This is a genomic window from Sporolactobacillus shoreicorticis (genome assembly GCF_024125445.1).
GTDB lineage: Bacteria > Bacillota > Bacilli > Bacillales > Sporolactobacillaceae > Sporolactobacillus > Sporolactobacillus shoreicorticis.
In genome coordinates, this window is the sequence record NZ_JAMXWM010000009.1 from 1 (window position 1) to 57,671 (window position 57,671).

The following is a 57,671-nucleotide window of genomic DNA, read 5'->3' on the forward strand; positions in this document are numbered from 1 at the left end:
AACACGCAAAAAAAGAAGAGACTCGTGTCCCTTCTCAATCTTCGTCCTTGTCATCATCGGTCAGAAATTCAGAATCCAGTCCGTCTAATTCCTTATCTAAATCATCGTCATCATCTGCTTCTGCTCGAATTAATCCGTCATCATCCACCTGGACTTTAACTTTTGTTTCCCCGATAACCTCAACGAGAAATTCACGCTCGACTTGAGCAACTACCTTGTTGCCATTTGGAGAAATTTTCGCTTCCAAACAATTTGGTTCCTGCAGTGCCCGGCATGTAACATCAACCTGATCGGAAATAACCTGCTTGTCGCGGAGCGTCAGCGGCACACGGTCATGGTAGCTTACCGTCTCGCATACAACTTCGGTTTTCGAATTATTATTATACGAGTACCATGTGTTGATATCATACGTTCCATCGACGATAACTGCATCCTTATGATAGGTGGTTTTGTATTTATGATTGATGACCCAGCATCCAAGGATGTTCGTCGGTTTATGAGTCGGTGTTACCGTATGCGCGGACTGGCTGAATTTCTTTCCTTTTCCGCAAATCGCTTTAGTGATGATTTCCCTATACGCATTCTCTGCCAAAAGTCCAAACCTCCTTTGCCTTCTTCATTTTCATGTTATGCAGGGCGAATGACACGTGTGAAACAAAATAAGGGCTTAGACAAACAAAAAACTTCTCATTAATATGAGAAGCTTTTTTGCCTCTATAAAATTTGGACGATTAGCGATCATTTTCATTGGCGACATGCTGCGATACAATCTTAGTCATCAGTTGAAGAAAATCGTTAACATCAGATTGGGATTGCTTGAACTCCTGTACTACAGGAATTGCATCAAGCTCTGCTTGCAATCGATCGATGACCGCCTCATTTTGATGATAAGCTTCCGTTTTTCCAAAATGCTGCAGATTTACTGATTCTTTTTGGTAATGCTTAATTTCATCGACAAGACGCTGCACTTTTTTATTAGCACTTATTTTCGCTTCCGCCTGTTTGTAAAAGCGGACTTGACTGGTTTCGGAAATCTGTTCTGCTATTTTCTCTGCCTTGGCAATAATCTCTTTTTTTGAATACTGATGATCCGTCATCGGCTCAATACCTCAGCTTCTTTTTGCCACTCTCCGTCAAGCGACCACATCTTGGTATTCGTAATCTTGACAGCAACCAACTGACCGATAAGCGACTTAGGTCCGCGAAAATTCACAACTTTATTTGTTCGCGTATGTCCAGAGAGCACATCGGGATTCTTGCGACTTTCTCCTTCGACAAGTACCTCAACCGTTTTGTTCTGGTATTTGGCATTGCTTTTCGCAGACAACTCATTCATTAGTTTATTCAAGCGCTGCAAGCGTTCCTTCTTCACTTCCATCGGTACATTATCCTTCATACGCGCAGCAGGAGTACCTGCACGAGGTGAGTAGATAAACGTAAATCCACCGTCAAACTGGCATTCGCGCACAAGTGACAGGGTCTCTTCAAACTGCTTCTCTGTTTCATTTGGAAAACCGACGATAATATCCGTCGTAAATGAAGCATTTGGCACCGTACGGTTGATCTTATGAAAAAGATCGAGATAGCGTTCCCGTGTATAACCTCGTCCCATAATTTTGAGAATCTCTGAGCTTCCGGATTGAACCGGTAAGTGGATGTGCTCGCAAAGGTTGCCTCCCCTGCCAAGTACTTCAATTAAATGATCATCAAAATCCTTCGGGTGACTTGTTGTAAAGCGGACACGCGGAATACCGATCTTGCGCATTTCATCCATAAGATCACCCAATCCATAATTGTCCATATCGGGAAGATCTTTGCCATAAGCATTAACATTTTGCCCGAGTAGTGTAATTTCCTTGTACCCCTTACGTGCAAGTTCACGAACTTCCTCAATAATTTCCTTGGGATGACGGCTTCGCTCTTTGCCTCGGGTATACGGAACGATACAGTAGGTGCAGAATTTATCACAGCCATACATAATGTTGACCCATGCTTGAAAGTGTCCACGGCGCGATTGCGGCAGATTTTCTACTATATCGCCTTCTTTTGACCACACTTCAACGACCATTTCCTTGCTGAACAGTGCTTCCTCCAAAAGCTGAGGCAAGCGGTGGATATTATGTGTGCCGAAGATCAGATCAACCTGTGGGTGTTTCGCAAGAATCTTATTAACAACCACTTCTTCTTGTGCCATGCAACCGCAAACCCCTAAAATTAATCCGGGGTTTTCCAGTTTCAATGTTTTCAGCGTACCGATATGTCCAAACACTTTATTTTCGGCATTCTCGCGAATTGCGCACGTATTGATCAAAATAACATCCGCATTTCTCGGTTCTTCTGTCTCTTGATAACCCATTTTTTCAAGAATACCTGCCATGACTTCCGTATCATGCTCATTCATCTGGCAGCCGTATGTTTCAATCAAGTAGTTCTTCCCCTGACCGATGGTCCCCATATCTTCCGGAATACTGAAATCATTTATAATTTGAACCGCGTCTCTGCGGCGCCTGCGCGCATCTTTCAGTGACGGCGGCTGAAAATACTTTGAAAAATCAACGTTGCTGAACGTTTTCTCAGCCACAAGGCAACCTCCCTTTCAAATCTCATCCCTAAATTATAGCAAACTCATTAATGATATGAAAGAATGTGCTCCATTAGATCGGACCTTGTTTTTAACAATGCTTCTAACATTTAAATGGTATTAGTGTATAACATAGTCTACATTTTGAAAAATTCAGATCTATCCATGCTATGATCAGATCATTATTAATATGGAGGCATTTGTGAAAGATGAATTTATTAAAACAAAATAAGAATTTTCGTCTCTTGATTTCCGCTCGCATGATTACAAATATCGGAGACAGCGTCTATTTTATCGCGGCCATGTGGCTTGTATATGAGATGAGCGGATCCTCTTTTTACTCCGGATTAGCCGGGTTTCTGACTATGATTCCTAGAGCCCTGCAATTTATCATCGGACCCATTATCGACCGCTATTCGATCAAGCGACTGATCATCATCACGCAAATCGCTCAAGCCGTTCTCCTCATTACAATTCCTGCAGCAGCCCTGCTTGATGCCCTATCCGTATCACTTGTACTGGTTGTCATGCCTATCGTTTCCTTTTTTAATCAATTTTCTTTTCCAGCAGAAAGCGCGCTTATTCCTCAAATTCTGGATAAAGATCAACGAGTTCAAGCGAACGGATTGATGACCCTTGCTTATCAGGGAACAGAAGCGGCATTTCAGGCGATCGGCGGTGTACTCGTTACAGCACTCGGTGCTCTATTTCTGTTCAGTGCAGATATTGTTTCTTTTTTTATCGCAATTATTATGTTCGCTATGCTTCATTTAACACATGTAAACCCCTCTCATACAAATCTATCATTTAAAGCACAATGTACGCGTTATTTCACTGATTTGAATGAGGGGTTTCACATCGTCATTCACTCGCTCATCGGCAAAATGATGGTTGGCTCATTGATGACAAATTTCGCTTTAGGGGCCTTAGTCGCTATTTTGCCGGCATACTCTGATCAATTAGGCGGATCCGGAATGTATGGATTGATGATGGCAGCAATGGCGATCGGAACATTGATCGGGGCTTTAGCCGCACGTCGATTTGAACGAAAACCGATTGGGAAAATGCTCATGATCGGTTATTTCATCGGGTTTCTGTTTTGGATCGCTGCAGCGTCCACTCCAATCTCAGTACTCACAGTCATTTTATTTTCAGCATGTATGATTTTTCCAGGCTGTAATAATGTGCTTAACTTCACTTTAATTCAAAACGTTGTGCCTCGGAATATGCTCGCCCGTGCGATGTCGCTTGTTGCAAGTCTGGCTACTTGCATCATGCCGCTTGGTTCGCTTGTCGGTGGCGCGCTTAGTGCCACATTTGGTCCGAAAGTTATCTTCATTGCCGCAAGCTGCGGCTTCTTATTCTACGCCAGCTATGTTGCGCTCATGCCGGTGCTGCGTCGATTGCCTGCTGCCGGTGAAGTCAATCCGGAGCAGTATGGTTTTCACCCGGAAACAGAAGCAATACATGGACATGTTTGAAAACGAAACCAAGAACAAAAAACTATGCATGAATTGGTCATGCACAGTTTTTTTAATTCTATCAATAAAATCATACTCTTGGGGAGGGTTATTTTCAGACCTCCGTCTGATTTTCCATTTCGTTTTCTTTGTTACCTTAGATGGAGAAATACGAATACGATTGATAGGTGGCTTGTAGCAGTGAAAACGTTGATGCGCAATAAAAATTTTTCTATTCTATTGATCGGTCGATTGATTACAAATATCGGTGACAGTATGTATTATATTGCTGCTATGTGGCTCGTTTACAAGTTAGGCGGCTCAGCATTTTATTCCGGACTTGCCGGATTTCTAACCATGGTTCCTCAAGCGCTGCAGTTTATCGTTGGACCGATTATTGATCGCTATTCGATACGCAAATTGTTGGTAATAACTCAATTGTTTCAAGCACTTTTACTGAGCATCATTCCAATCGCTTTCTTCTTCCACATGCTTTCTGTCACATTAATTCTGATCATCATGCCGCTGGCCGCTTTTCTAAATCAATTTTCATTTCCTGCAGAAAGTGCTTTAATTCCAAAAATCCTTCCAAAGGAACATCGAGTCACAGCAAATTCGTTGATGTCCGTCGCTCAACAAGGTACCGATGCAGCTTTTAACGCGGTTAGCGGAGCTTTTGTCGCGTTTGCCGGCGCGATTACCCTCTACACGGCTGATATTGTTACGTTTATCATTGCTGCTTCACTTTTTGCCGCACTTAATCTTTCCGGCAACCAGTCTGGAAATACTCCACAGTCACTTGGCATGCAAACCAAACACTATTTCACGGATCTTAAAGAAGGATTTCAAATTGTTCTGCATTCGGTTCTGGGAAAGATGCTTGTCGCCAGCGCCATTACAAACTTCGTGTTCGGCGCTATGATGGCCTCACTTCCTGCTTACTCGGACTCACTTGGCGGATCGGAAATCTATGGCTTTCTGCTTGCCGGAATGTCGATCGGAAGTCTCACCGGAGCAGCAGCTGCCGGACTGTTTGAACGATTCGCTTCGGGCATCTGATGATCGTGAGCTACGCGCTTGGGTTCGGATTTTGGCTTTCTTCAGCCTTAATGCCGAACATCTCGCTAAAAGTCATTTTGTTTGCGATCAGCATGGTTCCTATTGGTCTGACAAACATACTGAACTTCGTGATGATGCAAAATATTATTCCTGAAAATCTGTTAGCCCGCTCCATTTCTGTTATGGTAAGTATATCCACGTGTATCATGCCCGTTGGTTCTCTAATTGGCGGTTCTTTAAGTGCGTTGTTGAGCCCCGCAACCATTTTTACCGCAACGAGCGCGAGTCTTCTCTTCATTGCCGTTTATATATGCTGTGTTCCGATCCTCCGCAGCATTCCGTCTATTCGAACTGTCCGTCCTGAGGAATACGGTTTTCAACCAACATCTATTGCACAAAACCTATTAAAGTGACCATATGCCTTGATCACACAAACCAGCATGGTAAAAAAAGCATGCTGGTTTGTGTTTTCTATTCATTCAGCAGTTGCTCGCCAATATGACGAATGATATGGCTTCTCGTGACTAATCCGACAACATGCCGATCCTCATCAACGACTGGAATCCTTTTAATATGGTAGTGTGAGAGCATTTTCAAAACAGTGTCTAACTCATTGTCCTTTTCTGCGGTCTGCAATTTTCTTTTCTTCATGATTACACCGACTTGTTTCGATAACAAGTCTTTTAATCGATCTTGTGACAGTTCAACTGTAACCGCTGAAATTAATGAGTATAGATCATAGATCGATTGCTGTTTCGGTGAAATAGCTCTCAAAAGATCCCCATCGCTGATATAACCAATTAATCGATTGTCATCATCCACAACAGGAGCACCGCCGATTTTATGTTCGATCATGATCTTAATCAATGTTTTGACTGAATCACTTTCATGTACTGTCACAACATCTCTCAGCATTAGTTGTTCAACACGCATCGGCAAGCGCCTCCTTAATTTGTCCATCTTCCTTCTCTTTTAATTATAGCATTTTAATGAAAACGCTTGTATATTTATTTTTTCTCTATTAATCCGAAGAATTATTCTTCTCGCTTTTTCTTCCCGACCTTCTTAATGCATCGCGAAGCAAGAACTCAATTTGTCCGTTAACACTGCGAAATTCATCATCGGCCCATCTTTGCACTTGATCATATAGTTCCGGATCAATTCTAAGTAAGAAACTCTTCTTTTTTGCCATTATAATAAAACCTGCTTAATAGAGACTTCCTGTGTTAATCACCGGCTGTGATCCCTTGTCTGAAACAATGGCTACCATCAAATTGTTGATCATAGCTACTTTTCGCTCTTCATCAAGTTCGACAACGTGTTCTTCCTGCAAACGCTGAATGGCCATTTGAGCCATCCCTACCGCCCCTTCAACAATCTTCTTTCTTGCCGAAATAATTGCCGACGCCTGCTGGCGCTGCAGCATCGCCTGAGCAACCTCAGTCGAATAAGCGAGGTGAGTCAAACGCGTTTCAATGACTTCCACGCCGGCAAGTGCAAGCCGCTCCTGCAGCTCTGTCCTCAGCATCGTCGAAATCTCAACAGAATTGCTTCTTAAAGACAGTCCCTCCTCATTGAAATTGTCGTAGGGATATTGCGATGCGATATGCCGAATGGCCGTTTCACTTTGGATTTCAACAAACTGACTATAATCATCAACATCAAACAGTGCTTTAGCAGAATCAATAACTTTGAAAACAACCACTGCCGCAATTTCGATCGGGTTTCCTTCGACATCGTTGACTTTCAGTTTCTGACTGTTAAAGTTGCGTACTCGTAACGAGACCGTTTTTTTTACGGTTAACGGTATCGTTAAGTAAATACCGTTTGTTCGTATGCTGCCTACATATTTGCCAAAAAAAGTAACAACCTTTGTTTTATTAGGCGGCACAATTGTAAATCCAGTCATCAATACAGAGGCAAGCAGCCAAGCAATAATCACCGGCAGCGGCTGTTCCCTGACAACAGCTGCCACGCCGATTCCAATTAAAATAAGTACTGCCAAAATACCAAGAAATCCATTCATTTTCCATGCATTTTGTTCGGTCACAACAATCTCTCCTTATATCGTATCCATTTCTTTTATATATTATTATGATATCATATTATCTGATAATTATTGCGCTTTTTCTTTCCATTTTGTGTCTATTTTGTTTCGTTGCTCTATAAGAAGATATCGAAAGATTAACGCTCATGTATCGAACCACATTATTTGCCAATGACTTATTCTTTAAAGTTTTTCTCATTCCAGCCTACGTACTAAAGTAGGCATAGTCATCTTCTTAAAGAATATAGTAATTTATGGGCAATCCTCATAAGGAGATGACAAACGGAAATGGATGTATTAAAAGTTTCAGCAAGATCTGTACCTAACTCTGTTGCCGGGGCCCTAGCTCACGCAATGAGGGAACAAAAAACAGCGGAAATACAAGCAATTGGAGCCGGCGCACTCAACCAAGCAGTTAAAGCGGTCGCCATCGCCAGAGGCTTTGTCGCGCCTAGCGGGCTTGACCTTATTTGTATCCCGGCATTTACGGATATTATCATTGATGGCGAGGAGCGTACCGCGATAAAACTCATAGTCGAACCTAGGTGAAAAATGAGTTTACTTTAAGTGATCTGAAATTAAAAGTGATAAAGGTATTGATAAAAGCAATCCTTTACCCTAAATAAAAAAACACGCACAAAGGCATGTTTTTATCCATCCATTCGCACCTCACCGGATTCACGTGAGGTTTTTTTATTTACAATCCTATAATTGAAGTCCGGTCATTCAATCGAAAAACAGGTGATCATCATTAATTAAAATTCGATTGATCTTTGTCGCTTTGCCGGTCTTCTCATCAATTTGAATAAGCACGGCACCAAGCTGACCCGATCCTTCCTCGCTCTCAAAACGAACAGGCATCGAAGTCAGAAATCTTTTTGTCACCGTAGCTCTCTTGACCCCAATGATGCCATTATAGGGACCGGTCATCCCAACATCCGTCAAATATGCAGTTCCTTGTGGCAGAATACGTTCGTCAGCTGTTTGAACATGAGTATGCGTTCCGATTACTGCTGAAACACGACCATCCAAATACCATCCCAGCGCAAGTTTTTCACTTGTCGTTTCCGCGTGAACATCGACAAATATGATCGATGTTTTTTGGTGTGCTTCATCAACAAGCTGTTTGACGATTCGGAATGGGTCATCCAGCGGCGGTAAAAAAACGCGTCCCTGAATATTGATCACAGCCACCGACATAGTGTGCGGCAGCGTAATGTAACGAATTCCTGTTCCAGGTGTTCCTTCAGGAAAGTTTGCCGGACGAACAAGCAGTTTGGCATCGTCAATGAACTCAAACAGCTCACGATTATCCCAAGTATGATTTCCCATCGTAAGCATATCTGCTCCTGCCTCAATCAGCTGTCGATAGATTTTTTTAGTCAATCCCTTTCCATGTGCCGCATTTTCCGCATTCACGATTGTTACCGTGGGTTGAAACTTACTTTTTAATTTTTGCAAATAGCTTTCAATCATTTCTCGACCTGTGCGTCCATAGACATCACCGACAAATAAAATTTTCATTGTTCACACTCTTTTCTAATCACTAATCCCACTCAAGGTATAAGAAAAACCGGGCAAAAAACGCCCGGTTCTAAATCCACACCAGGTTTTGAATACGCTCCGGGTGCTCGCGATCAACTGGCGTGCTCGCGGGCATTCCAAATGCCTGCGGGCTCCCCTAGCCTGCACTCCAGCAGGAGTCTCGCATCTCTGCACGTCTGTCCACGACCTTTTGCTTTACTGTAAAATCATATACTGTCTTAACTTGTAAAAAAGGCGGCCTTTTGCCGCCTTTTTTATTTCGCATATTCTACAGCCCGTGTCTCGCGAATCACCGTAACCTTGATATTTCCTGGATAGTCCAGTTCATTTTCAATTTTTTTGGTGATTTCACGCGCCAACTGGAATGATTTTGCATCATCAACGATATCCGGTTGAACGATAATTCGAATTTCTCGTCCCGCCTGAATCGCATACGATTTCTCGACCCCTTCAAAAGATTCGGAGATTTCTTCCAATTTCTCCAGTCGATGGATATATGTTTCAAGTGTTTCACGGCGTGCTCCCGGTCTCGCAGCAGACAATGCATCTGCTGCGGCGACAAGAACAGAGATTACAGAGGTAGCCGCAGTATCTCCATGGTGAGAAGCGATGCTGTTAATAACAACCGGGTGCTCTTTGTACTTCGTTGCTAACTCAACACCGATTTCCACATGGCTTCCTTCAACCTCGTGGTCAATCGCTTTGCCGATATCATGCAGCAATCCTGCTCTTCTCGCCAAATTCTCGTCTTCTCCAAGTTCGGCAGCCATCATTCCGGCTAAAAAAGCAACTTCCATCGAATGTTTCAACACATTCTGACCGTAACTTGTTCTGAAGTGGAGTCGTCCCAAGATCTTGATCAGATCCGGATGTAAGCTGTGAATACCGACTTCAAAAATGGTTTGTTCTCCGTAATCGCGGATTTTCTCATCAACTTCATGTCGCGATTTTTCTACCATTTCTTCAATACGAGCCGGATGAATGCGTCCATCTTGAACGAGCTTCTCAAGAGCAAGACGAGCAACCTCTCGCCGGATCGGGTCAAATCCTGACAGAATAACAGCTTCCGGCGTATCATCAATAATGAGATCAATACCCGTAAGTGTTTCAAGTGTCCGGATATTTCGTCCCTCTCGCCCGATGATACGACCCTTCATTTCATCATTGGGCAGGTTGACAACCGAAACTGTAGTCTCCGTTACATGATCTGCTGCGCAACGTTGAATCGCCAGCGAAAGGATACTTTTTGCTTTCTTTTCCGCATCTTCCTTCGCTCTTGATTCGATATCCTTTGCGATTTGAGCAGCCTCATGGATGGTTTCCTGCCTGACTTGGTTCAGAATGAGTTCCTTCGCCTCGTCGTTCGTTAAACCGGAAATACGTTCAAGCTCCGATTGCTGCTTACGCAGCGATTCCTCCACTTTGCTTTCCATCTCTTCAATTTGTCGACGTTTCTTGCTAAGAGTTTCCTCCCTTTTTTCCAATGAACTCTCTTTATTATCGAGTGACTCGCTTTTTCGATCGAGCAAATCCTCTTTCTGCAAAAGGCGATTTTCTTGTCTTTGAAGTTCATTTCGCCGCTCACGCGCTTCATTCTCTGCCTGAGACCGAAGCGTATGGATTTCGTCCTTTGCTTCCAAGAGGGCTTCTTTTTTCAATGCCTCCGCATCTCGATGCGCATCTTCAACAATCTGATGTGCTGCGGTTTCAGCAGATGAAATTTTCGCCTCAGCAAATTTCTTTCGGATGTAATAGCCAACAAACAGACAAACTACAGAGACAAGCACAATGGAGATGATCAAAATAATGATTATCATTATTTCACCTCCTTGCTTTTCCATATCGTCAACAAGTAAAACAGTTACTTTTACCTTTTGAATGATGCTTAACAAAGATACGATAGGTAGAAAAGGTGTTTCAACTAAATATCCCAATTCTATTACCCTTATGCAATGGGTCGCATGAAAGGAACATGGCAGTTTCGTTCACCGTTCTGTCGCCTTTTTAAGCATTTTCATGCGAAAAATTTACATAATCATGTAATCAATAACTTTGCAGTTACAAGTTTATTGTATAATTGACTATTTGGGTTGTCAACCTCACACCCTTTGGATTGTATTTTAAAATTTTTATTACATTCTGATAATTATAATATTTTTAGACTTTTTTGATGCAGCTTATAAAAGCGCTACTCGGCGACATTTAAAATAATTGATTCACCTTTCAATTTTAGAAAAAACCGTTGAATATGTCAGAAGACTGAAAAGAAGTTTGACCTCAAAATCTTCATGTATCCGATAAATTTATGCCCAATAAAAAGAAGCAGTCTTAAAAGTCAGCTTTGACTAAAAGACCGCATTTTACACTTGCTTTATAACGAAACTTATTCTTTATTTGGAAGCGGTTCAGTTTCTTCATCAGGATTTTCTTCCGGTAGTCCGTCCAACTGGTAATGTTCACGAATTCGTTGTTTTATTTCCTCTTTTACAGGGTTATTTTCTTTCAAATAGAGTTTCGAGTTCTCACGTCCCTGACCTAAGCGTTCATTATTGTAAGAATACCATGAGCCACTTTTTTCAACAATATCCAGATCAGCACCGATATCAAGAATTTCGCCTTCTTGCGAAATCCCCTGTCCGTACATAATGTCTACTTCTGCCTGTTTAAAAGGTGGGGCAACCTTATTCTTGACTACCTTAATTCTCGCTCGATTGCCGACAATATCATTGCCGATTTTGAGCGTCTCTGCACGGCGCACCTCCAATCGTACCGAGGCATAAAATTTAAGTGCACGGCCGCCCGGTGTGATTTCAGGGTTACCGAACATAACGCCTACTTTCTCGCGAATCTGATTGATAAAAATAGCGGTTGTTTTTGACTTGCTGATTGCTCCGGAAAGCTTCCGAAGGGCTTGGGACATCAACCGTGCCTGAAGACCGACATGAGCATCTCCCATCTCGCCTTCAATTTCAGCTTTCGGCACCAAAGCCGCGACCGAATCAATAACAATGATATCAACCGCGCCGCTTCGTACAAGTGCTTCAGCAATTTCAAGCGCCTGCTCGCCGGTATCCGGTTGAGAGAGGAGCAGTTCATCAATGTTGACGCCTAGATGTTCGGCATAAACGGGATCAAGTGCATGTTCGGCATCAATAAAGGCTGCCTGTCCGCCGCCTTGCTGCGCTTCGGCAATGGCATGCAGCGCAACCGTTGTTTTTCCTGAGGATTCAGGTCCGTAGATTTCAATAATACGTCCGCGCGGATAACCGCCGACGCCCAGTGCTATATCTAAGGCCAGAGAACCGCTTGATACTGTGGACACACGCTGTTCCGGCCGTTCTCCCAATCGCATAATTGAACCTTTGCCAAACTGTTTCTCAATTTGGCGAAGAGCGCTGTCTAATGCTGCTTTTCGTTCATTTTTTTCAGCCATGATCGTGGTTCATCTCCTTCAACATTCTTTTTATAATCATACCTTTTTCCATCGATAAGCACAAGTGTTCTGCGAATGTTTATTCGTTTTTTTTTACTGTCCGAGAATTGGCAATCCGTTTAAATATCTTCTGACTATGTCATACCCCGTCTTCGCTGACTGAATTCTGATTTTTTGACGAGTTCCATTAAATTGAAAGGGATAGCTATTCGCGCCGTTTTTATATGCAAGACCAATATAAACGGTCCCTACTGCTTTCCCTTCGCTTGTATCGGGACCTGCGACACCTGTAAACGAAATACCAAAATCAGAGCCACACAGTTTACGGGCTGACTCAGCCAAAAGCTTCGCGCATATTGCACTCACGGCTCCGTCTGTTTGAAGTACATCTTCAGGAACATGAAGCACGTGACGCTTCACATGGTTCGTATAGCAGACAATGCCTCCGCTTAGAACTGAAGATGCTCCTGGAAAAGCCGCCAGCCAATCGGCCGCCATACCGCCTGTAAGACTTTCTGCAAACGCGATCGTTTTTTTCTTCTCACACAGCAGCTGGAACACAACTTCAGGAAGCGACGTTTCATCATATCCATATAGATATTGGCCGACTCGTGCATCGATTTTCGCCTCAAGCGCATCAAGCATCGCTTCTGCCTGATCCGATCGTTCATGCTTTGCAGTCAATCTCAAAGTGACCTCACTCTCTTTGGCGAGCGGCGCAATGGTCGGATTTGACTGCGCATCGATCAAATCAATAATTTTCGTCTCCAGCTGAGATTCACCGATTCCAAAAAAACGAAGGACGCGCGATTGAATATGTTCTTCATTTCGACGCGCTAAATAACGTTGAGCGAAATCAAGAAACATTGGTTTCATTTCTGACGGAACGCCGGGCATCAACAAATAAAGATGATTCTTCGTATCGACAATCATCCCCGGAGCCATCCCATGATGGTTGGGCAGTACATGACTCCCTTCAATCACCAATGCCTGCTTTTTATTATTTTCAGTCATTTCTCTTCCGGTCACCTTAAAATAATTTAAGATACTGTCCATTGCTTCTTGATCCGTTACCATTTTTCTTCCTAATACTTTCGCAACGGTCTCTTTTGTCAAATCATCTTTTGTGGGACCGAGTCCGCCGGTAAAGATCAACAGATCTGCTCGTGCTTCCGCATTCTTGATCACATCAATCATGCGTGCTTCGTTATCGCCGCAGACTGTATGAAAAAAAACATCAATACCTAGCGCGGCTAAATGTTCAGAAATAAACTGAGCGTTCGTATTAGCAATTTGTCCGAGCAAAAGTTCCGAACCAACCGCAATGATTTCTGCATTCATGTGCAAGAGCTCCTATCCTCCGTTTTCAAACCTATTATTCTCTCGTTTATTATCAGGCACAAAAATGCGTAGTGCAAGTCTGCCCGCTCATTTAGATTGGAAAACAATCTGGCGATTCTTATAAAAATAATCGATTCCGGAAAGGACAGTAAGAATGACCGCAATCCAGAGAATAATCTGATCAAGAGGAAATCCGTTCAAACCGAAAGGTACATTATTAAACAAGAATAAAATGATCGCCACCATTTGTGAGAAGGTTTTCCATTTTGCAATTTTGCTTGCTGCAATCACTTCCCCTTCTTCAACAGCCACTAAACGCAAGCCGGTGACAGCAAATTCACGTGCAAGGATCAGAATCACCAGCCAGGATGCCATTCTTCCCAGGCCCACAAAAGCAACAAAGGCACTCATTACGAGCAGTTTATCAGCCAAAGGATCAAGCAGTTTCCCAAAATTTGTAATTAAATGATACTTGCGTGCGAGCTGTCCATCAAGCCAGTCAGTAAAAGAAGCGAGAACAAAAATAATGGCAGCAAGCAGTTGGGAAACAGGAAGCCGGTAACTTTCCCCGCCAAGAACACCAAGCGGAATCGGTGCCAGAAGCAGAACTAAGAAAAGCGGAATCATGATCATGCGTGCTACCGTTAATTTATTGGCAATATTCATCGAAAAGTCCTCCTACAAATTAATGATCACTGTTTTGAAAATGTTACGGTACCCCGACACAGCTTGCGCCGTCTTACAGCCAAAAAAAGTGAGCCGCCGCAGCGGGCTGGCTCCAATAAAACAAATTGTTCACTTGCTGAAATTAATTAGAAGGGTCTGTACTGTGCCTGAATTTGAAAAGTTAACATTCTTACCGTTTATTTTCAATTCCGTTCCAGGCACGTTACCAAATTTGAGCCGAAGTGTCTGCACATCTGATGCATCAAAATGATATGACTTTTTCCCCGTGCGCGCTGCAGTTCCTTGAGCAATTTGTTTGTTCGTTGTGTTGTCTACCGCTTCAAACCAAGCGGGGGAATTAGATTTAGCTGTGACGGTAACATCAAATTGATCAGTTCCGGATAACGTATAAGTGGTCGTCGTCCCTTCTTCTTTATCCTTTTTCAATTTCTGTTCAGAAGAGGAGTCTGATGAACTGCTCGCTGAATCAGAGGATGACGAACTGTCCGGTGATGCGCTGTCGCCTTTATACTGAACGGAATTGCTGCTGCTCTCATCCGTCGACGGATTGGATCCACCTCCCGCAATGTGTGTCACAAGAATATAAACAATCATCAATGCAATCAGGACAAAAACAATCACAATTGCCTTGTTGACAAATGAAGACCAATTTTTTGATCGAACCGCATTTGTATGAAGTTTTTTCGGCGATCGTTCGTTTTCGCTGCCGTCCGGAGGAGTAACACGCGTTTCCACACGCTGGTGCTCAAGCTTCGGCATATCGCCGGGATACTCCTCCACCAGACTTTTAAAATCCAGTCCGACTGCTTCTGCGTAGCTTTTAATAAAGGCTCGGGTATAAAAGTCACCAGGAAGCTGACTGTAATCGCCGTCTTCAATTGCTTTCAGATAACGTCTTTGAATTTTTGTTTCTTCTTGAAGATCGTCCAGAGACAGGTTCTTCTGTTCCCGGGCTTCCTTCAGCACTTGACCAAGTTCACTCAATCCTAACACCTGCCATTATGAATTAAAATAATGCCATGAAAAACAAGGAGCCGTTGTCATTTCGTTTGTTATTTTCTCTTCGCGATGACTTCGAAGTTCAATAATATAATCAAACGTGTCCATCGAAAACTCTGTTCCCTTGATAAAAAGATCCGGATGCTCGATTACTTTAGTAACAGGGAGCCTCATCAATTCGCGAATCAGATTCCAATGACTTTCCGAACCTGATCTTTGCGAAACAGCTCCATCAATGACAAAAATTTGATCATGAGACCGCTCATCTTCAGAAAGTCTCGTTCGAATGGTCTGTTTCAAGAGGGTTGATGATATAAATTGCCAGCGTTTATTTGCGGACACACTAGCCGCGATAATTGACTCCGACTTGCCTACTCGTGGCAACCCGCGAATACCGAGCAGAAGATGTGCCGGCATCTTAAACAATTCTGCCATAAAATCAACCAGTAAGCCGATTTCATCACGTGAAAAACGGAATGTTTTACGATCTCCTGTGTCTCTCTCTATGTATCGGCCATGACGAACAGCAAGTCGGTCACCAAGTGTCGGCTGTCGGACCTTAGTCAGATGAATGGTTTCCATCTTCTCGATTGCAGCCAAAAATTGTTTCATCTGCCCGTCGTTCTGAGATTTAACCAGAAGTCCGCGACGTTCGTGATCCACCCCATTAATGGTCAGAATGTTGATTCCGAGGACACCAAGCAGCGAGGAAACTTCTCCAAGTAATCCAGGCCTGTTCTTATGTATTTCGTACTCCATATACCATTCTTTACCGTCGGACATAAAGTTTCCTCCATCGGTTCCACTGCTTGGAGTCTCAAAGTTTCCTTACTGTATCATAACACCACTAGAGGTTCCAGGTGCCGAAATTCACAGTTCAATTATCATTAACGTACATTACTAATATTATCATAACTTCATTATTTTAACGATAGAGACACTGAAAAAAGAGACGTACAAATACGCCTCTTTAAAAAATCCTGGTATTAAACAGATTGATGTGCGTTTAATGAATCCGACGTCACCATTTTCATGATCAGTCGAGCAAGTACATGGCGCTCTGACTCACCTGCTACGGTCCACAAATCTTTAAGCACCCGATCCTGATCATTTTTAGGGTCTACATGTTCGCTGAGATAATCGCCTATTTTCTTGGCAAATGATGTAATCGTATCATCACTGATACCAAGGTCTTCCGCCTGCTCTACCCGATCACCGAGAAAGTCTTTCCAATGTTTCCAGTTATCCATAATGGACACGTTAATCTCCTCCTTTTTTGTGACCCTCTATAGAATTCCTAAAGATACACTTCCTTATTCATAAGGAGTACTCAGCAATGCCAGGCGCCGTTTATTGAGATCACTTGACCATTAATGTATGACGCAGAAGGACTCATCAAGAAATTGATTAAGGCCCCAACTTCTTCAGGTGCAGCCAGACGGCCCATAGGAATCTCTTCCTTAACTAACTCGATATCTTCTTGGCTGAATTTGTTCATCATCGGCGTGTCGACCGCACCAGGTGCGACCGCATTCACCGTAATGCCGCTGGGAGCAACTTCTTTCGCCAGTGCTTTAACAAAGGCATTTTGGCCGCCTTTTACCATGGAATAGAGAACTTCAGTAGCCGCTCCTTCCAATCCCCAAATGGAAGAAACGAGCACGATCTTTCCTGTTTTCTCATGAATCATCGGCTGAACAAGCTGTTGCAGAAGACGAAACGGACTGGTCATCTGCAATTGAATAGTTTTTTGAATCGTTTCTTCTTTTACATCTTGGAAGAGATTAATATCACTGTTGCCGCTGGCGTAGACAACGCCGTCAATGGGTGCGTTCAGCTGCTTAAGCAGCGTGTCTGTACCATCTGTTTCAGAGAGATCTGCTTGAACACATCTGAATTCCTGTTTCATGTATTTTTTGCTTAACGCAACGGCCAGCTTCTGAGCTGCTGCCTCAGCTTCATAATAATGTAAAAAAAGCGAAGCACCGGAATGTGCCAGTGATCGCGCAGCTGCGCTGCCGATTGCCCCACTGGCTCCAGTAATTAAGATTTTCTTCATTTTGTCCACTCCATCACTGCTTCGTTACCTGTCGCTCATCTTCCACTGATCTCATCACTTTGCTTCGGCACAAGTACAGCACGTGGTTTACTGCCTTCATAAGGACCGACAATATGATGTTCCTCCATTGCATCAATCAAACGTGCGGCTCTATTGTAGCCGATTTTGAACTTGCGCTGCAGCATTGAAACACTTGCCGTCTGCCTGGAAGAGACAAGCTGCACGGCATCGTCAAATAATTCATCCTCGACCTTCTCTTGAATCTGTTCCGGCTGTTCCGCCGGTATCATATCTTGACGATAATTTGCTTTCTGCTGACTAATCACGTGATTGACGACCGCTTCGACCTCTTCGTCCGACAGAAAGGCGCCTTGAATACGGACAGGTTTTGACGCACCGATTGGAAGAAACAGCATATCGCCCTTTCCGAGCAGTTTTTCCGCTCCACCTGAATCCAAAATCGTTCGTGAGTCCATCATCGATGAAACACTGAACGCGATTCGAGACGGTATATTTGCTTTGATGACACCCGTAATGATATCCACTGACGGTCGCTGTGTGGCAATGATCAAGTGAATTCCGGCAGCACGTGCCATTTGAGCAAGACGAGTCACGGTTTCTTCAACATCCTTAGAAGCAACCATCATCAAATCAGCAAGCTCATCAATAATGACAACGATATAAGGCATCAGCGGCTGCTTTTCTTCGTGCTCTTGATTGAATTTTCGAACCGTATCATTATAGCTCTCCAAGTTGCGTGTACCGCTCTGTGAAAACAGTTCATAACGTCTTTCCATTTCACCTAGCACATTTTTGAGCCCAAGCGCCGCCTTTGCAGGATCCGTTACAACTGGTGTCAATAGATGAGGAATCCCATTATAAACGTTCAGTTCAACCATTTTCGGGTCGATCATGAAAAGTTTAACCTCACTCGGTTTCGTACGCATAAGAAGTGTAATAATGATTCCATTAATACAGACACTTTTTCCGCTACCTGTCGCCCCGGCAACAAGCAAGTGCGGCATCCGATTTAAATCAGCAAGAATCGGTTCGCCGGAGATGTCGCGTCCAAGACCAATGGTAAGTTTCGATGACGCACGTTTTGCATTCTTGGATTCAAGCACTTCTCTGAGACAGACCATAGCGACTTCCTGATTAGGTACTTCAATACCAACGGCTGATTTTCCGGGAATAGGCGCTTCAATCCGAATGTCCTTAGCAGCAAGAGCCAGTGCCAGATCATCGCTTAAGCTGAGAATTCGGCTGACCTTCACCCCTGCTTCCGGGTACACTTCATAACGTGTTACAGCCGGTCCAAGATGAACTTCCTTAACCGTTGCACGTACACCAAAACTTTCGAAAGTCCGTTCCAGAGTACGCACATTCTCTGCAATATGGGTTCGTTCATTATTCTGTGCATTTTTCCCCGGTGCTCGCAGTAAAGATAAGGACGGCAATTGATAATCTGCATTCTCAATTGGCATTTGTGAAAAATCAGGAGTTACATCATCAGTCGATTCATCTTCATAGTCTTCTGTCGACAGCTGCTTGCTCTCCGTTGTGACCGGATCCTGAATATCCATGGATGTTTCATTAAAATCATGAATTTCAGGTTCGGATGATCTATTTTCTTGCGCATCTTCAATAATTGGTGATTGATGCTCTTCGTTACGACTTAATTCCTTCTTTTGCTTTTGTTTACGATCTCTTGTAAAAAAATAAGTCAACCCACTCTTCAAATTCACAGCACTCTTTTTCAATGATCGGAACAAACCGCCAAATAATCTCTTCATGATATCGCGCAAAGAATGCCCAGTGATCAAAATAATAGACACAAGGAAGAGAAAGCCCGTCATAAAATAGGTGCCGGTCGTAGAGAAGAGATAATAAAAAAAAGCGAATCCAATCGAACCGATCATTCCGCCTCCTAGACCCTGACTTGGAATTGATCCTGACAATTCACCGCGAAAAAGCAGGAAAGTATTCAAAATCACTGATCGATTCTGCCACACATTTACCGTAGACAATGCCTCAAATAAGCGGATATGGCTAACTAAGAGCAGTGTAAACGTAAGTAAATAAATACCCGAAAGCCTTCGTGTAAAAAATTCCGGCTGTTTTCGAAATAAAATATAATAAACCGAAAGAACAAGAAAGTAAAGGAGGAGAAGTACCCACCAATTTCCGGTGAATAACCGTGCCGCTTCTTTAATCACTTCCCCGGCAACACCTAAATTACTGATACCGATGCAGGTCAGCGCAAACATACAGAGACCGCCCACTTCATAGATCAGCGTCTCTTTCCAGCCAATACTTGCGCGCGTGCGCTTCCTTTTCTTCTTTGCCATAATTCCCGTGCACCTCATTTAGTTCATGCTACAGACAGGTTTGTCCGAAAGCCTTTCTGTCTTTAATTTACTCTAAATACCTGTTTTTGGCAAAGAATTACTGGTCGGCTGATTTGACCATTCAACAGAAAAAATAAAAAAACCGAGCATTTTGACTCGGTTTTTAAAATTCCATGATAATTGGCAATATCATTGGACGGCGTTTGGTTTTATCAAAAAAATATCGACCTAGCGAATCACGAATTCCACTTTTTAGCGATGACCACTCAGATACGTGCTGTGTCAACGACTTCGACAGCACATCAGAAACAATATGATTAGCTTGATCTAAAAGATCTTCCGACTCACGAACATAAACGAATCCGCGTGTAATAATCTCAGGACCTGCAAGGATTTTCTTTGTCCTGCGTCCCAGTGTCACGACAACAATAACCGTACCGTCCTGAGACAGCAAACGACGATCTCTTAATACAATATTCCCCACATCACCAACACCAAGTCCGTCAACAAGCAGCTGCCCGGCAGGAACCGATTCTGATGATCTCGCTTCACCATTTGTGAATTCCACAACATCACCCTTGTCCATCAAAAATGTGCGGCTGGCAGGAATTCCCATAGATTCCGCAAGCTCCTGATGAGCCTTCATCATTTTAAACTCACCATCAATCGGCACAACATATTTTGGCCGAATTAATTGGAGCATTAACTTGATGTCTTCTTCGGAACCATGACCTGAAATATGGACATCCTTACCAAATACAACCTCTGCGCCTTCACTCATTAGCTGATCGATCGCATTCGTCACTGTTTTTTCATTACTTGGCGTTAAAGACGCCGCATAGATGATCAAATCTTTTTCCTTTAATCTCAGCTTCTTATGAAGATGATTGGCAAGATTTGTTAATGGCGTTAACGGATCTCCATCCGGACCGCTTGTTAATATGGCAAGCTCCTGAATCGGCAGTTTCATCGATTTTTCCCAGTTGATCACGATACCCTCAGGAATGTCGAGAAAGCCATTTTTGGAAGCGATCGAAATGATTCGTTCCAAATATTTTCCGTCAATGGCTACCCTGCGACTGTGCTTGATACACGTATTGAAGAATTGCTGTATACGGTGAATGTTGGTCGCATGAATGCAAACAATCACCCGTCCTTCAGCAGAATAGAGAATATGATTAAAATGATCGCCAATGATTGCATCAGTTGGCGCTTTGCCGGGCAGTTCCGCATGTTTGCTATCAGACAGCAGACAAAGAACGCCTCGATCCCCTATTTCCGATATTTTGCTGACATCCGTGCGGATTCCTCCAACCGGCGTAAAGTCGAATTTATAATCCCCTGTGTGAACAACGTAACCCTGAGCGGTCTGGATCGCATAGCCGACAGAATCAGGGACACTGTGATAGGTCCTGAAGCAGTCAATCATGCATTCTCCGATTTTCAACCGCTTATCCGGATTAATTGTATGAAATAAATCTCTTGGAAAACTGACACCTACTCTTCTGAGACTTTCCCATACAAAGGCAAGTGTCAAACATGTTCCGTATACAGGAACCTTCAACGCTCGCATCAGGTAAGGCAGGCCTCCGATATTCGCTTGATGGCCATGAGTCAAAAAGATACCTTTAATTTGATCACGGCGATCAGCTAAATAAGAGACATCGGGAATTACAGTGTCAACCCCGAGCATATCTTCATGAGGATGCATTAATCCCGCATCAATAATATAAATGTCATGATTTACTTCAATGACTGTCATATTATTACCAATTTCACCAACGCCGCCCATTGCATAAATTTTCACACTGTCTTTCTTTTCATGTGTCAATGGGCATTCCTCCTATTAAGTTGAGCAGTCATCGCTATTGACCCGAACTAATCATTGGTTTTATTATACCCAATCCCTATCGCAAAGTACAATTTTTTCTCATTGATTTTGGAGGAGCATCTTGAATCTCATAAGTTAGATCAGTGTAGCCTTCAGATAGGATGTACTCGTATTTATAACGATCAACAGGTTTAAATCTTATACAGTGGCCGTTTCTGAAAAAGCAGCCGCAGAAACAATGGCAGCCTGCTTAAGTGCTTCGGTCAGCTGATCAATACCCACGCTTGGTGCATCGTTTTCTAAGGTCTGCTCCGGCAAAAAAGGAACATGTATAAATCCTCCAATTTTTGATTTTCCATTTTTTTCTAACTCATGCATCAATTTATAAAAAACATGATTGCAGACAAATCCGCCTGCATTTTCGGATAATTCAACCGGAATACCCAATTTTTGAATGGTCCAAATGATTTCATGAACAGGCAATGCGGATTTATATTTTTCCGGGCCGTCTTCGACGATCATCTGATCAGTGAGAACGATGCCCTCATTATCAGGATTTTCCGAGTTGCTTCTATTCATTGCAAACAGTTCCGGAGTAATCGCCTCTCGACCGCCTGCTTGTCCGACTGCAATAATGACATCGGGGCAAATAACCCGTACAGATGCAAATAATCGATCCGCAGCTTCCCTATAGGAAACAGGAAGTTTCGTTGCAAAAAGTTCGACTGTATTCGTGGCCTGCACACCATCCAAACGTCTTACAGCTTCCCATGAAGGATTCAGCCCGCTTCCCCCAAACGGCGCAAAGCCGCTTAATAACACTCTCATCTCTGATTCCTCCATTTAGATCAAATAAAAAGATGAATCAAACGAGTACTTTGATTCATCTTTTATCATTCATTTATTTGACAATTCTTATATCTGCACTCTTCTTGAACTCCTGATAAACATTAACTAGTGAACCAAGCTCTTGCTCGGTAGGATCAACCATAGGTAAACGCACGCTACCAACATTAATACCCAATTTATTAAGAAGCGCTTTCACAGGTGCAGGGCTCGGCGCTGCAAACAGTTCGCGCATAAGCGGAAGCATGTTTCGATGCTGCTCCGCACTCTCTGAAACATGACCGGCAAGAAAGGTACGGATCATCTGCTTCATTTCCGGACCAATGAGATGAGATGAAACGGAAATAACACCATGACCGCCAATCGACAATATGGGCAGGGTCAATCCGTCGTCACCGCTGTACAAATGGAAATCATCATTTGTTCGATTAATAATTGCGGCCATCTGATCCAAATTCCCACTTGCTTCTTTAACAGCGACGATATTGTCGATCTGCGATAAACGAATAATCGTTTCGGCTGAAATGTTCACCTTCGAACGGCTTGGAATATTGTAAATGATAACCGGAACGTCCACATGTTCTGCTATTGTTTTATAATGTGCGTATAGGCCGGCCTGATTCGGCTTATTGTAATAGGGAGCCACAGCCATGACAGCATCTACGCCAAGCTTTGCAGCTTCCTTTGAAAAATCAACGGATAGGTTCGTATTATTATTACCTGTTCCAACAATAACTTTGATTCTTCCGTCGACGACACGAACCACATGTTCAAACAGCGTTAGTTTTTCTTCATGCGATAAAGTGGGCGATTCGCCAGTTGTTCCTGCTACCACAACACCGTCCGAACCCGTTTTAATTAAATGCTCAATCAGATCGGTGGTTCGTTCTAAACTCACTTTACCATTTTCATCAAAAGGCGTGACCATGGCAGTTAATAATCGACCAAAATCCATTTTTCTCACTCCTGTTTCGGATGTTCCATGATTGATTCATCTTGTAGTGCCTCAAGATGAAAGGCCTTATGAAGCGCGTTTACCGCTTCCTTCATTTTATCTTGCTCAACAAGAACCCAAATGGTGTTGTGAGAATCAGCGGATTGCAAAATCTGGATTCCCTGTTCCGTTAAAGCGTTGACGATTTTCGATGCAACACCGGGAACACCCGCCATACCCGCACCCACGGCAGATACCTTGGCACAGTTTTTATGAACCTCGGGTGTATAGCCTCTCGCCTGCAAAATGGCTACAGCTTTTTCGGCAGCCTGCTGGCTGACGGTATAAACAACACCATTCGGACTTATATTAATTAAATCGACGCTGATCCCTTGTTCAGCCATTGCTTTGAACACTTTTGCCTGCAGATCAAATTCATTTTTTCCGGCACGTACCCTTATCTGAGTGACATCTCGCACATAAGTAATCCCCGTGACCGGCCGTTCTACCAAATCTTGACCTCTGCCCGAACGATCCATTGTTGTAACAATTGTCCCTAAGCTGTCGGACATAGTCGAACGAATATGAATGGGTATTTTTGCTGTCATGGCAATTTCTACAGCGCGCGGGTGAATGACCTTTGCCCCCTGATAAGCAAGATTACATACTTCATTGTATGTGAGCATTGACAATCTGCGCGCATCACTGACGATACGAGGATCTGCAGTCATGACCCCATTGACGTCCGTAAAAATATCAATCCATTCAGCATCAACTGCTGCACCAAGTGCAGCAGCCGAGGTATCGCTGCCCCCACGTCCCAATGTCGTGATTTCACCATCTTTAGTCCGGCCTTGAAACCCGGCAACAACGACCGCATCGCAACCCTCCAGCCTGTTTAAGAGCGGAGCAACTTTCATTTCAATGATTTTTGCCTCATTAAACACGCTGTTTGTACGGAATCCCGCCTGAGCTCCGGTCATCGCTTCCGAATGAACACCCGCTTGTTTTAACAAATTTGAAAAAACGATCATGGATATCGTTTCGCCGCATGACATTAGAATATCTTTCTCACGCGCGGAACATTTACCATCACGAACGAGTGCAAGCAGCGTGTCCGTTGCATATGGATCACCCGAGCGCCCCATTGCAGAGACAACGACAACGACCTTATAACCTTTCTTTACTGCTTTCGCGACATGTTGAACAGCGCGATTTCTCATTTCTTCTGTTTGGACCGACGTTCCGCCAAACTTTTGCACAATGATTTTCAAATTATTCCACCCTTTCACGTAAGGGAGATCAACACGGAGCAAGATTGATCAATCAGCTTAACAACGATTGTTTATGCACAATACTCAGGCCTTAACCAAGCCAAGCTTGAGAAGGCTCTCTGCGATTTGCACTGAATTCCACGCAGCGCCCTTAAGTAAATTATCGGAGACAATCCACATATGAAAGCCGCTTGCCACGTCAGGATCGCGTCTAATACGACCGACAAAGACTTCTTTTTTGCCTGATGCATGTGACGGCATTGGATAAACTTGATGTGCCGGATCGTCTTCAAGAACAACACCCGGAGCATTTTTCAACAGCTCTTTCAAATCCGATGCTTCAACATCTGATTTGCCAATCTCAATGTATACAGACTCACCATGGCTGATACTTACCGGTACCCGCACGCAGGTCGCCGACACTTTGAACTCCTGATCGTCCATAATTTTTTTGGTTTCATTTATCATTTTCATTTCTTCAAAAGTATAATCATTTGGTTGAAACAGGTCAATTTGCGGAATCGCGTTAAATGCCATCTGGAAATGTTTCTTATCGCCTTTTACCGGCATAATCGCTGCCGCCGGTTTTTCGCCATTCAAAACTGCTCTGGACTGATCCTCAAGTTCAGCGATCGCTTTAGCCCCTGCACCGGAAACAGCCTGATACGTAGAGACAATGATTCGATTCAGGCCATATGCCTGGCGAACGGGTTCCAATGCGGTAACCATTTGGATCGTTGAGCAGTTCGGATTGGCGATAATCCCGTGGTGCTCAAACAATGCTTTTTCATTAACTTCAGGTACAACAAGTGGCACATCTTTGTCCATGCGAAATGCACTCGTATTGTCAATAACAACCGCACCGCGTTTTGCAGCTTCCGGGGCAAGCTGTTTCGATACCGATCCACCGGCGCTGAACAAAGCAATATCTATGTTCTCAAATGATTCGGGTTTTGCTTCTTTTATTGTCCATTCTGTGCCGCCAAATAGCACTTTTTTCCCCGCTGAACGAACTGAAGCGAGCGGATAAAGCGATTTAACCGGCAAAGGAGAACTTTCAAGCATTTTAAGCATACGTGTACCGACAGCACCGGTAACACCGACAACTGCCACATTCAGGCCTTCTGATTTAAGCAAACCTATCTCTCCTCTAGTTTCCTAACTGTTTTTTCCTATTATTATATAATTAATAACTGCTTAAAGAAAAGGACAAATCATAAAAATGTCCTTTTTTACTGAAAAATACAGTTTCATTTTATCATAATTTATTTAAGAGAGAAGCAAAGGTTATTTATTTTTTTGTTTTTTAGCTTTAATACGTTGTCTGTCAACTTAATAAGCACCTTAAAATCCCATCTTTCAGGACTTTTCAGCCTATTGATCCAGCCACAAATTTTCTGAAGCGAAGAGAGTTGCGCGTCAAAGAAACCAAAAGATAAATTGAATTTATTTTTCGAGGAGAATCGGTTGTTTTTGTTTGCCACGCAGCGCATTTTCAACAGTATCGACTAAAAGATTCATATGAGAGACAAGCGAATTTGGCTTATGAACCGGATCATCCTGACCGAATGGAATAAAATAAATATTTTTCGAAACAATCAACTTGGCAATGTTTTGCAAGTTCAATCCTAATCCGTCATTGGTTGATACGCCGAGAACAACCGGGCTCCCGTTTCGGAGTGTCGCTTTTGCGGCCATGAGGACAGGGCTGTCCGTCTGCGCGTTGGCAAACTTGCTCATTGAATTTCCCGTCAGAGGTGCGATAACCATACAGTCAAGTGGTTTTTTCGGTCCGTACGGTTCAGCATCAACAATTGAATCGACAACCTTTTGCCCGCTGATTTCCTCCACTTTGCTGATCCAGTCGCTTGCCTTGCCGAAACGGGTATCGGTCGTTTTTACTGTGTACGTCACAAATACAGATATCCTGCACCCGGCTTCAACCAGTTTTTCAATCTGAGGAACAACTTGACTATATGTGCAATGAGAGCCTGTGATGCCAAAACCAATATGTTTTCCTTTCAGACTCATGATTCATCCTCCTCGGCGAATTTTTGAAGCAGTAATTCCGCCAAAACGTTGGCGATAATTCTGCCGGCTGTTTTCGGCGCGACCATGCCGGGCAATCCTGGTGTAATCATCGCTTTAATGCCTCTTTTTTTCGCATAGCGAAAGTCTGTTCCTCCGGGAAGCGAAGCAATGTCAATAATAAAGCTGCTCGCCGGCATTTTTGACAGCACTTTGCTCGTCAGTACCAGAGCAGGTATCGTATTAATGCATATTTCATTGTCTTCCACTTCTTTTTCCAATTCCTTTAGATAAAAGGCTTTGACACCCATTTCTACAGCACGGGCAATTTGTTCAGGATTTCGCGATCCGACTTTTACATTTGCGCCAAGCGCATGAAACACGCGGGCGATACTCATTCCTGTCCGCCCGAGCCCGAGCACAATCACATTTGCTTGATGAATGGTAATATCCGTGTTCTGAATAACCATCATTAATGTTCCTTCAACGGTTGGTATTGAGTTGTATATCGCCACATCGTCTCTGGCGAACAGTTTTACAACTTCACGTTGCGTATCTTCAGAAATTGTATTGAGATATGGTGTCGAAATACCTGAATAAACGGTGCAATGTTCAGGTGTTTCAGCAAGCCATTCTTTGGAAAGTTTCACCGTTTTATTTGAGAACGTGGTCTCTACGTTGCCTTCATGATCTGTTCCGCTTACCGGTAAAATAATGCTGTCTACTTCTTTAGCATTAATCTCATCCATATTAAGCTTGGATGCTCCGTTAAAATTTCGATCCAGCTGATCAAAACCGACAAGCGACAGATGAGCATCGAGCGAAGTCAATCTATTGATGACTTCAATCTGCCGGGCGTCCCCTCCCATGATCACGATATGTCTGTTTGTCAGCATCGACATTCCCTCCGCTCGGCTATTTCCCTCCGTTTTTCGTGCATAGCCGTTTTTTCTTCCAACACTTTATGGTATGACAAAGACACAGTAGTGTGAAATTCTTGGGCGCGCGAAAAGGGCTCGAAATCGTTTGATTTCGAGCCTGAAAAAGTCTTGTGCGATTGGCCTATTCTGTCATTGATCGAGTTGTTGTTTATTAGAGTAAATAGATAGCAAGCCGGATGGTTCAAGTCTTTAAAGTGCCATCGGCAAATCACCAGTCGGGCTGACCACGGAACAGGAATACGGTTTTTCAAACACTTCCTGCGCCACATGATGCACATCACTTAACGTAACCGCATCGATCAAAGCAATGGTTTCATCAATGGATCGATCTTTACCGAGAATAAGTTCATTTTTTGCATTTCTACCCATCCTGCCGTTTGTACTTTCCAATCCGAAAATCAGACTGCCTTTAATTTGTGCCTTGCTGCTCTCAAGTTCCTTTTCCGAAATACCATGATCCGCCAAACGATGAATGGATTCAAGGATTGTTTTTCCCAAGTCTTCAATTTGATTTGCTCCTGTTCCTCCGTATATAGTGAGCAAACCGCTGTCTTTGAACGCAGTATGGAATGAAAAAACAGAATAAGCAAGTCCGCGTTCTTCGCGCACTTCTTGAAAAAGTCTGCTGCTCATGCCGCCTCCGAGTGCGTTGTTCATCACCATCAGCGGCGCCATCGAACGGTCACGGCTGCTGTATCCTGAGAATCCGAGACAGATATGTGCCTGCTCCGTTTCCTTTCTGCGTGCAATTTTACCGGGATTGAATGACGGTGCCGGTTGACGTTCATCCGCATCAGGTATTTCATATAAGGAAAAGACGGCTTCGATTTCATCGAGAAATGCTACAGGTACATTGCCTGCCACTGAAATAACAATATTGTCAGGCGTGTAATGCATACGCATATGCGCTCTTAAATCAGCCGGGCCGAAGTCAGCTAACGTTTCTTTTGTACCGAGAATCGGATAACCGAGCGGATGATGGGCAAAACTCGTCGCGCTGAGCAAATCGTGAACCAAGTCATCCGGCGTGTCTTCATACATTTTGATTTCTTCGCCGATCACTTGTTTCTCCTTTTCCATATCATCTTTATCAAAACGAGAATGAAAGAACATGTCCGCAAGTACACGCATCGCGTAACCTGCGTCTTTGTCCATCACTTTCGCGTAGTAGCATGTGCTTTCTTTCGAAGTGAACGCATTTACCTGACCGCCGATCCTGTCAAAAGCCTCGGCAATTTCACGTGAATTTCGCGTCTGGGTCCCTTTAAACAACATATGTTCAATAAAATGCGAGATACCATTGTTCGATTCATTTTCATATCTGGATCCTGTTCCGACCCATATGCCAATGCTTACCGAACGCACGGCAGGAATACTCTCCAGCAATAAACGCACACCGTTGGGCAATTTCTTTTTAATAACCACTAACTGATCCCCCTGTAACCTTATCAATCCGCTAATCTATTATTTTATACCTACTATATCACGATGAAAATAAGCAGACAAATAGATTCGACCTTTTCCAACATTAGGTGTTTATTTCCAAACACATCCGTTTATAAACAAAATTATATGGTTGAAAATCTGAAAAATACATCAAAGAGGGGATCTGCCGATTTCCGGCAATAAAAAAGGCAGGAAATCCTGCTATGCCTCAAAATATAAATTACGAATGTGCACTGTTTTTTAGCGGCTCTGCATTGTCTTCATGTTGTTCAAGCAATGCTTTGCGTGAGAGCTTGACACGACCTTGCCTGTCGACATCAATGACCTTCACACGAACTTCATCTCCGATTTTAACAACATCCTCAACGCAACACACGTGATTTGTATCGAGTTCGGATATATGGATGAGCCCGTCCGTATGACCAAATAACGAAACAAAAGCACCGAATTTTTCAATTCTTTTCACCTTGCCAACAAAGATATCACCCACATGCGCGATACGCACCAGGTCTTCAATGATCTCTTTTGCCTTTTCTCCATTTTTCTCGCTTATTGAAAAAATCATAATTGATCCGTTTTGTTCAATATCAATTTTAACGCCGGTCTGATCAATAATCTTATGAATCATTTTTCCGCTTGGCCCAATGACATCTCTTATTTTGTCAGGGTTAATCGTCATCTTGATCAATTTTGGAGCAAAAGCAGCCAAGTGCTTGCGCGGAGCAGCTATGGTCTCCAAAATGGTCTCCATGATTTTCATACGTCCCTCTCTTGCTTGATTTAATGCTTTACTCAAAATATCACGTGTGACACCGGAAATTTTAATGTCCATTTGCAAAGCAGTGACACCTTTTGCTGTTCCCGCACATTTAAAATCCATATCGCCAAGTGAGTCTTCCATACCTTGTATGTCTGTCAAAATGACTACATCATCATCATGCTTTACGAGTCCCATGGCGATCCCTGCAACCGGTGCTTTGATTGGAACGCCGGCATCCATTAGCGCCAAAGTACTTCCACAAATACTTGCCTGTGAGGACGATCCGTTTGACTCAAGCACTTCAGAGACGCAGCGGATCATATAAGGAAAGTCCTGCTCGTCGGGAATGACTGGAGCAAGTGCCCGTTCACCAAGTGCTCCGTGACCAATCTCTCTTCGCCCAGGGGAACGCGATGCTTTGGCTTCGCCAGTACTGAAACCTGGAAAATTATAGTGATGCAGGAAGCGTTTCGTCTCGTCCGCTTCAAAATAATCCAAAGATTGTGCTTCGCCAAGCGGAGCAAGTGTGCATACACTTAAAGCCTGCGTCTGTCCACGCGTAAATAATCCGGATCCATGTGCACGTGGAAGCAGTCCGACACGTGCCGACAGCGGCCTGATCTCGTTGATCGCGCGCCCATCCGGCCGAAGATGCTCCACAACAATCATTCGTCGAACTGCTTCTTTGAGAACCGTATGTAAAACGTCGTCAACAAGTTCTAAATCAACCGGAGTTTCGGTATCCTTATTTTCTGCTTCGAAAATAGAAAACACGGATGAATTGACGGCTTGAATAGCAGCATCTCGCGCTTGTTTTTCTTCTGTGCGCATCGCCTGATTTAGTCGATCACCCACCATGAATCGAATCCGCTGCTCCAAATCATTCTCTGCTTTAAACAGCTGTACATCCATCTTTTCTTTCCCGATTTCAGCAACAATTTGTTCTTCAAATGCAATGATTTGTTTTATTTGTTCATGCGCAAACAAAATAGCGTCGAGCATCGTTTCCTCAGGGATCTGATCTGCTCCTGCTTCCACCATATTAATGGCATCTTTCGTTCCAGCTACAGTCAAATGCAGATCGCTTGTCTTTTCTTGTTCAACTGTTGGATTAACCACAAACTCACCGTTCACTCTGCCAATAATGACACCGGCAATGGGCCCGTTGAAAGGTACGTTTGAGAGTGAAAGTGCCAGAGACGAACCAAGCATTGCAGCCATCTGCGCATTGCAGTTCAAATCTAAACTAAGCACCATGTTTCCAATCAATACTTCATTCCTGAACCCATCAGGAAACAACGGACGGATCGGACGGTCAATCATCCGTGCAGAAAGTGTTGCTTTGTCACTTGGGCGGCCTTCTCTTTTTATAAATCCACCTGGTATCTTTCCCACAGCGTATGCGCGTTCATCATAATTGACCGTTAGCGGAAAAAACGATCCCTCTTTCGGTTCTTTCGATGCTGTAACCGTGGATAGAATGACTGTATCACCGTAATAAACTAGAGCCGCACCATTTGCCTGCTTTGCAACTTCGCCAATCTCAACGCGAAGCGGTCGACCGGCCCAGTCAAACGTATATACTTTTTTATCTGCCTGCATCATCTTAACACCTCTTTTCCCATCTCTATAATGTAAATTCAGAGTCGTTCAATCTTATCATTCATACAATTTCTCTTATATAAAAAAGCGGGAATGCTCCCGCTTTTTTGACTTTCTTATCGGCGCAGGCCCAATTTGGTAATGAGCTCGCGATATCTCTTGACGTCATTTTCACGAAGGTATGTGAGAAGGTTGCGGCGTTTGCCGACCATTTTCAGAAGTCCGCGGCGTGAATGGTGATCTTTCTTATGCTGCTTCAAGTGATCGTTTAACGCATTGATTTGCTTCGTCAGTACAGCGATCTGCACTTCCGGTGAACCCGTATCGTTTTCATGAGTTGCGAACTCATGAATCAGGTCCGTCTTTTCTTCCTTTGATAATGCCACTTGTGTTCACCTCCTAAACTCAAAATCCCCGCAAGCTTCGCTGTCGCCGGTGGAGCAAGCAGCCAAGCATGGGTTCTTGTACGATTAAATCGTACTAAGTAATAATACATGTTTACAGAATACATTTCAAGCTTAACTTAAAATAAATAAAAGATATCATTCCGAAAGAAAATAGTTTCGCGTATCTTCTTTATCTTTTTCCATTTGCTTGATCAGAGCTTTCGCACTGTCAAATTTTAATTCAGATCTTAATCGTTTGCACCAGCTGATCCCGACCCTTTTATCGTAAAGGTCGCCTTTAAAATCGAGCACATAGACTTCGACAGTCTTGACTGCTTCTTCTTTTTTATAGAAAGTAGGCCTGATTCCGACGCTGCAAACGCCATCCAAAGGATCACCATCTACGATCAGTCGTACTGCATAAATTCCATTTGGCGGCAGAAGAAAAGCTTCATCCTCATCAACGTTCGCAGTCGGAAATCCTAAAGTGCGGCCTCGCTGATCGCCATGAACCACCATACCGGTCGTTCGATACGGACGGCCAAGCAATTTTGCAGCTTCTTCCAGATTTCCCTGCTCAATTAAAGAACGAATGTATGAGGTACTGATTTTAGCGCCAAACAGTTCAACTTTAGGAACCACGGAATAGCTGAACATGCTTCTCGAAAATTCACCGATATTATTCATGTTTCCCACAGCTTTTCGTCCGAACGTAAAATCATATCCCGCAACAACATGCTTGGCATGTAATCGAATCAGATACTCATCAACGAAATTCTGGGGTGACAATTGACTAAGAATGCGATCAAATTTAACGAAATAAAGAGTGTGTACACCTAATTTCTCGATAATTTCAGCTTTCAACCCATTTGGGGTCAATTCAGTTTCCCGTTTTGAGTCGGGACTCAGGACAACGGACGGATGCGGATAGAACGTCATAACCGCTGCTTTGATCCCTTTTTCCTCAGCAATCTTGACAGCCGTTCTGATAACCTTTTGATGGCCGAGATGCACGCCGTCAAAATACCCTAACGCGATTACTTGCTCTTGATTGTCCATTTTTTCAATAAACGGCCGACCGTCTAAAAAAACGCGCTCCATAGTAAGCACACCTTCAATTCTTGTAAACTCATACTTTGATCGGTAAATTTACACCATCGCATCATTTGCAAGTACTTTATCGGGTTTAATCATCCCCGGTTTTTTCGGATGCAAGCGATAGATTGCCAGACATTCATTCTGTTCATTGAAAACAGCATGTGGACCTACTCCAAAATCAGCAGGGGCCTCTAGGACAGCACCATGAGCAATCTTTGCAGAGAGCTCTTTGCCGACAACCCATCGATCCATTAAGCTCAGGCCATGCTCCAACGGTCTCAACGCTTGAGTAAATTGATTTGATTCAATCAACTGTTCAATTTCTTCGAAATTGAAACAATCGGAAACTGAAAAGGGCCCTGCCTGTATACGCGTCATCTGATGCAGATGCGCAGGATAGCCCAGTTTCTCACCAACAGCAACAGCCAAGGTTCTAATATAGGTTCCTTTGCTGCTCATCACGATAAATGGAAGATCCGTTGAAAACGAAGCTTCCTCGCTGTCAAGTTCAAACTGATAAATGGTCGCTTTACGGACAGGTGGAGTTACGTCAATACCCGCACGTGCATATTCATACAATTTTTTGCCGTTTACCTTTACCGCACTGTACATTGGTGCAGATTGCTCAATCTCGCCAACAAAAGCGTGCATCACCTGTTCGATCTCAGTCCGATCAAAGCGTTTTTCTACCGCTCTGCGTGCAATAACATCGCCGCTTGCATCTTCCGTTGTGGTCGAAGAACCTAGTCGGATAACCCCGCGATACACTTTACTGAAATCTAATAAATATTGGGCGATTTTTGTTGCCTTGCCAAGACATAGAACCAAAACACCGTCCACCGCAGGATCAAGGGTCCCTGTATGACCTATTTTTCGAAATCCCAACATTTTCCTCAACCGAAAGACACAATCGTGAGAAGTCATGCCCCGTGGTTTAAAGAGAGGTAATAAACCATTATACTCGGGCATCATTCATCCTCCCAAATCACGTGCCCTTCAAACACATAGATCATTGTGATTGAAAGGCACGTTATAGAAACATCTGTTACTCTCTTTGATGCAATTTATTAATCAGTTGATCAATGTGACTGCCATATTCTACAGACTCATCAACTTTAAAAGAAATTTCAGGCGTCTTTCGCAGACGAATTCGCTTCCCGATTTCTGTGCGGACAAAGCCCTTTGCTTTGTTCAACCCATCAAGAGATGCTCTCTTTTTCTCATCATCACCGAATACGCTGATATAAACCGTCGCTTCTTGAAGGTCGCCTGTGACATCAACTCCAGTCACTGTCACGAAACCAACACGCGGATCTTTAATCCTGTTACCAATGATATCGGTCATTTCTTTTTTCATCTGTTCAGCGACGCGATGAACCCTTAAATTGGCCATGGAGTCAGCCTCCTTTTTTAGAACCATTCGTAAAATGTATTCGTACGCTCTATTTCCGTTTTGAAATCAATTAATGAAAGCGCACGCGCCAGTTCTCGCTCAACAGCTGTTTTAGCGGTTCCTACACAAGCAAAAGCAAGTTCTGTGCGCTGCCATGCATCCTGAAAATTCACTTCACTGGCTGAAAGATTATGTCCGTTCGTCGCTTTTCTTAAAATACTTTGAATGACCGAACGTTTTTCTTTCAATGAGTGCGCACTGAAAAGCATGCATTCACAGCGGACAACGCCGACAATCACTTAGGCTTGACCTCTTCCATTACATAGGCCTCCATCGTATCGCCTTCCTTGATGTCATTGAAGTTTTCCAGTGTTACACCGCATTCAAAGCCGGCTTTAACTTCTTTGGCGTCATCTTTAAATCGTTTCAGTGTATCAACATGGCCTTCATAAATAACAACACCGTTGCGCACGAGGCGAATTCCTGCATCACGGGAAATCAAACCGTCGGTAACGTAGCAGCCGGCAATCGTACCGATTTTGGAAACTTTGAATGTGGTGCGGACTTCCAGCTGTCCCACAACTTTTTCCTTAAATTCAGGATCAAGCATTCCCTTCATAGCAGCTTCCATTTCATCAATCGCATCATAAATAACACGATACAAGCGAATGTCCACTTTCTCTTCTTCGGCAACTTTTTGCGCGTGATTATCAGGACGCACATTGAATCCAATGATAATTGCATTAGAAGCTGAAGCAAGGATAATATCTGATTCACTGATTCCGCCAGCACCGGCATGAATAATATTCACTTTTACGCCGTCAACATCAATTTTCTTTAACGAGCCGGACAAGGCTTCCACGGATCCTTGTACATCTGCTTTGATAACGAGATTGATTTCCTTCATTTCGCCTTCCTTGATCTTTTCAAACAGATCGTCGAGGCTTACTTTGTTCGTCGTCTCTTTACGTTCTGTGATCAGCGCACGCTCTGCACGAATTTCTCCGATCTGACGTGCCTTCTTCTCATCATCGAAGACAACAAATTGATCACCGGCTTGCGGAACATTGTTTAATCCTGTAATTTCAACAGGAGTTGACGGTGTTGCTTTTTTCACGCGCCTGCCGACGTCATTGACCATCGCACGCACACGGCCATATGTGTTTCCGACAACAATTGGATCGCCGATGCGAAGCGAACCATTCTGAACAAGCAAGGTCGCAACCGGACCCTTTCCCTTATCCAATTCAGCTTCAATGACAGCTCCTCGTGCAGATTTTTCAGGATTCGCCTTAAACTCTTCAACCTCTGCAACGAGCAGAATCATCTCGAGCAGATCGTCGATACCCGTACCTTTTTTAGCAGAAATCTTAACAAAAATGGTATCGCCACCCCAATCCTCAGGAATAAGTCCTTGATCCGAGAGTTCCTGCATGACGTGATCGGGATTGGCATTGGGCTTATCAATCTTATTAACCGCGACAATAATCGGCACTTTTGCTGCGCGTGCGTGATGAATCGCCTCTATAGTCTGCGGCATCACACCGTCATCCGCAGCAACAACCAATACCGTGATATCAGTGATTTCTGCTCCTCGTGCACGCATCGTTGTAAATGCGGCATGACCGGGTGTGTCAAGAAAAGTAATTTTCTTGCCGTTATGCATGACCTGATAGGCACCGATATGCTGCGTAATTCCGCCTGCTTCACCCGCAGTTACTTTCGTGTGGCGGATCGAATCAAGCAGGGTTGTTTTGCCGTGATCGACGTGACCCATAATCGTTACAACAGGCGGACGGATAATCGCTGTTTTTTCATCAATTTCAAGGCCGTCCTCTTCAAAGCTTGCCTCATCAACAACGATTTCTTCTTCAACAGCAACGCCGTAATCACTGGCAAGCAGCTCGATTGTATCCTTGTCCAAGTCCTGATTTTTCGTAGCCATGACACCCAGCGCCATCAATTTTTTTATAATATCCGTTGAAGGACGCCCCAGTTTCTCAGCGAATTGGCCGACTGTCAGAGTGCCGGACAGCATAATCTTTTCCGGCAGTTTGATTTCAAGCCGCTGGCGATTTGCCTGCTGAGAACCGCCCTTGCGCCTATTGTTGCGAAATCTGTTTCCGTTTCGGCGTCCGCCTCCATAGTTGTTATTGTTGCTGCCTCCACCAAAACGGTTGCGTTCATTATTATTACGGTTGCCGCCGGCAGACTTCTGACTGCCACTGGCTCCGTTCGTTCGGCCGTTCACCGGTCTTGAACCTCTATCCCTGTTTCTATACGTCGATTCTGTCTTGTTTGGTTTTCGTTCTTTAGTTTTTGTCTGATTCACTGGACCCTCTGCTTTGTTTTTATTTGGTTTCGCTGTCACCTTTTGAGCAGGTGATGCTGCGCCTCCGTTCATTTTCCGATTCAGTTGATTCATTGCATTATCTGCAATAATGGACATATGGCTTTTAACATCAAAGCCCAATTCCTCTAACTTTGATATAATAACCTTACTTGATACATGATGTTCTTTAGCATATTCATATACACGCATTTTACTCATATATTCACCCCCGTGTTGATGGTCCGATCCTTTCGATCAGCTGGCCTGCGAAACCACTGTCCGTGACTGCAATAATCACCCGCGAAGGCTGACCGATCGCTTGGCCAAGCACCACTCTATCCGGCACGGTCAAAAGCGGAACGTGATAGTAGTTGCACTTATTCCTAATGGTCTTTTTTGTTCGCTCAGAAGCATCGGCAGATAGAAGAACTGCCTCAGCCTTGTTCTGACGAATCAAACGCAGTACGGTCTCCTCGCCTGAACTTACTTTTCCTGCCCGCTGTGCGAGTCCCAGATACTGCGGCCACCCATTACTGGACATCGGCCGTATGTGTCTTCAAATAATCAAACATCTCATCAAAAACATGTTCAGGCACCGAAACACCCAGTTGTCTGGAGAGCAGGTTTTTATTTTTGGCTTTCTGAACACACTCAGCTTTCTTAGAGAGATAGGCACCGCGTCCATTCTTCTTTCCGGTCAAATCGAGGAAAACTTCTCCTTCAGGAGAACGAACGATACGGAAAAGTCCCTTTTTTTCAATTGATTCCTGACAGGCAATGCATTTGCGCAACGGAATTTTTCGCTGTTTCGGCATTAAAATAGCCTCCTTAGCCTTGCTCGTTTTCAGATGAATTCTCAGAATCTGCCGGCGTATCAATCAAATCCTCAGCCTGAACTTCGTCAACTTCTGAAAAAGATTCATCATCAAAAAGGCCGATTTCTTCAGCTTCGGACTCACTTTTTATGTCAATTTTCCATCCAGTCAATTTCGCAGCTAAACGAGCATTTTGTCCACGTTTGCCAATGGCAAGTGAGAGCTGATAGTCAGGAACGACAACAGTTGTCGCTTTTTCCTTTTCATTGACAATCACTTTAACCACTTTTGAAGGACTCAATGCATTTGCGACATACGTTACCGGATCTTCCGACCAGCGTACAATATCAATTTTCTCGCCCTTCAGTTCGTTAACGATCGTTTGAACACGAGCACCTTTCTGACCGACGCAGGCACCTACAGCATCAACTGCCGGATCGGCCGCATGGACAGCAATTTTCGAACGATCCCCTGCTTCTCGAGATATTGACTTGATTTCTACGGTCCCATCATAGATTTCCGGAACTTCAAGTTCAAACAGACGTTTTAACAGACCGGGATGGGTTCTTGATACAGTAATCATCGGTCCTTTTTTAGCATCTTCTACCTTGGTCAAATAAACCTTGATGCGATCGTGCGGACGATAGGTTTCATTCGGCATTTGTTCGGTTTGCGGAAGCAGCGCTTCAACACGACCCAAATCCACATAAATAAATCGATGATCGATTCTTTGAACGATTCCGGTCATGATATCATCTTCGCGATCAATAAACTCTGAAAAGATCACACCGCGTTCAGCTTCGCGTACACGCTGGGTAACGACCTGTTTTGCTGTTTGTGCGGCAATCCGGCCAAAGTTGCGCGGGGTCACTTCGATTTCAACAGTGTCACCGATCTGATAATGAGGATTTAATCCCTTTGCCTGCTCCAGTGAAATTTGCAAATTATTATTTTCGACTGCTTCAACGATTTCTTTTCGGGCATATACCTTGATTTGTCCTAGACCTTCATTAATATCTACCCGCACATTCTGCGCCTGATCAAAATTTCGTTTGTACGCGGAAATCAGTGCAGCTTCCAAAGCATCCAGCAAGACTTCCTTGCTGATCCCTTTATCTTTTTCCAGTGCGGTGAGCGCTTCTAATAAATCACTGCTCATTTTGTTCTCCCCTTTTTCTCGGCAGTTCTATACTAAAAAATGATCGCAAGTCTGCTGCTCGCAATCTTGTCAAAGGGGAGAGTTACATGATTCACTCTCGTTTTGTTCTTGATTGCGAGTACCACAAAATCCTTGTTTACTTCAGTCAGGTTGCCTTCAAATACTTTGGCACCATCAATAGGTTCATAGGTGGTCAGACGGACATCTTTTCCCACAGCTTTCTCGAAGTCTCCGAACTTCTTCAACGGGCGCTCTGCACCTGGTGAAGACACTTCAAGAAAGTAAGCTTCTTTTATCGGATCTTTCTCATCGAGAACTTCACTCAGTTTTTCGCTGACAACCGCGCACGTATCCAGATCGACGCCTTGAGGAGTATCAATAAAAACGCGTAAGAAAAGGTTTTTTCCCTCTTTGACGTACTCAATATCAACGAGTTCCAGATTCATTTCGCGCAAAATCGGGGAAATCAAGTCATCTGTCATCTTCGCGATAACGCTAGCCATTTTCAGCCTCCTTTTGAAAATGAAAGAGTGGGAATTTCCCACTCTTTGCAGACGAACTATTTCCAGTATTTCCATAAACACTATATCATACCCATCTGCTCAAGGCAAGAAAACCATGGTGTCAGAAGAGCGACAGCTGGTTCGCATCAGGCATGCCGTCCAGGCAGCCTTGATCGTCAAGAAATTCAAGAACCGTCTTCGATATTTTTGCCCTTCGCTGCAGATCCTCTTTCGACAAAAATTCGCCATCTTCCCTTGCTTTGGCGATTGCTTTTGCAGCGTTTGTGCCGACACCAGGAATCGCATTAAAAGGTGGAATGAGCGTATCACCTTCAACAAGAAAACGCATCGCGTCTGATCGGTAAAGATCAACTGATTGGAAACTGAGACCGCGTTCGCACATTTCCAGTGCAACTTCCAAGACAGTTAACAAGCTCTTCTCTTTAGGAAGTGCGTCATTACCCTTCTTCTCAATTTCATCCATCTTGAGCTGAATTGCATCAGATCCGCGTTTCATGACATTGACATCAAAATCATCAGCCCGAACCGTAAAATAGGTTGCATAAAATAAGACAGGATAATGTACCTTAAAATAGGAAATACGAATCGCCATCAAAACATAGGCGGTTGCGTGCGCTTTTGGAAACATGTATTTTATTTTAAGGCATGAATCCATATACCAGCTTGGTACATTATTTTCCTTCATTTCAGAAATCCATTCGTCATTAAGTCCTTTACCTTTTCGCACAGACTCCATGATTTTAAATGCATGAGACGGTTCAAGTCCCTGGTGCATTAAATCAATCATAATGTCGTCACGACAGGAAATAACATCGCGAAGGACGCAGGTTCCGTCTTCAATCAGTACCTGAGCATTACCCAACCAAACATCGGTTCCGTGTGACAGTCCTGAAATCTGCACCAGTTCGGCGAAGGTTGTCGGCTTCGTGTCCTCAAGCATCTGACGCACAAACCGCGTGCCGAATTCCGGAATGCCCAAGGTTCCTGTTTTGCAGCGAATTTGTTCACCGGTAACACCAAGCGACTCAGTCGAATTGAAAATCTTCATGACTTCTTTGTCATCAGTCGGTATTGTTTTTGGGTCAATGCCGCTTAAATCCTGAAGCATCCGGATCACGGTCGGATCATCGTGTCCGAGAATATCAAGTTTCAGTATATTATCATGAATCGAATGAAAATCAAAGTGAGTTGTTTTCCATTCCGCTGTCTTATCATCGGCCGGAAATTGAACCGGTGTAAAGTCGAAAATTTCCATGTCACGCGGAACAACAACGATTCCGCCGGGATGCTGACCGGTTGTGCGCTTTGCTCCCGTACAGCCTGCCGCAAGTCTGTCGCGTTCTGCACTTCTGAAACTTGCACCTGTATCTTCTTCATAACCTTTAACATAACCGTAAGCTGTTTTATCCGCAATGGTACCGATTGTACCGGCGCGGAATACCTTATCCTCACCAAAAAGCACTTTTGTATAATTATGGGCGACCGGCTGATAATCCCCCGAAAAGTTCAAATCAATATCAGGCACTTTATCCCCTTTAAAGCCAAGGAATGTTTCAAAAGGTATGTCATGCCCTTCTTTTTTCATTGCCGTTCCGCATTCAGGACATGCCTTATCCGGTAAATCAAAACCGCAGGCCACAGATCCATCGGTGAAAAATTCAACATGATGGCATGAAGGACATAGATAATGCGGCGGCAGCGGGTTGACTTCGGTAATTTCAAGCATCGTCGCAACTAAGGAAGAACCGACCGATCCACGCGATCCGACCAGATAACCGTCGGAAAGCGACTTTTTCACAAGTTTGTGGGCAATGAGATAAATAACAGAAAATCCGTGACCAATAATACTTTTCAACTCTTTATCGAGCCGCTTTTCCACAAGTTCTGGGAGTTGTTCTCCATAAAGGGCGTGTGCACGGCCATATGTTTTTTCCTTTACTTCATCCTCAGCCCCGTCAATTGTCGGTGTGTAAAGCTTATCTTTTACCGGCAGCACATTTTCAATCTGATCTGCGATTGCATTCGGGTTGTCCACAACGACCTGTTCGGCCTTTTCTTCTCCCAAAAAGCTCATGCACTCAAGCATTTCATCGGTTGTCCGAAAATGAACATCCGGCTGGGTCTGTCGATTAAGTGGATTAGCAGCTTGAGAAGTGATCAGGATCTTTCGGTAAATTTTGTCATGTTCATCAAGATAGTGTACATCTCCGGTTGCGACAACCGGTTTATTCATTTTTTCGCCAAGTTTTACCAACTTGATCATAACGTCTTTAAGTGCAAGTTCATCGCGAACAATGCCTTTTTCAACGAGATGCTGATAGTTGGACGGAGGTTGAATTTCAATATAATCATAGAATTCGGCAACCTTCTCGGCAAGTTCAGCAGATTTTTGCATCATTGTCTCGAACAATTCACCTTTGTCACATCCTGATCCCACAAGCAGCCCTTCACGGTATTTGCTTAACACGGATCGTGGGATTCTTGGTACACGGAAAAAGTATTGAACATGTGCGATTGAAATTAATTTATACAGATTTTTTAGACCCGTCTGATTCTTGACGAGTAGAATGATATGAGAGGGACGGATACGATCCATGTTCCCCTTGCCAAGGTTATCGTTGAGCTGATCATGATAAATCATTCCCTTTTCGGCGGCGTCCTTCAGCATCTTCCAGGCAAGATAGCCGGTTGCCTCAGTATCATAAATCGCACGGTGGTGATGAGTCAATTCAATATTAAAGGCTTTGCATAACGTATCCAGTTTATGGTTTTTAAACTCCGGGTAAAGAAAACGGCCCAGTTCAAGAGTGTCAATGACCGGATTTGCAGCCTTGTCATGTCCTAATTTCTGATAAGCAGTATTCAAAAAGCCCATGTCAAAAGTTGCGTTATGTGCAACAAGAATCGCATCGCCAGCAAAAGTTTTGAATTCTTCAACCACTTGATCTGCATCTGGAGCGTCCGCCAGCATCTCATCAGTGATGCTGGTCAGCTCGATGATTTTCTGCGGCAACGGATGATGCGGATTGGCGAATTGATCAAATTTCTCTAATACTTCGCCATTTTTTATCTTAACTGCCGCAAGTTCAATAATCGTGTCGTAAACCGCAGATAAACCTGTCGTCTCCACGTCGAATACGACGTATGTATCATCTGAGAGCAGGCGATGTGCCATATTATAGGCAATCGGCACGCCATCATCGATCAAATTTGCTTCAATCCCGTATAATATCTTTATTCCGTTCTTTTGACCGGCAGAATAGGCTTCGGGATAAGATTGTGCAACGCCATGGTCGGTGATCGCGATGGCTCGATGTCCCCACTGTTTTGCACGTTTGATTAACGCTGAAGCCGAGACAACAGCATCCATTTGGCTCATCACCGTATGCGCATGAAGTTCCACACGTTTCTGTCCTTCAGGCGCTGTATCTTCTTTTTTAACAGGCTCGATCTCTTCAATATCATTGGCAATCATGACCAAATCTCTGACGAAGCTGTCATTTTGCACACCTCCGCGCACTTTAACCCATAGGCCCTTTTTGAGGTTGCCAAACTTTGCCGCATCCTCCTTGTCTCGTGAAAAAACCTTGACCATAAGTGAATCGGTATAATCGGTCACTTTAAAAAGTAATAGGGTGCGGCCGCTGCGCAGTTCTCTTGTTTCCGAATCAAAAACATATCCTTGAATTGTGATTCGCCGTTCTTCGTCCTGAATTGTTTCAATGGACACAGGCTCATCGTGAATATCATAGCCGATTTTAAATGGCCCAGAATCAACGCTGACGGATACATCTTCTGCATCCTTCTTCTTCTGATGTTCAATCATCGCTTGAACCACTTTTTGCTGATCTTCTGCCTCTCGCTGTTTGACGAATAAATCATAACCTTTTGACCGGTCCTCAGAATTAATCTTTATATCCAACAGGATCGGAGGGAATCCAAAAACGCGAAGTTTTTCATTTAAAGCTTTAGGTATTTTACGTTTTAGCAGACCTGCTTCCGTTTCACTGTTTACAGTAAAGATCAGCTGCCGATCTTGAAGCACCGGCCGCTGCCTGCCTAAACACATTTTTAACGCAGGAAACTCCTGACTTAGCTCCTGACTAATCAGAGTCCAATAATCGGCAAAGTTTTGATTGGCACCCTCAAATTTGCGCGCTTGAATGGTGAACGTGACTTGAGATACAACCGTTTGAAAATGCTTTTGAAGATGGGCTGCCAGCCATTCATATACTTGAAATGGCAGAATATCATCAAGCATTAAGTCAAAATGCCATCGTTTCTCTGAGCGAAAAACAGATAATTTCTCGATTTCACCATGCTTAAAGTAGGAATTCGTCCATTCCTGCGGTGCTTCAATATGATCGAGAAGCATCGCAAAGCGCTCCATCTTGGATGTTGCATCATGCATTAATCCCCATCTCCTTTCTCTATAATTCTACTAAAACGTGCAAGAGATTGCCATTAACTATCCATTTTATATTGCCAACTGCGAAGCAATTGACAATCATGTTTCATAGATTCCAGAAATAAAAAAGGAGCACAGAAGGCTCCTTAAAAATACAATCATTAATCGAGTGTCTCTAATAAATCGCTGATTGCTGAGGCCATTTCGCTTATCGAGGTCTCAACACGTTCTTTTTCTCTGCGCGCAGCAAGTTCAATGATATTTTCAGCTGCTTTTTTCCCAACAATCACCTGAACCGGGCAGCCAATGAGCTCACTATCGGCAAATTTAACACCCGGCCGTTCTCTACGATCATCCCAGAGTACATCATAGCCCTGATTCAGAAGCTGCTGATAAAGTTGATCGGATAATTTAAACTGTTCCTCATTTTTCGGATTGACTGTAATCAAATGAATGGTGAACGGTGCTAATGATTTAGGCCAAATCATTCCATTATCGTCATGATACTGTTCGCAGACAGCAGAAAGTGTCCTAGAAACTCCAATTCCGTAGCAGCCCATAATAAGCGGTTTCGCCTTTCCATCGGCATCTAAATACGTTGCATTCATCGCTTCAGAATATTTTGTCCCAAGTTTGAACACCTGACCAATTTCAATTCCTCGCGCAAATTTTATGATGCCTTGTCCGTCTGGTGACAGATCGCCTTCTTTAATAAATCGCAAATCATCATACTGCTGAATAGACAGGTCGCGATCAGGGTCAAGATGAAAATAAGTCGCATCCTCAGTTTTATTGTAAAAAGCGGTACGAGAAAGATGTTTCAAGGCATTATCAGCAAAAATAAGAACATCTTTCTCAGGGTTGATTGGGTCCGGATTTACATCTTCAAGCGGTTCAATTAAATCCGTGTTGAGCACATTCTTAACCTTAACGTCATTGATTTCATCTTCAGCTTTTATGAATACAACAACAGTATCTGTTCGTGTTTTAAACCAGTGTGCAGCAATCTTAATATCTCCGGAAATTTCTTGATTCCCGGATACCTTTTCCAGAGGCAGTGAATCACCTTTTTCAGATCCATCCGTCTCAAGCACCGCAGCCATTTCTAAATTGGCCGCATAATCGGAGCTGTCAGAATAAGCAATCGTGTCTTCGCCAATATCGGCCAATGCTTGAAATTCATGCGTATCCTTACCTCCGATCGCACCAGAATCTGCCAGCACTGCACGATATTTCAGCCCACACCGTTCAAAGATTCTGCAGTAAGCATGATACATATCCCAATAGGCCTTGTCCAAGCTTTCTGCCGAATCATGGAATGTATAGGCATCCTTCATGATAAATTCGCGTCCACGAAGCAAACCGAAACGCGGCCTTTTTTCATCCCGAAATTTCGTTTGAATCTGATAGACACTCATAGGCAGCTTCTTGTAAGAATTAAGAAAATCCCGAACTAAACTTGTAATCAATTCTTCACCTGTCGCACCGAGCGCAAAATAACGACCGTGGCGATCCTTGAGTCTCATTAATTCAGGACCATATACATCCCATCGTCCCGTCTCATGCCATAATTCTGCGGGCTGCATGGCCGGCATTAACAATTCCTGTGAACCTGTGCCATCCATTTCCTCGCGAATAATGGTTTCAATTTTTTTAATGATTTTATAACCGAGCGGCAAGTAAGAATAGATGCCGGCCGCATTCTGACGAATAAAGCCCCCGCGAAGCAGAAGCCGATGGCTTGCAGATTCGGCATCAGCCGGCTTCTCCTTCATCGTAGGAATGAACATCTGGCTCTGTTTCATTGTTAACCACCTCAAATCGTTGGAATCATTTTTTCCGTCAACCATTTACTAACGTGTAAAAAGGTTCTGCAGGTCATTCCACGTCACAAGCAGCATCAGCAGCATGAGAAATGCAAAACCGATAAAATGAACAAGCGCTTCCTTTTGAGGCTCAACAGGCTTGCCGCGCAGAGCCTCAATAATGAGAAATAAGAGCCGGCCGCCATCAAGTGCAGGAAGCGGCAACAGGTTAATGACAGCTAAATTAACACTGAGAAAAGCAGTCCAGTTTAATACGAAGAACAATCCTTGGGAAACCACTTCACCTGTTGCGTTATAAATACCGACAGGACCTGCCAAGTTATTCAAATTGAAACCGCCGGTAACAAGCATTTTTAAACCGACAAATTCCATTTTAATCCAGTAATAAGTTTGGGTAAATCCGGCACCGACTGATCCGAGAAACGATTGGCGCGTCGGTTGGTAGACGCCAATTACTCCTTCAGCCTTCCCATTCTCACCTTTGCGCTGCCCGGTAATCAAATTCACTTGCTTCTGTTCTCCATCACGTTTAATCGTCATATTTATTTTTTCTTTAGGGTGTTTTCCTACGTAACGAACAATATCATTCCAGCTGTTTGTCTGTTTTCCGTCGATCTCTAAAATGCGATCGCCGGCCATAAGGCCGGATTTTTCAGCAGGGTAACCTTGGATCACTTTGCCTAGCTGAGGATCGGCCGATGGGACACCTTGTATACTGAAATAAATGACAAAGATGACAACTGCCAAAATCAGATTCATAAACGGGCCGGCAAAAATAGTTAAAAAACGGGCCAGCAAAGGCTTCGAAGCAAACTGTCGATCACGCGGTGCAATTTGAAAATCTTGATTATCCGATACATACGTTGCATCTCGCTCAATAGCGTAACGGACGATCGGGCCCTCTTCTTCCTCATAGCCAGTGAGACAAAGTTCATTTTCCAAGTCGCAATGTTCAACAGTAATGAAGCGGGCATTTGGATATTTTTCAAGATGATCGCACACAATCCGTACGACACGATTGCGTTCATTCAGAAAAAAAGCAATATGCTGTCCGGGTTTAATCTCGATTTTTTCCGGATCTTCGCCCGCCATGCGCACATATCCGCCGATGGGAAGCAGCCTCAGCGTATAAACGGTTTCGCCTTTTTTGATCGCGAATAGTTTCGGACCAAAACCAATCGCGTATTCCCGGCACATAATACCGGAGCGTTTAGCGACGATCAAGTGCCCGAATTCATGAATGGACACGAGCAATCCGAAAATGATAATAACGATAATCAAAGTTTCCACGAGCGAGACACCTCTGCCTTTTAATTTATTTGATTCATAACAAAAGCTCGGGTTTCCTTATCAACAGCTTCAATTGTCTCTAAATCAGGTGCTTTAATGAGTTGATGCTGTTCAAGAGCGCGTTCAACATAGCGTTCGATATCGAGAAATGCTATTTTTTCCTGCAAAAACGCCTGAACTGCGATTTCATTCGCTGCATTCAATACAGTCGGCATCGACCCTCCGGCCTTGCCGGCTTGATAGGCTAATGATACGCTTGGATAGCGTTGCATGTCCACTTTTTGAAAATGCAGGCTTCCGATTTCCCATAAATTTAATGGTTTTGTTTGACTCAGTTTAAGGCGGGACGGATACGTGAGTGCATATTGAATCGGAACAAGCATACTTGGCAGACCCAGCTGTGCAATGACACTATGATCAGCATATTCAACTAATGAGTGAACAATACTTTCTCTGTGAATAACCGTATCAATTTTTTCATAGGACATATCAAAGAGCCAATGGGCTTCAATGACTTCCAGACCCTTATTCATCATCGTTGCCGTATCAACCGTTATCTTTGCTCCCATCGACCAATTGGGATGATTCAGAGCATCTTTTATCGTTACGTCCACAAGATCTTCTCGTTTTTTATCTCTAAAACTTCCCCCGGAGGCGGTGAGGATGAGTCGCGATACCGCCGAACGATCCTGTCCCTGCATTGATTGAAAAATGGCCGAATGCTCACTGTCAATCGGAAGAATGGGAACACTAAAATCTGCTGCCCGCTTCATCACCAAATGCCCCGCAGTAACCAAAGTCTCTTTATTTGCAAGACCAATCGTTTTCCCAGCTTCTATTGCCGCAAGTGTGGGTTCAAGCCCTACGCTGCCGAGAACAGCGTTTACGAAAAAATCGGCTTCTGGAAAAACAGCTGCTTCAATCATCCCCTCAATGCCATAAACGAGCCTGATCCCATCATCGAGCTGAATTTTCAATTTATCCGCAACCTGCTTATCCTTAACCGATACTAATTTAGGCCTGAATTCATGGATGAGTGGCAGAGCTGTATCGATGTTCTTACCAAATGCCAGCGCGGCAACTGAAAATTGATCCGTGTGTTCACGAACAACCTTTAGCGTCTGAATTCCAACCGATCCCGTTGCCCCCAGCAAGCTGATTTTCTTCACAATACAAACCTCCTCATCCAATAAATCCCAATACATAGAGTAACGGAAGTACAAAGATCAAACTGTCAAATCGATCCAGCATGCCGCCATGACCCGGTAAAATCGTACCCGAATCCTTTACATCATAGAACCGTTTAATCGCCGATTCCACCAAATCACCAAGTTGTCCGAATAATGAGATGAGCAAAGCAACCGCAAATAACATCAGCCATGACCCGAATAGCAGATGACTTCCAATAATCAGCTGAAAAAGTGCCGCCACAAGTAAAGCGGCAATTACTGCCCCAATCGAGCCTTCTCTAGTTTTATTTGGACTGATGTATGGCGCAAGTTTATTTTTGCCCAGTTTGCGTCCTACAAAGTAGGCTCCGCTGTCCGTTGTCCAAATAATAATTTGAACAAATAGGGCAAGGGCAAGACTGTCGAAACGAATGCGGACAAGTAATTGGAACGGAATACTTATGTAAAAAACGGCAAGAAACAGGTAGGCAGATCGGGCAAATGAAAAACGATTTTTAGTCACAACGTTAAAACTTACGAACAAAAGCGCCAAAAATACAATCAGCTTTGGCCAGATGAAATGAAAAATAGTCGGAGAGATCCACTCACCGCAGACAATGACTGCCACGGCTAATGCACCGGTAAGAACTTCCGGCGAATAGGCGGACAGTTTATTCATTTCAGCAAGCTCAAGATAACTGATTACAGCTATTGCCGCTGCAAGAAGCGCAAAAGGAATGGAACCGATCCACAACAAAGCAAGATAGAAAGCACCCGCCAAAGTCCCTGTAATCACTCTTTGTTTCAACTGTCTTCGCTTCCTTCCGCTAAACCGCCAAACCTACGCTGCCGCGCCGAAAATACATGCACAGCCTCTTGCAGACTGCGTTCGTTAAAGTCGGGCCAAAATTCTTCTGAAAAGTAGAGTTCCGTATAGGCAAGCTGCCAGAGCATAAAATTGCTTAATCTGATTTCTCCTCCGGTGCGGATTAACAAATCAGGATCTGGCAGAGCAGGACTCATCATGTGTTCCGCGATCTTCTGCTCGGTTACATCTTCAAGGCTGAGGTGATGATCACTCACTTCTTGAATAATATTCTGGACAGCATGAACAATCTCAGCATGGCTGCCGTAATTAAGCGCAAAATTCAAGATCAATCCGGTGTTGTTTTCTGTGCGCTCAATTGCACTTTTGACAGCTTGCAGTGTATAGGCCGGAAGACGGGACAGATCACCCATTGCCTGAACTTGAACATTTTGTTCGACTAATTCAGTCAAATAGGTTGTTAAAAATTGTTGTGGCAGTTTCATCAAAAATTCCACTTCTGCTTTTGGCCGTTTCCAGTTTTCTGTTGAAAAAGCAAAAAGAGTGAGAACCTTCACGCCAAGCCGATCCGCTTCTTTCGTAATCCTTTTAATCGTTTTCATTGCTTCGCGATGTCCGGCAATTCTTGGCAGTCCTCTTTTTTTTGCCCAACGTCCGTTTCCGTCCATGATGATCGCGACGTGCTCCGGCACTCTGCCGGATTTCGTCACATGATGCGGACTCTCCGTTTTTCCCTTATGTAAGGAAAACTTCTCAAACATTGATTTTCCCCCATTACTGATACTGAACGTTCAGACGCAGTTTATAAAAAACAAACGATACATCTTGAACCTGTTATATGGTGTCAGTTTGGTTTATTTCTTGCCTTAAATGTCCATCATTTCTTTTTCTTTTTCCGATGCAACTTGATCAATCGTCTTGATTGTATCATTGGTCAATTTTTGAACATCGTCTTCGGCTTCCCTTACATCATCTTTGGTCAGTTCATTGTTTTTCGCCATTTTCTTAATTTGATCATTCGCATCACGTCGAACGTTGCGAATCGCGATCTTGGCCTCTTCAGCCATCTTGCGTACAAGCTTTACGAGTTCCGCTCGTCTTTCTTCAGTTAATGGAGGAATAGCAATTCTGATCACATTGCCGTCATTTGTCGGCGTAATGCCGAGATCTGATTTCATGATCCCTTTTTCAATATTCGACAGAGCTGTACGATCATATGGCTGTACGAGCAGCAAACGTGCTTCTGGAACTGTAATTGAGGCCACTTGATTCAGCGGCGTTTCAGCTCCGTAATAGTCAACAGTTACTTTATTGAGCAGCGACGGATTCGCCCTGCCTGCACGAACAGTGACCAGCTCACGCTGAAAAGCTTTAACTGCTTTCTCCATACGATCTTCAGCATTCTTAAAAAGTTCCGACTGAGTCATTGATTATCGCCCCTTTACGACAGTGCCGATGTCTTCTCCCAAAACGGCACGTTTGATATTTCCTTCTTCAGAAAGTGAAAAGACAATCAGAGGAATATCGTTATCCATACTCAGTGAAGAAGCAGTGGAATCCATAACCTGGAGTCCTTCATTAAGAACACGCAGGTATGAAATTTCTTTATATTTTTTCGCAGTTTTATCAACTTTTGGGTCAGCAGAATACACGCCGTCCACGTTATTTTTTGCCATTAAAATCACATCGGCTTCAATTTCTGCAGCGCGCAGAGCAGCTGTGGTATCTGTCGAGAAATAAGGATTGCCTGTACCGGCAGCAAAGATAACGACACGCCCCTTTTCCAAGTGGCGAATCGCTCTTCTGCGAATATAGGGTTCGGCTACTTGCCTCATTTCAATTGATGTCTGAACACGTGTTTCCACCCCGATGCCCTCAAGACAATCTTGAAGTGCGAGTGCATTGAGGACGGTAGCAAGCATCCCCATATAGTCCGCCTGCGCGCGATCCATACCCATTTCACTGCCTGCCTTGCCTCTCCAAATGTTTCCGGCACCGCAAACAATAGCTACTTCAACGCCCAGTTCAACTACATCCTTGACTTGCTTTGTAATCGAACGGATAATGCTTGGTTCAATGCCAAAACCGTTTGCACCAGCAAGCGCTTCTCCACTCAGTTTCAAAATGACCCGCTTATATTTCGCCTTTTCCGGCATGCTCCATTGCACCTCTCATTGACTATTTTTAGAAGACTTGACTTTCAAGTCTTCGGTAATGGTAAAGTCGCCGTCGCAACAGCTACGGAGGACCTAGTATCCGGTTCATCACAGGGAGTACTTCCCACGACGCAGTCACTTTCGCGTTGCATACAGGACGCACGCGTGCTTAGCGAAAGCTCCTTAGTTCGCTGGGCCACTCACACTAAATTTAACTATACTTTCTTATTTGTGTAAAAAATGGGACACGTGACCCGTGCCCCATTGTCATTCCTTGCTCTGTTTCACCGGGTGTTGAAAACCGTAAAACGGCTATTTGACGGTTATTATTTATCGTCTTTCAACATTCACCTTACAGGCGCAATTACTGTTTCATTTGTGCTTTCACTTCATCAACGAAGTTATCTTCCTTCTTTTCGATACCTTCACCTACTTCATAACGCACAAAAGCAAGAACGTCGGCATTCTTGCTCTTCAAATAATCCTTCACAGTGACGTCACCGTCTTTAACAAACGGTTGATCAACAAGGCAAATTTCTTTGAAGAATTTTTTTAATCTGCCGACAACCATTTTTTCGACGATATTAGCCGGTTTTCCTTCGCCAAGTGCTTCCTGTGTCAGCACTTCTTTTTCATGAGCAACAACATCAGACGGAATTTCATCTTCCTTCAGATATTGTGGGCGAATGGCGGCCACATGCATAGCAATATCTTTTGCAACGGCCTCATCAGCACCTGACAGCTTCGTCAAGGCTGCGATGCGCCCCCCCATATGCAGATAAGAACCGAATACTTCAGCATTGGTTTTTTCTACAATTGAAAAGCGTCGCAAAGAAATTTTTTCACCGATTTTGGATATGGCAGCCGTAATCGTATCGGCAACGGTTTCCCCTGCTGTCATCTTCTGAGTAAGCGCTTCTTCTACAGTAGCAGGCTCATTATCTAGCAAATGCTGAGCAAGCGCATCAATAAGTGCCTTAAACTCTGCATTTTTCGCAACAAAGTCTGTTTCAGAATTCACTTCAAGAGCAACAGCTTTATTACCGTCTATTTTAATCTCTGTTAATCCTTCGGCAGCAATACGGCCGGATTTTTTTGCAGCCTTAGCCATACCCTTCTCACGGAGCACATCGATCGCTTTCTTAATATCACCTTCTGCATCAGCAAGCGCACGTTTGCAATCCATAATTCCTGCGCCTGTCAGTTCACGTAATTCTTTTACTTGTTTTGCACTAATTGCAGCCAATGAGAATCCTCCTTTTTATCTTTCCTAAGTTTTCGTGAAAAGAGTGATAAAGGGCTAGCCCCTTATCACCCCAATAAATGCTTTAACCTCAAATTATTCTGCTTTAACCGGTTCCTCAGCAACAGTCTCAGCCGGTACTGGCTCAGCAGCGGCTTCTTCTGTTTCTTCGCCTTGGTTTGCTTCCAAAACTGCATCTGCCATCTTACCCGTCAACAGTTTCACAGCACGAATCGCGTCGTCATTTCCTGGAATGATAACGTCGATTTCATCCGGATCGCAGTTTGTATCAACGATCGCGATGATCGGAATATTCAATTTATGTGCTTCGGCAATCGCAATGCGTTCCTTGCGCGGATCAATGACAAAAAGCGCTTGCGGAATGCTCTCCATATCTTTAATACCACCCAAGAATTTTTCGAGACGCGCCCATTCCTTCTTTAATCCGACGACTTCTTTCTTCGGCAGTACATCAAAAGTGCCGTCTGCTTCCATTTTTTCAATATCTTTCAGACGTCTGATTCTCTTACGAATTGTTTCAAAGTTGGTCAGCGTGCCGCCCAGCCAACGTTGATTCACAAAAAATTGACCGGAACGTTCAGCTTCAGCTTTAACAGAATCCTGGGCTTGCTTTTTTGTTCCGACAAACAGAATCTTTCCGCCGTCAGCAGCAATATCTCTAACGAAATTATAGGCCTCTTCAACTTTCTTAACCGTTTTCTGCAAATCAATGATGTAGATACCATTTCTTTCCGTAAAAATATACGGCTTCATTTTTGGGTTCCAACGGCGGGTCTGATGACCGAAATGCACGCCGGACTCAAGTAATTGTTTCATTGAAATAACTGACATGAAAAAAGTTCCTCCTAATATGGTTTTATTCCTCCGCCTGCATCATTTTCGTGTGCGGCTGAATCGCTCCAGCACCCGCGCATAAATTAACAAACGTGTGTGATTGACACCAAACGTAACTATATCATACTCCAAACAACATAGCAAGATTAGAATTGAACTTTTCCTTGTAATTTAAGCAACAGTTCAATCTCGCCGGTTCCACGATTCATCGCTTTAGCAATTTCCGTAACTGTATAACCTTTATTTTTTAATTTTATTGCTTTCAGATATGGGGATTCTTCGATTTGATCCTGAATATCCTCGGTTGGAGGCACCCATCCCTCGGTATTGCCCTTAAAAGGAACAGATGCGTCTGCTTTTCTGCTCACCGATTCTTCCGTAGATTGCACCAATTCAGCGTTATTAAGCGTTTCGGCAAACGAATGATCTGATTCCTCCGCCCCCGATTCATTCGTTTTCGGTGCAGCCGTTTTTGCTTCAGAACCTGCTTTTCGTCTACGTTTCGGTTTCAATACGTTTGTTCGCTCCGTTGTCTGTTCCATCAATAGTGCCCTTACCTCTGAAAGAAATTGCTCATTTTCCATACGAACTGCTTCAATGTGTTCGGCAAAGTACTTCTCCGCTTCTTCACTGTTTCGCGATGACAGATCATGTTGCAGAATTCTAATTCTTTGATAAAGATTCAAAATGAGATACAGGGCTAAAAGCAACACGACAAAATTAAGTGTAATCCAAAAAGCTGACAATGCATTCACCTCGCTTTATTATGTAATTCTCATTTCATTGGCACTGAGATATTGGCGTAGTTTAAAAAGCGCTTTGCTATGAATTTGCGAGATGCGTGAAGTCGAGAGATTTAATATCTGTCCAATTTCAGTTAGCGTAAGCTCTTCAAAGTAGAAAAGAGAGACAACTAACCGTTCTTTCTCACTGAGTTTATCAATTTCTTTAGCAAGCTGTGCTCGATTCTCCTGATCCACCAAGCGTTTTTCCGGAAGTACTGCATGATTATCCTCAATTGAGGATGATGGGAATTCACCGCCTTTTCCTGATGATCCGTCATCAAGTGAAAGCAAATTTGAGAGCAGACTTTCTGATAAAACCTGAGATACTTCTTCTGGAGACAGGCCGCAAACATCGGCTACCTCTTCAAGTTTGGCAGAGCGCATTTTTTCTTGCTCGATTTGTTCCGCTGCCTTTTCAATTTTTTTGCTTTTCTCACGTGTTGATCGTGGCATCCAGTCCTCTTTGCGCAATCCATCTAAAATTGCTCCGCGAATTCGAAATGATGCGTACGTATCAAATTTTAAATCTCTCTGACGATCAAATTTTTCCAAAGCATCGTAAAGGCCAAGTAATCCGAAGCTTTGGAGTTCGCCACGATCGATATTTCGCGGCAGTCCAGATCCAATCCGCTGCACGTGGTAATTGACGAGGGGCATATAGAGTTCAAGAAGACAATTTGCAGCCTCTGCATCATGGGACTGAACCCAGCGGTCCCAATACTTTGATTCCATGGTTTCGGATTTTCCCAATTGCCTTCCCTCCTTTACTTGGCTAAATGATACTTTTCCCCTTAAATATAGCATGAATCGTCAAGTTGCAGGTTTCCGTCAAAAATTCAACAGTTCGTCCATAATCAGCACCCGTTTCCTCTGCAACTACCGGAATATGATGGGCGCATAACTGATTCTTTACTGCTTCCACATTTCTGCTTCCTATACTTCCCAATGGGGCCATTCTCGTCGTCTTAAACATCTCTGCACCACCGGCAATTTTTGCCTTTAACTGAGAAACAGGGCAATCATAATACTCCGTCATTTTTTTTAATAATGCCGGAACAGCAGTATCCGCGTATTTTCCAAGCGGATATGTTGTTGTTCGGGCAAGCGATGAATCAGGCAGCATGACATGAGCCATTCCGGCAATTTGCTTCTGATCATGGTAAATCACAACCCCGACACATGATCCTAATCCAAGTGTTTTCAATGTTTCCGGACATTCAGCGAATTTAATTTCAGATAGACCGACATGAATCACTTGGAATACTTCCCTTCTGCAATGGAGAAAATCACATCCAGAGAATCGGGAAAGGGCAGGAATAAAAATTCACCATTCAGCCTGTTTCCTTTCTGTCGATCAAAGAGAACAGCATCAATGAGCAATGCCGATTCATCATAAAGAGACAGTTCCACCAGACCCTCGCTCAAAATTGCTCCCGCCATGTCCACTGCATAGATCGGTGGCGACTGCGTGAGAGGAACACCGAGAAAAGCTGACAAAGCTGACAAGTAAGAGCCACAAAGAATATTGCTGATTTCGCAAAATGCTGATTTGCCCATGGCATCGTCAACTACATTGCTTCCGGGAACCAATTCTGCAATTAGCGTGTTCGCCTGATCAACAGTAAACATCATGAAAAAGAATCCTCTGAGTCCGCCATCTACTTGAATGTAGGATGCTGCAACATGTTTTTCAGCATCTGCATCAATTAATCCCGCAATAGGCATTACGTGAACGGAAGGTATGCGCATATCAATCGGTTTATTCAGTAAAACCGATAAAGAAGAAGCAGCATGCGCAGCACCGATATTTCCGGACTCTTTGAGCAAATCAAGATGTACGGTACGCAATTCATTTAGGTTGTGCATGAGGTCAACCCTCTATTTTCTGCAGATCTGCAACATCATCCTGATTAAGCACTTGATTAAGATTTAGAAGAAGGAGCAGTCTGTCTTCCCCAATTTGGGCAACGCCATTTAAATAGTTTGCAGATGGCCCTCCAATCATTTCTGGAGCTTTTTCAATTTTACTTGTTTCAATATCAAGAACTTCTTTAGAAGCGTCTACAAGAAGTCCGACGTTCATTTCTTCCACGTCAACGACAATGATCCGGCTTTCATTTGTTAATTCCGAATCGCCCATTTGAAAACGCTGACGAACATCGACAACAGGTATAATTAATCCTCGTAAATTCATCACGCCTTCAATAAACGGGGCAGCTTTGGGGAGGCGAGTAATGTTATCTACTTTTTCAATGGACAACACTTGTTCTACTGGCACTCCATACGTTTCAGAATTCATTTCAAATAGTATAACCTTCATATTTTCTTCCTGATCTGCCATGTGACACCCTCCTCAAGCTTGTTCTTTCAGATATTGTTTTTTCTGTTTCGTGATCATTACCTGGCAATCAATAATCAAGGCAACCTTGCCGTCGCCGAGTATCGTCGCGCCCGAGAATCCCGGTACTTTCTTTAAATACTTGCCGAGCGGCTTCACAACAATATCTTGATAGCCAAGCAATTTATCTGCAATCAATGCGACATGCTTGCCGTCATGATGAACCATAACCACGGATGAATTTCCATTTTCGTCCTCTTGACTGCCGTCCTTAATTTCAGAATGAATGGATAAATAATCCTTAAGATTAACGAGAGGCACAATTTGTTCATGGTACTGCATCACGTTCCGATCGTGAATCGTCAGCATTTCAATATTGCGTGTTAGCGCAGTCTCAGCAATTGAGGAGATGGGAACAGCGTAAACTTCATTGCAGCACTGCACGAGAAGCGCATTGATAATTGATAAAGTCAACGGCAATTTTACCGTAAATTTTGATCCGCGGCCTGGTGCAGAATCCACTTCAACCGTTCCACTTAATGAGTGGATCTTGCTTTCAACCACGTCAAGACCTACGCCGCGACCTGAAATGTCGGAAATTTTGTCTGCGGTGCTAAAACCGGAAGCAAAGAGCAGATGGTAAACATCTTTATCGGTCAGCTTCTTTGCCGCTTCTTCGGTAACGACATTTTTCTCAATTGCCTTGGAAAGTACCTTTTCCCGATTTATACCTGCGCCGTCATCCTCAATTTCCACAAAGACATGATTTCCGCTGTAGAAAGCGCTGAGTGACAGTGTTCCTTGCGGATCTTTTCCTTTTTCTTTCCTAACTTCAGGCGTTTCAATGCCGTGATCCATTGAATTTCGAATCATATGCATAAGCGGGTCGCCCAATTCTTCGATCACGGTGCGATCCAGCTCGGTTTCAGCGCCCTTTATAACAAAATTAACCTTTTTATTAAGCTCTTTAGAAAGACTGCGAACCATTCTTGGAAAACGGTTAAACACCTGTTCAATCGGCTCCATACGCAAATTGAGAATGGTTTCCTGAAGCTGATTTGAAACACGTTTAATTGTGCTTACTGTACCCTTTAGATCTGTGTTGTCAATTTCGGAGGAAATTTTTTCAAGTCGTCCGCGATCGATGATCAACTCTTCAAATAGATTCAACAGCTGGTCAATTCGGTCGAGATTCACGCGAATCGTTTTAGCCACAGCTACCGGTTGATGTCCACTCGCGGATTTATTAGGTATCGGCATTTGTTTTTTCTGCTTCTTCGAACCAATCTCCTGCGCCTGTGGCCCCTGTTCAACCGGCTGTTTTTCTCCTACAGTAGTTATAGGCGTCACAGTTGCTTTTGCAATCTCAGAAACTCCGTTTATTTTTTCCAGGACCTGTTGCTCTTCGGCATCCGTTGCGATTAGAAAGACCAACTGTTGGTCAAATGCTTCTTTCTCAATTTCTTCTGTCGAGGGTCTTGTGCCGATGATCGTTCCAATCTCTTCTACAGCATTGGAAATCATTAATGCCCTTGCTGCTTTGAGCACACAATCCTTATTTAATGAAATAACGGTTTCAAATACATGCATTTCTTGCGCCTGAACTTGTGAAATCACATCTTTTTCATAATCCGTTAGCTTTATCGTTTCGCCATGGATAGACGCATTGGCATTTTTCGGTTTTGTTTTCTTTTCTGCTTGGTCCGAACTGGTTTGGTCTCCCGAAGTGATGGCCTGAAGTTTCCGAACGGTAGCGGCTACATCACATGTATCACTGCCTGTCTGTTCAATCGAGTCCGCCATTGCTTCCAGATGGTCCATTCCTTCAAAAAGAACATCGATCATCT

The 57,671-nt window shown here is 43.7% G+C and carries 55 protein-coding genes (1 of these 55 running past the window's edge); 4 read left to right on the plus strand and 51 right to left on the minus strand.

Annotated elements, in window-relative coordinates; all coding sequences use genetic code 11:
- Window positions 1-34: 34 nt before the first annotated feature.
- From cotE to miaB, 3 genes are all read right to left on the minus strand, one after another.
- Window positions 35-592 (minus strand): outer spore coat protein CotE, encoded by a 558-nt coding sequence (cotE, locus tag NIE88_RS09065; protein ID WP_253061384.1) that lies wholly within the window; start codon window positions 590-592, stop codon window positions 35-37.
- 139 nt (window positions 593-731) lie between these two features.
- Window positions 732-1,097 (minus strand): YlbF/YmcA family competence regulator, encoded by a 366-nt coding sequence (locus NIE88_RS09070; RefSeq protein ID WP_253061386.1) that lies wholly within the window; start codon window positions 1,095-1,097, stop codon window positions 732-734.
- A complete protein-coding gene (miaB, locus tag NIE88_RS09075) occupies window positions 1,094-2,581 on the minus strand; it encodes a tRNA (N6-isopentenyl adenosine(37)-C2)-methylthiotransferase MiaB (protein WP_253061388.1) in 1,488 nt (495 codons plus the stop codon). Before miaB ends, NIE88_RS09070 begins: the two co-directional genes overlap by 4 nt.
- A gap of 209 nt (window positions 2,582-2,790) precedes the next feature.
- Here miaB and NIE88_RS09080 point away from each other — a divergent pair, with 209 nt between their 5' ends.
- From NIE88_RS09080 to NIE88_RS09090, 3 genes are all read left to right on the plus strand, one after another.
- Window positions 2,791-4,062, plus strand: coding sequence for an MFS transporter (locus NIE88_RS09080; RefSeq protein ID WP_253061390.1), 1,272 nt, complete (start codon window positions 2,791-2,793; stop codon window positions 4,060-4,062).
- 180 nt (window positions 4,063-4,242) lie between these two features.
- Window positions 4,243-5,100: an MFS transporter gene (locus NIE88_RS09085; RefSeq protein ID WP_253061392.1), complete on the plus strand. Its 858-nt coding sequence runs from the start codon at window positions 4,243-4,245 to the stop codon at window positions 5,098-5,100.
- Window positions 5,101-5,105: 5 nt separating this feature from the next.
- Complete coding sequence (locus NIE88_RS09090; RefSeq protein ID WP_253061394.1) at window positions 5,106-5,513, plus strand: MFS transporter; 408 nt, start codon at window positions 5,106-5,108, stop codon at window positions 5,511-5,513.
- A 58-nt stretch (window positions 5,514-5,571) separates the two neighbouring features.
- On the opposite strand, the gene NIE88_RS09095 is transcribed toward NIE88_RS09090, so the two are convergent.
- The 3 genes from NIE88_RS09095 to NIE88_RS09105 all read right to left on the minus strand — a co-directional run bounded on the left by NIE88_RS09095 (window position 5,572) and on the right by NIE88_RS09105 (window position 7,150).
- On the minus strand, window positions 5,572-6,033 hold the full coding sequence (locus NIE88_RS09095) for a CBS domain-containing protein (RefSeq protein WP_253061396.1): 462 nt from the start codon (window positions 6,031-6,033) through the stop codon (window positions 5,572-5,574).
- 88 nt (window positions 6,034-6,121) lie between these two features.
- Window positions 6,122-6,292 (minus strand): type II toxin-antitoxin system antitoxin, encoded by a 171-nt coding sequence (locus tag NIE88_RS09100; RefSeq protein WP_253061398.1) that lies wholly within the window; start codon window positions 6,290-6,292, stop codon window positions 6,122-6,124.
- Between the two features lie 15 nt (window positions 6,293-6,307).
- Window positions 6,308-7,150 carry an SPFH domain-containing protein gene (locus NIE88_RS09105; RefSeq protein ID WP_253061400.1) on the minus strand — a complete coding sequence of 281 codons (843 nt, stop codon included), beginning with the start codon at window positions 7,148-7,150 and terminating at the stop codon, window positions 6,308-6,310.
- Between the two features lie 285 nt (window positions 7,151-7,435).
- Between NIE88_RS09105 and NIE88_RS09110 the strand changes: the two genes are divergently transcribed.
- Window positions 7,436-7,696: a stage V sporulation protein S gene (locus NIE88_RS09110; RefSeq protein WP_253061402.1), complete on the plus strand. Its 261-nt coding sequence runs from the start codon at window positions 7,436-7,438 to the stop codon at window positions 7,694-7,696.
- Between the two features lie 177 nt (window positions 7,697-7,873).
- On the opposite strand, the gene NIE88_RS09115 is transcribed toward NIE88_RS09110, so the two are convergent.
- The 45 genes from NIE88_RS09115 to NIE88_RS09335 all read right to left on the minus strand — a co-directional run.
- Window positions 7,874-8,671 carry a TIGR00282 family metallophosphoesterase gene (locus tag NIE88_RS09115; RefSeq protein WP_253061404.1) on the minus strand — a complete coding sequence of 266 codons (798 nt, stop codon included), beginning with the start codon at window positions 8,669-8,671 and terminating at the stop codon, window positions 7,874-7,876.
- 275 nt (window positions 8,672-8,946) lie between these two features.
- A complete protein-coding gene (gene rny, locus NIE88_RS09120) occupies window positions 8,947-10,509 on the minus strand; it encodes a ribonuclease Y (protein ID WP_253061406.1) in 1,563 nt (520 codons plus the stop codon).
- 566 nt (window positions 10,510-11,075) lie between these two features.
- Window positions 11,076-12,125: a recombinase RecA gene (gene recA, locus NIE88_RS09125; protein ID WP_253061408.1), complete on the minus strand. Its 1,050-nt coding sequence runs from the start codon at window positions 12,123-12,125 to the stop codon at window positions 11,076-11,078.
- A 93-nt stretch (window positions 12,126-12,218) separates the two neighbouring features.
- Entirely contained in the window at window positions 12,219-13,466 is a 1,248-nt protein-coding gene (locus tag NIE88_RS09130) for a competence/damage-inducible protein A (protein ID WP_253061410.1), read from the minus strand.
- 87 nt (window positions 13,467-13,553) lie between these two features.
- Window positions 13,554-14,132 carry a CDP-diacylglycerol--glycerol-3-phosphate 3-phosphatidyltransferase gene (pgsA, locus tag NIE88_RS09135; RefSeq protein WP_253061412.1) on the minus strand — a complete coding sequence of 193 codons (579 nt, stop codon included), beginning with the start codon at window positions 14,130-14,132 and terminating at the stop codon, window positions 13,554-13,556.
- 129 nt (window positions 14,133-14,261) lie between these two features.
- Window positions 14,262-15,137 (minus strand): helix-turn-helix domain-containing protein, encoded by an 876-nt coding sequence (locus NIE88_RS09140; RefSeq protein ID WP_253061414.1) that lies wholly within the window; start codon window positions 15,135-15,137, stop codon window positions 14,262-14,264.
- A 15-nt stretch (window positions 15,138-15,152) separates the two neighbouring features.
- Window positions 15,153-15,935: a DUF3388 domain-containing protein gene (locus tag NIE88_RS09145; RefSeq protein WP_253061416.1), complete on the minus strand. Its 783-nt coding sequence runs from the start codon at window positions 15,933-15,935 to the stop codon at window positions 15,153-15,155.
- A gap of 203 nt (window positions 15,936-16,138) precedes the next feature.
- Window positions 16,139-16,402, minus strand: a complete 264-nt coding sequence (locus tag NIE88_RS09150) for a DUF3243 domain-containing protein (RefSeq protein WP_290446399.1) — start codon at window positions 16,400-16,402, stop codon at window positions 16,139-16,141.
- Window positions 16,403-16,482: 80 nt separating this feature from the next.
- Window positions 16,483-17,211, minus strand: coding sequence for an elongation factor P 5-aminopentanone reductase (ymfI, locus tag NIE88_RS09155; protein WP_253061420.1), 729 nt, complete (start codon window positions 17,209-17,211; stop codon window positions 16,483-16,485).
- Between the two features lie 35 nt (window positions 17,212-17,246).
- Window positions 17,247-19,559: a DNA translocase FtsK gene (locus NIE88_RS09160; protein ID WP_253061422.1), complete on the minus strand. Its 2,313-nt coding sequence runs from the start codon at window positions 19,557-19,559 to the stop codon at window positions 17,247-17,249.
- A gap of 163 nt (window positions 19,560-19,722) precedes the next feature.
- Window positions 19,723-21,390 carry a ribonuclease J gene (locus NIE88_RS09165; protein WP_253061424.1) on the minus strand — a complete coding sequence of 556 codons (1,668 nt, stop codon included), beginning with the start codon at window positions 21,388-21,390 and terminating at the stop codon, window positions 19,723-19,725.
- Window positions 21,391-21,588: 198 nt separating this feature from the next.
- The gene (pcp, locus tag NIE88_RS09170; RefSeq protein ID WP_253061426.1) at window positions 21,589-22,218 is read right to left on the minus strand and encodes a pyroglutamyl-peptidase I; all 630 of its coding nucleotides are present in this window, start codon (window positions 22,216-22,218) and stop codon (window positions 21,589-21,591) included.
- Window positions 22,219-22,291: 73 nt separating this feature from the next.
- A complete protein-coding gene (dapA, locus tag NIE88_RS09175) occupies window positions 22,292-23,191 on the minus strand; it encodes a 4-hydroxy-tetrahydrodipicolinate synthase (RefSeq protein ID WP_253061428.1) in 900 nt (299 codons plus the stop codon).
- A 5-nt stretch (window positions 23,192-23,196) separates the two neighbouring features.
- On the minus strand, window positions 23,197-24,444 hold the full coding sequence (gene dapG / locus NIE88_RS09180) for an aspartate kinase (RefSeq protein WP_253061430.1): 1,248 nt from the start codon (window positions 24,442-24,444) through the stop codon (window positions 23,197-23,199).
- Window positions 24,445-24,528: 84 nt separating this feature from the next.
- On the minus strand, window positions 24,529-25,581 hold the full coding sequence (asd, locus tag NIE88_RS09185) for an aspartate-semialdehyde dehydrogenase (RefSeq protein WP_290446393.1): 1,053 nt from the start codon (window positions 25,579-25,581) through the stop codon (window positions 24,529-24,531).
- 309 nt (window positions 25,582-25,890) lie between these two features.
- Window positions 25,891-26,475, minus strand: a complete 585-nt coding sequence (locus tag NIE88_RS09190) for a dipicolinate synthase subunit B (RefSeq protein ID WP_253061432.1) — start codon at window positions 26,473-26,475, stop codon at window positions 25,891-25,893.
- Window positions 26,472-27,368, minus strand: a complete 897-nt coding sequence (dpaA, locus tag NIE88_RS09195; protein ID WP_253061434.1) for a dipicolinic acid synthetase subunit A — start codon at window positions 27,366-27,368, stop codon at window positions 26,472-26,474. The genes NIE88_RS09190 and dpaA overlap by 4 nt, the downstream gene beginning before the upstream one ends.
- Window positions 27,369-27,602: 234 nt before the next feature.
- Entirely contained in the window at window positions 27,603-28,838 is a 1,236-nt protein-coding gene (locus tag NIE88_RS09200; RefSeq protein WP_253061436.1) for a M16 family metallopeptidase, read from the minus strand.
- Window positions 28,839-29,079: 241 nt separating this feature from the next.
- Complete coding sequence (gene pnp, locus NIE88_RS09205) at window positions 29,080-31,221, minus strand: polyribonucleotide nucleotidyltransferase (RefSeq protein ID WP_253061627.1); 2,142 nt, start codon at window positions 31,219-31,221, stop codon at window positions 29,080-29,082.
- Between the two features lie 116 nt (window positions 31,222-31,337).
- Window positions 31,338-31,607, minus strand: coding sequence for a 30S ribosomal protein S15 (rpsO, locus tag NIE88_RS09210; protein WP_253061438.1), 270 nt, complete (start codon window positions 31,605-31,607; stop codon window positions 31,338-31,340).
- 156 nt (window positions 31,608-31,763) lie between these two features.
- Entirely contained in the window at window positions 31,764-32,708 is a 945-nt protein-coding gene (locus NIE88_RS09215) for a bifunctional riboflavin kinase/FAD synthetase (RefSeq protein WP_253061440.1), read from the minus strand.
- 48 nt (window positions 32,709-32,756) lie between these two features.
- Entirely contained in the window at window positions 32,757-33,677 is a 921-nt protein-coding gene (gene truB / locus NIE88_RS09220; protein ID WP_309247030.1) for a tRNA pseudouridine(55) synthase TruB, read from the minus strand.
- 73 nt (window positions 33,678-33,750) lie between these two features.
- Window positions 33,751-34,098: a 30S ribosome-binding factor RbfA gene (gene rbfA / locus NIE88_RS09225; RefSeq protein WP_253061444.1), complete on the minus strand. Its 348-nt coding sequence runs from the start codon at window positions 34,096-34,098 to the stop codon at window positions 33,751-33,753.
- A 17-nt stretch (window positions 34,099-34,115) separates the two neighbouring features.
- On the minus strand, window positions 34,116-34,397 hold the full coding sequence (locus NIE88_RS09230; protein ID WP_253061446.1) for a DUF503 domain-containing protein: 282 nt from the start codon (window positions 34,395-34,397) through the stop codon (window positions 34,116-34,118).
- A complete protein-coding gene (gene infB / locus NIE88_RS09235) occupies window positions 34,394-36,649 on the minus strand; it encodes a translation initiation factor IF-2 (RefSeq protein WP_253061448.1) in 2,256 nt (751 codons plus the stop codon). Before infB ends, NIE88_RS09230 begins: the two co-directional genes overlap by 4 nt.
- Window positions 36,650-36,653: 4 nt before the next feature.
- The gene (locus NIE88_RS09240; protein WP_253061450.1) at window positions 36,654-36,971 is read right to left on the minus strand and encodes a YlxQ family RNA-binding protein; all 318 of its coding nucleotides are present in this window, start codon (window positions 36,969-36,971) and stop codon (window positions 36,654-36,656) included.
- Window positions 36,961-37,245 carry an RNase P modulator RnpM gene (gene rnpM / locus NIE88_RS09245; protein ID WP_253061452.1) on the minus strand — a complete coding sequence of 95 codons (285 nt, stop codon included), beginning with the start codon at window positions 37,243-37,245 and terminating at the stop codon, window positions 36,961-36,963. Before rnpM ends, NIE88_RS09240 begins: the two co-directional genes overlap by 11 nt.
- A gap of 13 nt (window positions 37,246-37,258) precedes the next feature.
- Window positions 37,259-38,404 (minus strand): transcription termination factor NusA, encoded by a 1,146-nt coding sequence (gene nusA, locus NIE88_RS09250; protein WP_253061454.1) that lies wholly within the window; start codon window positions 38,402-38,404, stop codon window positions 37,259-37,261.
- Window positions 38,405-38,436: 32 nt separating this feature from the next.
- Window positions 38,437-38,907, minus strand: a complete 471-nt coding sequence (gene rimP, locus NIE88_RS09255; protein ID WP_253061456.1) for a ribosome maturation factor RimP — start codon at window positions 38,905-38,907, stop codon at window positions 38,437-38,439.
- A gap of 121 nt (window positions 38,908-39,028) precedes the next feature.
- Window positions 39,029-43,339: a PolC-type DNA polymerase III gene (locus NIE88_RS09260; RefSeq protein ID WP_373689423.1), complete on the minus strand. Its 4,311-nt coding sequence runs from the start codon at window positions 43,337-43,339 to the stop codon at window positions 39,029-39,031.
- A gap of 158 nt (window positions 43,340-43,497) precedes the next feature.
- Entirely contained in the window at window positions 43,498-45,141 is a 1,644-nt protein-coding gene (locus NIE88_RS09265; RefSeq protein ID WP_253061458.1) for a proline--tRNA ligase, read from the minus strand.
- Between the two features lie 48 nt (window positions 45,142-45,189).
- A complete protein-coding gene (gene rseP, locus NIE88_RS09270) occupies window positions 45,190-46,452 on the minus strand; it encodes an RIP metalloprotease RseP (RefSeq protein ID WP_253061460.1) in 1,263 nt (420 codons plus the stop codon).
- 20 nt (window positions 46,453-46,472) lie between these two features.
- Entirely contained in the window at window positions 46,473-47,621 is a 1,149-nt protein-coding gene (gene dxr, locus NIE88_RS09275) for a 1-deoxy-D-xylulose-5-phosphate reductoisomerase (protein ID WP_253061462.1), read from the minus strand.
- 13 nt (window positions 47,622-47,634) lie between these two features.
- On the minus strand, window positions 47,635-48,429 hold the full coding sequence (locus NIE88_RS09280; RefSeq protein ID WP_253061464.1) for a phosphatidate cytidylyltransferase: 795 nt from the start codon (window positions 48,427-48,429) through the stop codon (window positions 47,635-47,637).
- The gene (gene uppS / locus NIE88_RS09285; RefSeq protein ID WP_253061466.1) at window positions 48,426-49,208 is read right to left on the minus strand and encodes an undecaprenyl pyrophosphate synthase; all 783 of its coding nucleotides are present in this window, start codon (window positions 49,206-49,208) and stop codon (window positions 48,426-48,428) included. The genes NIE88_RS09280 and uppS overlap by 4 nt, the downstream gene beginning before the upstream one ends.
- Window positions 49,209-49,313: 105 nt before the next feature.
- On the minus strand, window positions 49,314-49,874 hold the full coding sequence (gene frr, locus NIE88_RS09290) for a ribosome recycling factor (RefSeq protein WP_253061468.1): 561 nt from the start codon (window positions 49,872-49,874) through the stop codon (window positions 49,314-49,316).
- Between the two features lie 3 nt (window positions 49,875-49,877).
- Window positions 49,878-50,603 carry a UMP kinase gene (gene pyrH / locus NIE88_RS09295; RefSeq protein WP_253061470.1) on the minus strand — a complete coding sequence of 242 codons (726 nt, stop codon included), beginning with the start codon at window positions 50,601-50,603 and terminating at the stop codon, window positions 49,878-49,880.
- A gap of 364 nt (window positions 50,604-50,967) precedes the next feature.
- Complete coding sequence (tsf, locus tag NIE88_RS09300; RefSeq protein WP_290446394.1) at window positions 50,968-51,849, minus strand: translation elongation factor Ts; 882 nt, start codon at window positions 51,847-51,849, stop codon at window positions 50,968-50,970.
- Between the two features lie 93 nt (window positions 51,850-51,942).
- Window positions 51,943-52,698 (minus strand): 30S ribosomal protein S2, encoded by a 756-nt coding sequence (rpsB, locus tag NIE88_RS09305; RefSeq protein WP_253061472.1) that lies wholly within the window; start codon window positions 52,696-52,698, stop codon window positions 51,943-51,945.
- Window positions 52,699-52,847: 149 nt separating this feature from the next.
- A complete protein-coding gene (locus NIE88_RS09310; RefSeq protein ID WP_253061474.1) occupies window positions 52,848-53,447 on the minus strand; it encodes a hypothetical protein in 600 nt (199 codons plus the stop codon).
- 18 nt (window positions 53,448-53,465) lie between these two features.
- Window positions 53,466-54,218, minus strand: a complete 753-nt coding sequence (locus NIE88_RS09315) for a FliA/WhiG family RNA polymerase sigma factor (protein WP_253061633.1) — start codon at window positions 54,216-54,218, stop codon at window positions 53,466-53,468.
- 40 nt (window positions 54,219-54,258) lie between these two features.
- The gene (locus NIE88_RS09320; protein ID WP_253061476.1) at window positions 54,259-54,741 is read right to left on the minus strand and encodes a chemotaxis protein CheD; all 483 of its coding nucleotides are present in this window, start codon (window positions 54,739-54,741) and stop codon (window positions 54,259-54,261) included.
- The gene (locus NIE88_RS09325) at window positions 54,738-55,352 is read right to left on the minus strand and encodes a chemotaxis protein CheC (RefSeq protein ID WP_253061478.1); all 615 of its coding nucleotides are present in this window, start codon (window positions 55,350-55,352) and stop codon (window positions 54,738-54,740) included. The genes NIE88_RS09320 and NIE88_RS09325 overlap by 4 nt, the downstream gene beginning before the upstream one ends.
- Window positions 55,353-55,356: 4 nt before the next feature.
- Window positions 55,357-55,827: a chemotaxis protein CheW gene (locus NIE88_RS09330; protein ID WP_253061480.1), complete on the minus strand. Its 471-nt coding sequence runs from the start codon at window positions 55,825-55,827 to the stop codon at window positions 55,357-55,359.
- Between the two features lie 12 nt (window positions 55,828-55,839).
- A protein-coding gene (locus NIE88_RS09335) for a chemotaxis protein CheA (protein WP_253061482.1) crosses the window boundary here: on the minus strand, window positions 55,840-57,671 show its 3' portion. The gene runs 250 nt beyond the window's last position; the window shows 1,832 of its 2,082 coding nt (coding positions 251-2,082); the start codon falls outside the window, past its right edge — the gene reads right to left on this strand; the stop codon is at window positions 55,840-55,842.

Coding starts and splice junctions, on each gene's coding strand:
- pnp (WP_253061627.1), bottom strand. CDS start 31,221: ATGCAGGCAGATAAAAAAGTATATACGTTTGACTGGGCCGGTCGACCG.
- NIE88_RS09265 (WP_253061458.1), bottom strand. CDS start 45,141: ATGAAACAGAGCCAGATGTTCATTCCTACGATGAAGGAGAAGCCGGCT.
- NIE88_RS09260 (WP_373689423.1), bottom strand. CDS start 43,339: ATGCATGATGCAACATCCAAGATGGAGCGCTTTGCGATGCTTCTCGAT.
- NIE88_RS09240 (WP_253061450.1), bottom strand. CDS start 36,971: ATGTCCAGTAATGGGTGGCCGCAGTATCTGGGACTCGCACAGCGGGCA.
- rimP (WP_253061456.1), bottom strand. CDS start 38,907: ATGGCTAGCGTTATCGCGAAGATGACAGATGACTTGATTTCCCCGATT.
- rnpM (WP_253061452.1), bottom strand. CDS start 37,245: ATGCCGAAACAGCGAAAAATTCCGTTGCGCAAATGCATTGCCTGTCAG.
- NIE88_RS09160 (WP_253061422.1), bottom strand. CDS start 19,559: ATGGCAAAGAAGAAAAGGAAGCGCACGCGCGCAAGTATTGGCTGGAAA.
- NIE88_RS09115 (WP_253061404.1), bottom strand. CDS start 8,671: ATGAAAATTTTATTTGTCGGTGATGTCTATGGACGCACAGGTCGAGAA.
- pgsA (WP_253061412.1), bottom strand. CDS start 14,132: ATGAATATTGCCAATAAATTAACGGTAGCACGCATGATCATGATTCCG.
- NIE88_RS09095 (WP_253061396.1), bottom strand. CDS start 6,033: ATGCGTGTTGAACAACTAATGCTGAGAGATGTTGTGACAGTACATGAA.
- pyrH (WP_253061470.1), bottom strand. CDS start 50,603: ATGCCGGAAAAGGCGAAATATAAGCGGGTCATTTTGAAACTGAGTGGA.
- NIE88_RS09080 (WP_253061390.1), top strand. CDS start 2,791: ATGAATTTATTAAAACAAAATAAGAATTTTCGTCTCTTGATTTCCGCT.
- truB (WP_309247030.1), bottom strand. CDS start 33,677: ATGATGCCCGAGTATAATGGTTTATTACCTCTCTTTAAACCACGGGGC.
- infB (WP_253061448.1), bottom strand. CDS start 36,649: ATGAGTAAAATGCGTGTATATGAATATGCTAAAGAACATCATGTATCA.
- dapA (WP_253061428.1), bottom strand. CDS start 23,191: ATGGATTTTGGTCGATTATTAACTGCCATGGTCACGCCTTTTGATGAA.
- NIE88_RS09130 (WP_253061410.1), bottom strand. CDS start 13,466: ATGAATGCAGAAATCATTGCGGTTGGTTCGGAACTTTTGCTCGGACAA.
- NIE88_RS09330 (WP_253061480.1), bottom strand. CDS start 55,827: ATGGCAGATCAGGAAGAAAATATGAAGGTTATACTATTTGAAATGAAT.
- rbfA (WP_253061444.1), bottom strand. CDS start 34,098: ATGGCCAATTTAAGGGTTCATCGCGTCGCTGAACAGATGAAAAAAGAA.
- NIE88_RS09315 (WP_253061633.1), bottom strand. CDS start 54,218: ATGGAATCAAAGTATTGGGACCGCTGGGTTCAGTCCCATGATGCAGAG.
- uppS (WP_253061466.1), bottom strand. CDS start 49,208: ATGTTTGAGAAGTTTTCCTTACATAAGGGAAAAACGGAGAGTCCGCAT.
- frr (WP_253061468.1), bottom strand. CDS start 49,874: ATGACTCAGTCGGAACTTTTTAAGAATGCTGAAGATCGTATGGAGAAA.
- rpsB (WP_253061472.1), bottom strand. CDS start 52,698: ATGTCAGTTATTTCAATGAAACAATTACTTGAGTCCGGCGTGCATTTC.
- NIE88_RS09150 (WP_290446399.1), bottom strand. CDS start 16,402: ATGGATAACTGGAAACATTGGAAAGACTTTCTCGGTGATCGGGTAGAG.
- NIE88_RS09100 (WP_253061398.1), bottom strand. CDS start 6,292: ATGGCAAAAAAGAAGAGTTTCTTACTTAGAATTGATCCGGAACTATAT.
- NIE88_RS09215 (WP_253061440.1), bottom strand. CDS start 32,708: ATGGAGCGCGTTTTTTTAGACGGTCGGCCGTTTATTGAAAAAATGGAC.
- pcp (WP_253061426.1), bottom strand. CDS start 22,218: ATGAGAGTGTTATTAAGCGGCTTTGCGCCGTTTGGGGGAAGCGGGCTG.
- NIE88_RS09110 (WP_253061402.1), top strand. CDS start 7,436: ATGGATGTATTAAAAGTTTCAGCAAGATCTGTACCTAACTCTGTTGCC.
- rny (WP_253061406.1), bottom strand. CDS start 10,509: ATGATAATCATTATTTTGATCATCTCCATTGTGCTTGTCTCTGTAGTT.
- dpaA (WP_253061434.1), bottom strand. CDS start 27,368: ATGCTGACAAACAGACATATCGTGATCATGGGAGGGGACGCCCGGCAG.
- ymfI (WP_253061420.1), bottom strand. CDS start 17,211: ATGAAGAAAATCTTAATTACTGGAGCCAGTGGGGCAATCGGCAGCGCA.
- NIE88_RS09190 (WP_253061432.1), bottom strand. CDS start 26,475: ATGAGTCTGAAAGGAAAACATATTGGTTTTGGCATCACAGGCTCTCAT.
- NIE88_RS09325 (WP_253061478.1), bottom strand. CDS start 55,352: ATGCACAACCTAAATGAATTGCGTACCGTACATCTTGATTTGCTCAAA.
- recA (WP_253061408.1), bottom strand. CDS start 12,125: ATGGCTGAAAAAAATGAACGAAAAGCAGCATTAGACAGCGCTCTTCGC.
- nusA (WP_253061454.1), bottom strand. CDS start 38,404: ATGAGCAGTGATTTATTAGAAGCGCTCACCGCACTGGAAAAAGATAAA.
- NIE88_RS09145 (WP_253061416.1), bottom strand. CDS start 15,935: ATGTCCGACGGTAAAGAATGGTATATGGAGTACGAAATACATAAGAAC.
- NIE88_RS09070 (WP_253061386.1), bottom strand. CDS start 1,097: ATGACGGATCATCAGTATTCAAAAAAAGAGATTATTGCCAAGGCAGAG.